Raw genomic sequence first — 56,217 nt, forward strand, 5'->3', positions numbered from 1 at the left:
TCAGTCGGCGATGAGCAGTTGGGCGCGCTTGCGTGCGCGCACGGCACGGAAGATCGGATAGGCCAGCATCAGCCCTACCAGCGCCCAGACTGCCAGGGTAATCGGGCTGCCCCAGAGGATGCCCAACTCGCCATTGGACAGCGACAGCGCCCGGCGCAGATTGTCTTCCATCACACCGCCGAGAATAAAGCCCAGCAGCACTGCAGACAGCGAGTAGTCCAGCTTGCGCAGGATGTAGCCGCAGACACCGATGCCGATCATCAGGAACAGATCGAAGGTGGTCGAATGCACCGCATACACGCCAATCGAGGTAATGATGGCAATCGCCGGCACCAGCGCCCAGGTCGGTACCGCGAGGATGCGGGTGAAGATGCGCACCATCGGCACGTTCATCACCAGCAGCATAACGTTGGCGACGAACAACGAGGCGATCAGGCCCCAGACCACTTCGGGCTGGTTCTGAAACAGCATCGGGCCGGGCGTGATGTTGTACAGCGTCAGCGCGCCGAGCATCACCGCAGTGGTGCCGGAACCGGGTACGCCGAGGGTCAGCATCGGCACCATGGAACCGCAGGCCGCGCCGCTGTTGGCGGTTTCCGGGGCGGCCAAGCCGCGCAGGTCACCCTTGCCGAACTGGTTGTCCTTGCTCGCCATGCGCTTCTCGGACATGTAGGCCACGGCGCTGGCTAGGGTCGCCCCGGCGCCAGGCAACACGCCCAGGACGAAACCGACCACACCACTGCGCAGGTTGGTAGCCAGTACGAAGGCACCTTCCTTGAGGTTGAACAGCATGCGCCCGGTGGTTTTAACCGCCTTGTGGCCATGGTGAGTTCTTTCCAGCAGCACCAGGATTTCGCTGATGCTGAAAAGGCCGAGCACCAGGACGATGAACTGAATGCCGTCGGCCAAACCCAGGCTGCCGAAGGTGAAGCGGTACACACCGCTGTTGGCGTCGATGCCGACACAGGACAAGGCCAGGCCGATGAATGCAGCAATGGCGGTTTTCAGCGGTTTATTGTCGGCCATGCCGGCCAGGCAGGTGATCGCGAACACCATCAATACGAAGTATTCCGCAGGTCCGAACGCCACGGCCCACCGGGCCAGCAGGGGGGCGAACAGCACCACGCCGATAGTCGCGATGGTGCCGCCGATAAACGAACTCCAGGCCGAAATCGACAGGGCGATGCCGGCCTTGCCCTGCTGGGCCAACGGGTAGCCATCGAGCGTGGTCATCACCGCCGAGGCTTCGCCAGGAATATTCAGCAGGATCGAGGAAATACGCCCGCCATATTCGCAGCCCAGGTAGACCGCCGCGAGCAGAATCAAGGCGGTTTCCGGCGGCAGGCCGAGAGCGTAGGCAATCGGGATCAGCAGGGCGACGCCGTTGACCGGACCCAGGCCAGGCAGCAGGCCGACGATGGTGCCAATCAGGGTGCCGCAAAAAGCCGTAATCAGGTTGTAGGGTGTCAGGGCCACGCCGAAGCCGAGGCCCAGATAATGAATAGTGTCCATAGATCAGCTCCCCAGTTTCGCGAGCATGCCGAGTGGCAGAGGCACATCGAGGCCATAGTCGAACAGCAGATAGAGCCCTACGGCGATTACTATGCCGCCGACAATGCTCTGCACGCGGGTTGCGTCATACAGATAAGCCATGGCGACCGCGAACAGCGCGCTGCTGAGGATGAAACCGAGCACATCGAACAAGGCCGCGTAGGTCACCATCGCAGCGATACAGAGCGCAATCTTGCGGATTACCTGGCGATTCAGCGGCGGCTCTTCCCTGGCCTCGGTTTGTTTGGCTGGCTTTAACACTTGGTAAAGCGCACCCAGTACAAGCAGTGATAACAACAGCAAGGGATAGGCACGCGGCCCCACGGGCTCGTAAGCGAAGGGGGCCTGATAGCCCCAGGCCAACGCCATCAAAGCCACACAGATCAGCAGGTTAACGCCTGCAAAAATACGATCGTGCATCATTCTGCTCCTGGCTGGACTGCCCCTAGGGGCAGTCCACACCGTCGATGGATTTACTCGGCGACCAGGCCAAACTCTTCACCCAGCTTGCGATAATCTTCAACCTGCTTCTTCACCAGGTCGTTCAGCGCCTGGCCAGTGACATTCAGCGGGAGCACATCGCGATCGTGCAGGTACTGCTGGAACTCCTCGGAGTTCTGCAGCTTGGCGAAGGCCGCTTTCCACCAGTCGAGGTCTTCCTGCTTCACGTCCGGGCCCATGTAATAGCCACGGATCAGCGGCCACTGAATGTCATAGCCTTGCTCCTTGGCGGTGGGGACGGATGCCAGGTCGCCCGGCAGACGCTCCTCGCTGTAGACCACCAGGGCGCGGATCTTGTTGCCGCGTTGCGCGCGGATTTCGCTGGCACTGCCGGTCACCAGGTCGACGTGTTTGCCCATCAACGCCATGTAGTGCTCGGCACCGCCTTCGAAGGCCGCATAGCGCAGCTCGCGGGGATCGACGCCAGCGGCCTTGGCCAGCAGGGCAATCTTCGCCCAGCCCTGGCCACCGATGCTGCCACCGCCACCGACGGTAATGCTCTTGGGGTCTTTCTTCAGCGCCTGGACCACATCGTCGAGGGTCTTGAACGGCGAATCCTCGCGCACGGCCAGGGTGCCGTAGTCGGTGCCGATGGTGGTCAACCACTGCACCGAATTTTCGTCGTAGCGACCGTACTTACCCAGGGCCAGGTTGAGCAACGAGGCGCCGGAGAAGGCGATCAGGGTGCCCGACTCGTCGCGGCGATTGGCCGCGATGGCGTTATAGGCCACCGCGCCGATGCCGCCGGGCATGTAGGTGACGCGCATCGGTGATTCCAGCAGGCCATGATCCTTGAGACCGGCCTGGGCCAGCTTGCAGGTCATGTCGAAACCACCGCCGGGCTTACTCGGGGCGATGCACTCGGGGCGCGACGGTTCGCCGGCCTGAGCGTTAAGGCTGCCGAGCATCAAGGCGCAGGCGAGGGGCAGGAGTTTGCTGAGGGTGATTGGTTGCATGGTTGCGTTCCTGTTTTTGGATTTGTTTGCAGGAGTTGGGCGCAGTGTTACCAGCACGCCACGATTGGGCTGGGAGTCAAGTGACGTTTGTCGGCTCCCAGCCAGGAGCCTGGTTTCAGGCAGTCTCGATCAGAAGAAGCGATAGGTGTAATCGACATAGAAACGGTGGTCGGTATCGTCTTCCTTCACGCCATCCAGACGGCCGGTTTTGTCCGAGTGGTAGTCGAGGTAGGTGTAACGAACCGCCAGGCCCTTGATGGCAGGAACCTGGTAGGTCAGGTCGAAGGCCAATTCGTTCTCGTCCGCTTCGCCGAGGGCCGCGTTGGCGCTGTTCTTGGCATCGCTACCGTCCTTGTAGCTGACCACGGTCTTCAGGCCAGAGACGTAGTCTTTCCAGTCGTAGCCCGCAGAGAGCATCCAGACCTGTTCGTTGTCGTTGCTGAAGTCTGCCAGCACCCCGCCGGTCGGGAATGGGTTGGTGCCATGGTCGCCGGCGAAATTGTCCTCGATCCAGGCGCCATCGAACTTCGCCACTGCGGCTCCGAGCTCCACGTTGTCCAGCTTCCAGTTGGCGGCGAGATAGATGCCCTGGCCGTCGTTGTCACTCTCGGTCACGCCATTGATGGCGCCCAGTACATCCTCGTCATCCAACTCGGCGCTTTCGGAGCCGGTGACGAAGAGCTTGCCGTCATCGCTGGAGGTGTGGATGCCGCCGGTCAGCTTGAGGCTGGACTGGTTGCCCAGGATAAAGTTGTAGGAGGCGACCAGACCGGTCTTCTTCAGGAAATCCTGCGCCCGCAGGTGCTCCAGGTTGAGGCTGAACGGGCCAGCCACATAGCTGGCGCCGAAGTTGTCGATGTAATCGATGGCGCCATCGGCAGAGTTGTCGGTCTTGAAATCCTCGAAGGAGCTATCCGAGCGCGACGACCATTGGTCATAGCGCGCCCCGTACAGGCTCAGACCCTTGAGCGGCATGACCTGGAAACTGCCGCCCGAGAAGGTGTTTGGCACGGCGCGGCTACCCGAGCTGGAAAGCAGCATGGTCTTGTGCAGCTGGCGGCCGAGCTTGGCGGTGGCCAGATCCTGATACTTGAACTTGACGAAGGCCTGTGCGACCTGACCGAAGGAGTCCTGGACCTCGCCGTTGTTGTCGACCGAGAGCACGTCGGCCTTGTTGCTGCCGCTGTTATCCAGTTTGTTGACGCTGTAGCCCGAGACGCCGACGCCGATCACATCGGCGAAATAGGGCGACTCGTAGTTGAGCTGCAAGCCCAACGCCGACTGCGTGCGATCGCTGCTGTCGGTTTCGAAGTCGCGATCGAAGTGAATGCCGCGCGCCTTCAGTTCCAGAGAGTGACCGCTGGTGTCCAGGGCCATGGCGCTGAGTGGGAAAATCAGGCTGGCGGTAAGCGCCGCGGTCTGCCCGAGGGTGATCTTATTCTTATTGGAACGCATCGATACTCTCCGTTGCGGATAATGACCCCGCCAAGGCCGGGTCGAGTCTGGGGTAGCCAGGTCAGGCGTCAGCCGCCTTTGAATGGCTCGCGTGTACCGGTGTTTACCGGCGTGTGCTGGGCACGTAGACATCTCCGGTGAACAGGCGGCGTGCGGTGCGGATCAGCGAAGCGCGCATGGCCTCGGGCGAGTCGCCTGCGGCCGGCTCCAGCGACACTTCTATCTGCCCGCCAGCGTGCTCGAGCCTGACCAGAGTGGCGCCGTTGACCGGTGCCAGGTCGTGGGCCACGCTGCCCGGCAGTGCGCAGGCACTGGCCAGGCCGATGGCGCCTGTGGCGGCCAGGGAACGGTGGCAGTTATGCGGCATGAAGTAGCGGGTGTTGAGCGCGCCGCCATTGCGCGCAGGAGACAGCAGCACCGGCTTGGGAATAACCATCTGCGACACGTCGCCCAGCCCCATGGCCCGCCCGGCCTGCAAACGAATGCTTTCCAGGCGCTTTAGCAGCTCGCTGTCGGCATCCAATTCGGCGGGGCTTTCGTAGCCGGTCTTGCCCATTGCCTCGGCATGCATCATCACCATCGGCATGGCCATGTCGATACAGGTCACCTCGACCCCGTCGAAGCAGTCGCGCACCTGCCCGGTAGGCAGCAGACGACCGGTCTTGGCCCCGGCGGCATCGAGAAAGGTCAGCTTGATCGGCGCCGCGCTGCCGGGCACGCCATCGATGCAGGTGTCGCCCTCATAGCGCACCCGGCCGTTGGGCGTCAGCACTTCCGAGTCGATCAGGGTATTGGTGTTGAGATTGCGGATGCGCACCCGGGTGACCGGCGCTGCGGCATTGACCAGGCCATGCTCAATGGCGAATGGACCGATGGCGCAGAGCATGTTGCCGCAGTTCGGCGCCGTATCCACACGACGCTGGGTCACCATTACCTGGACGAACAGGTAGTCGACATCCGCCTGCGGGTGACTGGAGGTACTGACAATCGCGACCTTGCTGGTCTGCGCGCTACCACCGCCGATGCCATCGATCTCCAACTCATGCCCCGAGCCCATGATTTTCAGCAGCAGCTCATCGCGCTGCGCGGTATCGCTTGGCAGGTGGTTGGCGAGGAACACGGGGCCTCTTGAGGTACCGCCGCGCATAAGAACGCAAGGAATGGCTTGCATGATGTCTCCGCTGCAATAAAGCTGTTATTTGTTGCGTGGGACAAATATTGAGCGGATAGCTTTGTTTTGTACATTGCATATATCGTTGCGTTTATTGCTGTAAACGCATTAATGTCCTCGCAGTACCTTGCGGATCGCTGAGATCCCAGCAATTTCAAGCCTCGACTCTCATAGGTCGATAATGCACAGGCAATAACTTCCGTAAATTAATAATGGTGACGCATGAATTACGAGCTCCAGGACCTGCGCGCTTTCGTGAAAATCGCCGAGTTGGGCAGTTTTCATGAAGCGGCCACTGCCATTCACCTGTCACAACCCGCGCTGACCAGGCGTATGCAGAAGCTGGAGGAGGGGCTGGGCACCCAGTTGCTCGATAGAACCACCCGCCGCGTCAGCCTGACTGCGGTAGGTCGCGACTTTCTGCCCAAGGCGCAACGCCTGCTGGATGATTTCGAGCGGTCGATCCTGGGCATTCAGGAGTTGGCCGAGCGACAGTCGGGTCAGGTGACGCTGGCCTGCATTCCCACCGCGGCCTTCTACTTCCTGCCGACGGTGATTCGCGAGTTCAACCGCCAGTACCCGAAGATCCGCATCCGCATTCTCGATTTGAGCGCCCACGAGGGGCTGGAAGCCGTGCTGCGCGGCGAAGCGGATTTCGGCATCAATATGCTCAGTGGTCAGAGCGCCGAGATCGACTTCACCCCACTGGTCAACGAGCCCTTCGTGCTGGCCTGCCGCCGCGACCATCCACTGGCCAACCAGCCGCAAGTGGCCTGGCGCGAACTCAGCGATTACCGCCTGATCGGTGTCGGACGCCTGAGCGGCAACCGGGTGCTGCTGGACCACGGCCTGGCCAATCTGGACTGGCGCCCCAGCTGGTTCTACGAGGTGCAGCACCTGTCGACTTCGCTGGGCATGGTCGAGGCCGGCCTCGGCGTCGCGGCGTTACCCAGCCTGGCCATGCCGGCGGAGGATCACCCGATCCTGGTTCAGCTGCCGCTGGTCGATCCGGTCATCAGCCGAACACTCGGCCTGGTGCGGCGCCACGGTTCGTCACTGTCACCTGCCGCGGAGAAATTCGTCGACACCCTGCTACGCCAGTGGCCCGGCTATACCTCTTTGGGGGATCGCCCAAAGTGAGTGATCTCGTCGAGTAAAGGGAATAGCCAGGGGATTCGTGGACGCTTTAAAGCGTCCGCCTTGGGCCCAGTCCGTGTAAAACGTTTTGAGCGCCGTGCACTGATCGGTTTTGGCGTTTCCTAACGAATTCTGAGCATCCTGCCCTGGCCAAATTCCAAAGGTTTCGCGTAGCAACGCCAACCGCGAATTTCAGCGAGGGTTTTTACACAGTCTGGGCCGGTTACAGTCCTTCGCAGATTCCCCACCACTCCCCAAACCTGCTCTCGCCCATCCAGGTGTCGAGTCGCATCGGTTTACTCGGGCATCGCCTGCCCCAGCTGCTCCTTGCAGTAATCCATGAACAGCTGCGCCGGTTTGGTCAGCTGGGCGCGCTTGAGCCAGGCGGCCACCAGGCCGGAGGTCGCCACCTGCTCGGCGATGTCCAGCGCCACCACCTTCTTGCCGTCGTAGGTGCATTCCGAATGTGGCCGGGTTACCAGCAGCGAGAAGCCGAAGCCCTGGCCGACCATGCCGCGCACCATCTCGATCGACGGTGAGCTGAAGACGATGTTCGGGGTCAGGCCCAGCTCGCTGAAGATACTCACGAAGTAGGTTCGGCTCGGCAGCACGTCGAGCAGGATCATCGGTTCCAGGCACAGGTCGCGCAGTGAAATCTGCGCCTGCTGGGTGAAGCGGTGACCCTCGGGCAGCAGCGCGTAGGGTTTCTGTGGCGGCATCAAGGGCTCGGTTTCGATGGTGTTGTCGAGGTCGTGTTCGTAGAGAAACGCCAGGTCGAAGGTGCCGGCGGTGAGGCCCTGGACCAGCTCCTGTTGCTCGCCGTCGCGCAGGCGGATTTCCACTCCAGGGTAGAGGGCGGTGAACCCAGCGATCAGGCGCGGCAGGTACAGCGGCGCCACCGTCTCGAAGCAGCCGATGTCGATCTGCCCGGCCACTATGTCGTTATCCGCCAGGGCGTTCTGCTCGAACTCGTGGGCCATGCGCAGCAGCTCCTGCGCCTTGCGATAGAAGCGCGCGCCGCTGGGGGTGAGCGACACGCCCTGGGCGTGATGACGAATGAGCAGCTGCACGCCGAAGTTATCCTCCAGACCCTTGACCGCGGTGGAGATCGACGGCTGGGCGATATACAGCTTGCGCGAGGCCTCGGCAACGCTGCCGGCCTCCACGGTGGTCACGAAATACTTGAGTTGGCGCAAGGTGTAGGTAGCCACGCAAACCTCTGTTGGGTTGTTGCTGCCCGGCTCTCGGGCAGTCTGTTGGGCCGGGTTACGGCAGGCTTGGCTGTCCGCCTGGTTTCGTTACGTCAGTTGTAGGCACTGCATGCGCGCTGGCGCAAGGGCGACAGGCTCCTAGGGTCACCCGTCGAGTCTGCACCATACCGCAGCTGCGCGGCTGGGGAGCGCTCGCGCTGCCGAGCTTTTTTATGGGTCCCGAGCATATTTTTACTAATTTTCCTCTGCCGAGCGATGTCGCAGTATCCCCCTCAACTGAACACAGAGATGACCGCCGAAGCGGTCGATGAGGGAGTGCAGCGTGGTAGATCTCAGCTATTGGCAACAGCGGGCGGCCCGCCAAGGGTTTATCGACAAGGCGCTGATCGGTGGCCGTCAGGTGGCTGCCGCCTCCGGTGTCACCTTCGACGCGATCAATCCGGCGACCAACCAGCTGCTGGCCAAGGTGAGCGCCTGCGGCGAGGTCGAGGTCGACCTGGCGGTACGCAGCGCCCGTCAGGCCTTCGAGCAGGGCCCCTGGGCGCGGATGGCGCCGGGCGAGCGCAAGAAAATTCTGCTGCGCCTGGCCGAGCTGATTCTGCAGCACCGCGAGGAACTGGCGCTGCTCGACTCGCTGAACATGGGCAAGCCGGTGATGGATGCCTTGAACATCGACGTGCCCGGCGCCGCCCATGTGTTCGCCTGGTATGGCGAAAGCCTGGACAAGCTCTACGACCAGGTCGCGCCCAGCGCGCAGAACGTGCTGGCGACCATCACCCGCGTGCCGCTCGGCGTGGTCGCCGCCGTGGTGCCGTGGAACTTCCCGCTGGACATGGCCGCCTGGAAGCTCGCGCCGGCGCTGGCGGCGGGCAACAGCGTGGTGCTCAAGCCGGCGGAGCAGTCACCGTTCTCCGCCCTGCGTCTGGGCGAGCTGGCGCTGGAGGCAGGCATACCGGAAGGCGTGCTGAACGTGTTACCGGGCCTCGGCGAGAGCGCCGGCAAGGCCCTGGGCCTGCACCCGGATGTCGATTGCCTGGTGTTCACCGGTTCGACCCAGGTGGGCAAGTACTTCATGCAGTACGCGGCGCAATCCAATCTCAAGCAGGTCTGGCTGGAGTGCGGCGGCAAGAGTCCGAGCCTGGTGTTCGACGATTGCCAGGACCTCGATCTAGCGGCGGAAAAAGCCGCCTTCGCGATCTTCTTCAATCAGGGCGAGGTCTGTTCGGCCAACTCGCGTCTGCTGGTGCAGCGCACGATCCACGACGAGTTCGTCGAACGCCTGATCGACAAGGCCCGTCAGTGGCAGCCGGGCGATCCGCTCGACCCCAGCAGCCGCGCCGGCGCCCTGGTCGATGCCGGCCAGACCGCCAGCGTCATGGGCTTTATCGAGGGCGCCCGTGCCGAGGGCGCGACGCTGGTGTGTGGTGGCGAGCGCCTGAGCATCAACGGCTCGAGCAACTTCGTGCAGCCCACGCTATTCACCGGGGTCGGCGCCGAGATGCGTCTGGCCCGCGAGGAAGTATTCGGCCCGGTACTGGCGATCAGCGCCTTCGACGACGAAGACCAGGCGGTGCGCCTGGCCAACGACAGCATCTACGGCCTGGCCGCCTCGCTGTGGAGCGACGACCTCAACCGCGCCCACCGCGTCGCCCGCCGGCTCAACGCCGGCACTGTGTCGGTCAACACGGTGGACGCCCTGGATGTGACGGTGCCGTTCGGCGGCGGCAAGCAGTCCGGTTTCGGTCGCGACCTGTCGCTGCATTCCTTCGACAAGTACACCCAGCTGAAGACCACCTGGTTTCAGTTGCGTTAATCAGTCGGTGCGTTCCTTACAACAACAATAGAGGGCAAGACAATGACGCAGGATATAAGTGTTCCGCTGCAAGGTGCGGCCGCCGCGCCGCGGCTAAAGGGCGCGCGCAAGGCGCTGGGCCTGGGTTCCCTGCTGGCCGTGGCCATCGGCCTGGTGGTGTCGCAAGGGGTCATGGTGATCATGCTGCAGGGCGCCGGGATTGCCGGGCTGGGCTTTATCGTGCCGCTGGGCCTGGCCTATCTGCTGGCCCTGAGCTATGCCTTCTCCTTTTCCGAACTGGCGCTGATGATTCCGCGGGCGGGCAGCCTGAGCAGTTATACCGAGGTCGCGATTGGCCAGTTCCCGGCCATTCTCGCCACCTTCTCCGGCTATATAGTGGTGGCCATGTTCGCCCTGTCGGCCGAACTGCTGCTGCTCGACCTGATCATCGAGAAGGTCTACCCCGGCGCCTTGCCGTCGATGACGGTGGCCTACGGCGTGTTGGGCCTGTTTACCGTGCTTAACCTGCTGAATATCGACATCTTCGCCCGCCTGCAGTCCGTACTGGCGCTGGTGATGGTGGTGGTGTTGCTGTTACTCGGCTTTAGCGCGGTCGCTCACGAGAACGCCGCCCCTATAGCCAGCCTTAGCCTGGAGGGCTGGAACCCCATGGGGCTGGGCGTTATGACGCTTACCGCACTGGCTATCTGGGGCTTCGTCGGCGCCGAATTCGTCTGCCCGCTGGTGGAAGAATCGCGCCGACCGGAGCGCAATATTCCGCGCTCGATGATCATCGGTTTGAGCGTTATTTTCGTCACCATCAGCCTCTACTGCCTGGGTGCGCTACTGATGGTGCCGCAGGCAGAACTGGCCAGTAACGGCCTGCCGCACTATCTGTTCGCCACCGCGGTATTCGGCGAGACCGGTCAGCTGTTGCTGGTGACCGCCGCCATCACCGCCACCTGCAGCACGCTCAACACCTCGTTGGCCGCTATCCCGCGGATGCTCAGCGGCATGGCGGAAAACGGTCAGGCCTTCCCCTGCTTCAAACGCCTTAGCGCACGTACCGGCGCGCCTTGGGTGGCTGTGCTGTTTGTCGCCGCCATCACCGGTCTGCCGATCCTGCTGATGGGCGTCGATTCGATCAATCTGTTGCTGATCGCCGCCGCGCTGGCCTGGCTGCTGGCCTACATCATCGTCCACGTCGATGTGATCGTCCTGCGCATGCGTTATCCGCAGCTGGCCCGGCCATTCCGCACGCCGTTCTATCCGCTGCCGCAAGTGTTCGGCATCGCCGGCATGCTCTATGCCTGCTGGTATGCCTCGCCCTCGCCGGAGTTGACCACGCAGATTTTCACCAGCGCTGGGGTGGTGCTGGGCATCGTCTCGCTGATCGCCGTGCTGTGGATCAAATGCGTGATGCGCAAACCCCTGTTCAGCCCGGAGCCGATCGACAAGGTGCTGAACCCGAACCAAGCCTGAAGGCCGCAGCGCGGTCCTAGCGTTAATGCCCCATAACGGGGAGGAGAGTTGTAATGAATGCGCAAATCCAACCAAACCGTGAAACCCGTGACTACCAGGCCCTGGACGCTGCCCACCACATCCATGGTTTCGTCGACCAGAAGGCGCTGAATGCCGAAGGTCCACGGGTGATGGTCAAAGGCGAGGGCTTGTACCTCTGGGATAACGACGGCAACCGCTACCTCGATGGTATGTCCGGCCTGTGGTGCACCAACCTCGGTTACGGTCGCAAGGACCTCACGGCCGCCGCGACTCGGCAGATGGAGCAACTGGCCTACTACAACATGTTCTTCCACACCACCCACCCGGCGGTGGTGGAACTGTCCGAGCTGCTGTTCAGCCTGCTGCCCGGCCACTACAGCCATGCCATCTATACCAACTCGGGCTCCGAGGCCAACGAGGTGCTGATCCGCACGGTACGGCGCTACTGGCAAATTCTCGGCAAGCCAGAGAAGAAGGTGATGATCGGGCGCTGGAACGGCTATCACGGCTCGACCCTGGCCAGTACCGCGCTGGGCGGCATGAAGTTCATGCACGAAATGGGCGGTATGCTGCCGGACATCGAGCATATCGACGAGCCTTACTGGTACGCCCAGGGCGGCGAGTTGACTCCGGCCGAGTTCGGTCGTCGCTGCGCCCTGCAACTGGAGGAGAAGATTCTCCAGTTGGGTGCCGACAAGGTGGCCGGCTTCATCGCCGAGCCGTTCCAGGGCGCCGGCGGCATGATCTTCCCGCCGCAAAGCTACTGGCCGGAGATCCAGCGTATTTGCCGCCAATACGACGTGCTGCTGTGCGCCGACGAGGTGATCGGCGGTTTCGGCCGCACCGGCGAGTGGTTCGCCCATGAGTACTTCGGCTTCGAACCGGACACCCTGTCGATCGCCAAGGGCCTGACCTCGGGTTACATCCCCATGGGCGGCCTGGTGTTGTCCAAGCGCATCGCCGAGACGTTGGTCGAGCAGGGCGGGGTGTTCGCCCACGGCCTGACCTACTCCGGTCATCCGGTCGCCGCCGCCGTGGCGTTGGCCAATATCAAGGCGCTGCGTGACGAAGGCGTGGTCAGCCAGGTCAAGAGCGACACCGGCCCCTACCTGCAGCAGTGTCTGCGCCAGGTGTTCGGCGACCATCCGCTGGTCGGCGAGATCCAGGGCACCGGCCTGGTCGCCGCGCTGCAGTTCACCGAAGACAAGGCGACCCGCAAGCGCTTCGCCAACGAGAACGACCTCGCCTGGCGCTGCCGCACCATCGGCTTCGAGGAAGGCCTGATCATCCGCTCCACCCTCGGCCGGATGATCATGGCGCCGGCCCTGGTGGCCACGCGCGGCGAGCTGGACGAACTGGTGGAGAAGACCAAGCGTGCGGTGGACCGCACAGCGCAGGAAATTGGCCTGCTCTGAGGTAGCTTGCAGCGAGAAAGCCCTGTGCCCCTCCTTGCCGAGGGGCACAGCGCTTTCCGCAAGGTGACTACTGCGACTATTGGGGCATCAATGCTCGCGCAAGGTATTTTCTAGCGTTTCATTTGGTTCAACGGCGTTATCGCTGAGCGGTTAAATCGTTGGCAATATGCCCGACTGTCGCAGTGGATGGGGCGTTGTTTGCTTCGAGTACAGGGTTCTGCATGTACCAGTGAGAGCGTTCCGGGATGTGCCTGACAACAGTTGGCCTACACACAGTAAATGGTCTGATTGCCTTATCTGTCGGCGCGCTTCAAGCTAGCCGATTGCTGCCGGGCAGCGCTGCGGATTTCAGGTGATAGAGCGATGACGTCGTTAGGACGAACTACGTTTTGGATCATGCTGGGCGGGTCGCTGATCCTCGCCCTGTCGCTGGGCATTCGGCATGGCTTCGGCCTGTTCCTGCCGCCGATGAGCGCCGAGTTCGGCTGGGGGCGCGAGGTGTTCGCCTTCTCCATTGCCCTGCAAAACCTGGTCTGGGGTCTAGCTCAGCCCTTTACCGGTGCGCTGGCCGACCGCCTGGGCGCCAAGCGCACGATCATCGTCGGCGGCGTGCTGTATGCCATTGGTCTGGCCTTGATGGGCCTGGCGGACTCGCCCTGGTCGCTGTCGCTGAGTGCCGGTCTGCTGATCGGCCTGGGCCTGTCCGGCACCTCCTTCTCGGTGATTCTCGGCGCAATCGGCCGTGCAGTGCCGATGGAGAAACGCAGCATGGCCATGGGCATCGCCAGTGCCGCCGGTTCGTTCGGTCAGTTCGCCATGTTGCCGGGCACCCTGGGCTTGATCGGTTGGCTCGGCTGGTCGACGGCGTTGTTGGTGCTGGGCCTGCTGGTGGCCCTGATCGTGCCGCTGGCGGGCATGATCAAGGATCACCCACTACCGGCGGTCGGCCATGAGCAGACCCTGCGTGAGGCGTTGCGCGAGGCCTGTGGTCATTCCGGCTTCTGGTTGCTGTCGCTGGGTTTTTTCGTCTGTGGTTTTCAGGTGGTGTTCATCGGCGTGCATTTGCCGGCTTATCTGGTCGACCAGCACCTGCCGGCGTTGGTCGGCACCACGGTGCTGGCGCTGGTCGGTTTGTTCAACGTGTTCGGTACCTACTTCGCCGGTTGGCTCGGCGGGCGCATGTCCAAGCCGCGCTTGCTCAGCGCCCTGTACCTGACGCGGGCAGTGGTGATCACGGCCTTCGTCATGGCCCCGCTGACGACCTGGAGCGCCTATGCCTTCGGTATCGCCATGGGCCTGCTGTGGCTGTCCACGGTGCCTTTGACCAACGGTACGGTGGCGACCCTGTTCGGCGTGCGCAACCTGTCGATGCTCGGTGGCATCGTCTTCCTGTTTCATCAGCTCGGCGCTTTTCTCGGTGGCTGGCTGGGCGGCTATATGTACGATCAAACCGGTAGCTACGAGCTGGTCTGGCAGATATCCATCCTCCTCAGTCTGCTGGCCGCCGCGCTGAACTGGCCGGTGCGCGAGCAGCCGGTGGCGCGTCTGCAAGGCGCTGGAGCCGAAGCATGAACACGCGATATTGGCTGGGCGGGGCTCTGGCCCTGGCCGCCGCCGCGCTGCTGGCGCTGATCTGGTGGGGCTGGCAGCAGGGCGGTCTGGCGTTTTTGCAGCTTGGGGTGGGCATTTGCTAAGCGCTGTGCCGGGGTAGCTGGATCTTCCCCAGTCGCTAGCTCGCCACACTCGCGCGGTGTTCACCCATCTGGGCGATGGGCCGCTAATTCTCACCTCCTTAGACTCTTGGCACGCCGGACGCAGTCTCCCGGCGTGCCCACAAGAAGAATAAAGGAGGCACCCATGCGTCGCGTATTCACTACAGCCCTGGCCGCACTGGCCCTGGCCGGAGCCGTCGAGGTCCAGGCCGGCTATACCCAGACCAAATACCCGATCGTGCTGGTGCACGGCATCACCGGTTTCGACACCATCGGTGGTTTGGTCAATTACTTCCACACCATTCCCTGGAACCTCGAACGCGACGGCGCCAAGGTGTATGTCGCCAGCGTCGCGGCATTCAACGACAGCGAACAGCGTGGTGCCGATCTGGCCCGGCAGATCGTGCCCTGGGCCGGCGCCAATGGTGGCAAGGTCAATCTGATCGGCCACAGCCAGGGTTCGCCGACTTCACGCGTGGCCGCGTCCTTGCGCCCCGATCTGGTGGCCTCGGTGACCTCGATCAATGGCGTCAACAAGGGCTCGAAAGTCGCCGATGTGGTCCGCGGGATCGTTCCGCCGGACAGTGCCATCGAAGGTGGTGCGAATGCCATTGCCGTCGCCCTGGGCGCGGTGATCAATCTGCTGTCCGGCAACAACAATCCGCAAGACGGCCTGGCCGCCCTGCAGACCCTGACCACACCCGGCACCGCCGCGCTGAACAGCCGCCACCCCTGGGGTGTGAACAACGCCAGCTACTGCGCCAAGTCGACTGAAATGCAGAACGTGCGGGGTTACAGCATCCGCTACTTCTCCTGGACCGGTAATGCCGCCTACACCAACATCTTCGATGCGGTCGATCCGTTCCTGGCCATCACCGGCCTGGCTTTTGGTAGCGAGAAAAACGATGGCCTGGTCGGTGTGTGTTCGACCTACCTGGGGCAAGTGCTCGGCGACAGCTACAACATGAACCACGTCGATGCGATCAACCACCTGTTCGGCATTCGTGGCTGGACCGAGCCGGTGTCGCTCTATCGTCAGCATGCCAACCGCTTGAAGAACAAGGGCGTCTGATTTTGCTGTGCTTGCGGGCTGCGCCGTGCGGCCCGCTATCGGGAGGTTCCATGCCTTTGCCCCTGCGTTACCTCGGCCTGGTGGTGGCGTTGGCCGCCAGCGTCGCGGCAGTGACCCTCTATTGGCAGTGGCCGACGGCCGTCGTGCCTGTGGCCAGTTCCGCCACGCTGGCCGTACCGGCCGCCGTAACCAGCGTGCCCAGCCCCATGCTCAGCCAGGCCGCACCTGCCTCGAAAACGCGCGCCATGCCAGCTCCGCTGGTGCCGAGCATGGCCGATACCGAGGTCGACGGCGAGCTGAAGACCGACAGCGCCGGCAACCTGCAACTCGACCTGGCCCTGCGTGATTACTTCGATTATTTCCTCAGCGCGGCCGATCAGGCCGGGCTGGAAGCCTCGGTCGAGGCCTTGCTGGCCGACGCCAACGCGCGCTTGCAGGAGCCCGCCCTGGGACAGCTGATAGGCCTGCTGGGCGATTACCTGGAGTACAAACGCGCCAGCCTGGCATTGCTGCGGCAACCGTTGAGTGTGCAACAGCAGGCTCAGCCGCAGGACCAGCTGGCCGTCCTGCAACAGGCGTTTGACAGCCTGGCCCAATTGCGTCGGGCCCACTTCTCGGCTGGCGCGGTGGAGGCCCTGTTTGGCGCCGAGGAAGCCTATGCGCGTTACACCCTAGACAGCCTGGCCGTACACAACCGCGATGATCTCAGCGCGCAGGGCAAGGTCGAGGCGCAGGAACGCTTGCGCGCGCAACTGCCTGACGCCATGCGCGCCAGCGAGGAGCGGCAGAGCCTGGCCCTGACGCAACAGGCGCAGAGCGAGCAGCTGTGGCGCGAAGGGGCGAGTGAGCAACAGGTGCGCCAGTTCCTCAGCCTGACTTATGATCCAGCGACGGTCGAGCGTCTGCTCGTCGAGCAACGCAACGAGCGAGCCTGGCAGCAACACTACGCGGCGTATCGGCAAGAACTGGCCAGCCTGCAAGGCAATGGCCTGAGCCCTACCGACCGGCAGCGCGAGCAGCAGCGCCTGCGTCAGCGTTTGTTCAGCGCCGAGGACCAGCACCGAGTGGACACCTATGACGCGATTGCCGCCAAGCAACAGGACACCGCCAACCCCGACCTCTGAGTCCGCCGTCAGCCCCATCAGCCTGTCGCCTGATGGGACGCGCCGGCCGGAGCCATTGTTAGCCACGACGTTTGCCGGCGGCAGCCGATGAATCTGGAGCAGGAGGAACGCCTGCTGCTCGCGCAGCAGCGTCGTGGCTATAACCGTCTGCAGTTCGCCGCAGTGCTGGAACAGGGCTTTGTCGAGCACCGCGTGCAGCGCATGCGTCGGCGGCTGCTGTTGATCGCCAGTACGGCGATAGTCTTTCAACTGATCTATACCGGCCTCGACCTGGCGCTGATGCCGCTGACGGTCAGCCTGTCGGTCATGCCGCTGCGCCTGCTGGGGATCCTCGTGGTCCTGCTGGCAATCGTCTATTGCCGGCGCCCACAGAGCCCGCCGCGTCGCGCGTTGCTCGCCTACACCGGCGCCTATGCGCTGAATGGCGCCTGCGTTGCGCTGATCATTCACCTGTGTTGGGCCCAGGGCGTGGCCATGCCCTATGACGGGCTGTTCCTGATAGTGCTATTCGGCTATGTGCTGCTCGGCGTGTCGTTTCGCGCCGTGAGCCTGGCCGCTTGGGGCTTCTGTGCGGTGTTTCTGCTGCTCGGTCTGCTGTTGACCGAAGCGGGTGCCGCGTTGGCTTACCAGGCCTTGTTTCTGCTCTGCGCCAACTTGATCGGCAGTGGCGGTGCCTATCTGCAAGAGCACGGTCAGCGCGGCGCCTGGCTCAATCTGCGTCTGCTCGACTTGGCCCGCCAGCGCGCCGAAACCGATGACGCGCGCAAGTTGCGCCTGCTGGCCGCCGCCAGCCACGACCTGCGCCAACCCCTGAATGCCATGGGGCTGTACGCCCAGCATCTGCTGGAACAGAGCCAGGAGCCGAGCCTGCATCGCGTCAGCGGCCAGTTGGCGACCTCGGTGGAGCAACTCAGCCGCTTGCTGCAATCGATGCTGGATTACACCCGCCTGACGCTGCCCGGTGGTGTGCAGGTGAATGCCGAGGCCTTTGCCCTGCGTCCGTTGCTCGAGCGCTTGAGCGGCGAGGCGCGCCATGAGGCGCGGGTACAGGGCATCGAACTGGAGCTGCACTGCACTGAGCTGTGGGTGCGCAGCGACCCGCTGTTGCTCGAGCGGATGCTGCGCAACCTGCTGAATAATGCCTTGCGCCATTCCCGGGCGGGACGGGTGTGGATCGGTGCTCGGGAAGATGGCGGCGTGGTGCTGCTGGAGGTGGGCGACGATGGCCGTGGTTTGGCGGCAGAGGAACAGACGCGGGTCTTCGAGGAATTCAGTCAGTTGGATAACCCGGGGCGCAATGCCGAGCGCGGCCTGGGTTTGGGCCTGGCCATCGTCCAGCAGCTGGCGACCTTGCTGGAGCATCCGCTGCAACTGCATTCCAGCCCGGGGCAGGGTGCGCGCTTTACGCTGCGTCTGCCGTTCGCAGCGGCGGGCGAACGGCAGCCCGTCGTGGCGGTTGGCGCTGCGCTGAACGGTCGGGTGTTGCTGCTGGAAGACGATGACGCCGGGCGCGAGGCGCTGTCCGGCTTATTGCGCCGTTGGGGTTGTCAGGTGTGGGCTTGCGCCGATCTGGATGAGGCCTTGCAGTGTCTGGCGCAGGCGGCGCCCCAGCTGCTGCTCAGCGATTACCGACTGGCGGCGCAGGAGGATGGCTTACGCGCTATCGAGCGTCTGCGCGAGGAGGCTGGGCGGATGTTGCCGGCGCTGCTGATCAGTGCCGACCTCACGCCCGAGTTGCAGGAACGTTGCATCCCCGCGCACGTCACCCTGCTCGGCAAACCGTTGCTGCCCGCGCGTTTGCGTCAGGCCCTGATGATATTGCTACCGGCTGTGCCTGCGGGCGGCGGGCCATTGCAAGAGCGGGCCAGCCAGTAGCCCGGATGAAATCCGGGGAAGTTTATCGCCGGCTAAACCGCTCCTGGATTGCGCCAGGGCTTATCCGTGCTACGAGAGCTGGGCAAGGTGGATGAGGCCTTTTTCATTCGTCATTTTTCATCCACCAATGGTCGTTCCCGCTCCGTTTAGGCATGCAGCACGGACGCTCTGCGGCCGGATGAGCGGTGGCCTTGGCGCCTACAGCCAGCCGCGTTGCCGCGCCGCATTCACGCAGGCGGTGCGGTTGTGCACGTCGAACTCCTGAAACAATGCCTTCAGGTGAGTCTTTACCGTGTCTTCCGAGACCCCCAGCCGACGGCAGATGGCCTTGTTCGGCAAACCGTCGGCCAGCAGCAGCAGGATTTCCTGTTGGCGTGGTGTCAGTGGCGGTTTGTCGCCGGTGGCCGGCGCCTGCAAGGTCTCGCCCAGCAGCACACGGGTGACGGCCTGGCGCAGATCGTCGCCATCGGCGCTTTTTGGAATAAAGCCCAAGGCGCCGGCCGCCAGTGCCGCCTGGGCGTCCAGGTTGGAGTCGCTGGCGCTGAGAATCGCCACCGGGGTCATGCGGCCTTGCCGTTGCCAGCGTTGCAGCAGCTCCAGGCCGGGCAGGTCCGGGAGGCGCAGGTCGAGCAGAATCAGATCGAAATCATGCTGGCGCAGGCAGGCTTCAGCCTCGTCGGCGTTTTGCGCAGTATGGATGTGCAGGTCAGGGCAGAGCGGGGCGAGGGCCAGGCTGAGGCCGTCGAGAAAGATCCGGTGGTCATCCACCAGCAACAGGCGCAGCTGTTCGGGTAAGGCAGTACAGAGTGTGGTCATGGCGGCGTGTTCTTGTGTTTATAGTCGCCGCGCGAGTTTAGCCTAAAGTGCTCGCTGAATTAGAAGCGGTAGGTCACTTGTGTACCCAAACCATGGGCGGTGTTCTTGTACGTGGAGCGGTAAGCCCCTTTGGTCGCGCTGACATGGTTGATTTCGGTGTCGTCTTCCATCAGGTAGGAGTAGGCGACATCGATGCTCATCTGGTCACTCGGGCTCCAGCCAGCGCCCAGGCTGAGGATGGTGCGATCGCCGGTGGGGATGCGCGGTGAACGGTCGGCATTGTTGGTCGGCGACTGGTCAACGGCCAGGCCGGCGCGCAGCGTCCAGTGCGGGTTCAGCTTATACGCCGCGCCCACGGCATGGGCCCAGGTGTCATGCCAGTTCTGCGCTTCGGTGATGGTGCTGAGATTACCGGCGAGCAAACCGCCGACGCCCTGGTTATCCACGCGAATCTCTTCCAGCCGGCTCCAGCGAGTCCAGGTGCTGCCGGCGTACAGCGTCCAGTCGGCGTTGAGCTCATGGGTGATGGAGAGGTCCACGGACTCGGGGGTGGTCAGCTCCAGCGAGGCGTCGTAGGTACCCGCCGATGAGCCGATCACAAAGCCGGGACCTGCCACTTCTGTCTCGCCCTTGAGGCGGTATTCGACCTTGGAGTGATAGGTCAGGCCGAAACGGGTCTGGGCGTTCAGCTCGAACAGCACGCCGGCGTTGTAACCCAGCGCCAGGTCGTCGCCCTTGATCTTCACTTCGCCGTCGCCGGCACCCGGTAGCGGGTTGCGCAGGGCCGAGGTGAGTTCGCCGTCGATGCGGTTGATGGTCGGGCCAAAGCCGAACGACAGCTGGTCGTTGAAGCGGTAGCTGAGGGTCGGTTGCAGGGTCACCACGCGCACTTCGCTGCGCTTGCCGTAATAACGGCCCTGGAAGTTGTCTTCGTAGTCGGTGATCAGGCCGAAGGGCACGTACAGGCCGAGGCCGAAGGTCCAGTTCTCGTCCAGCGGTTTGACGTAATAGCCCATGGGCGCGCCGACCAACGGCACCATGTCGCCGTCGTTGCTGCCGGAGAAACTGCCGCTGGCATCGTCGATATCGGTTCTGGCATAGATCAAGGCAACGCCGCCGCTGACTTGCTCGCGCTTCAGGCGCGACATGCCGGCCGGGTTGCCGAATACGGTAGTGGCATCCTCGGCGGACGACGAACGACCAGCAAAGGCGCTGCCCATGCTGCTGACGCTTTGTTCGTTGATGGCAAAGCCGCCGGCCAGGCTATGACTGGACACTGCAGCAATGGCCAGGGCCAGGCTGGTTTTGAGGGCGTTGTTTTTCACAGGAGACTCCATCCGGGGTAAAGCGGGGCGCAGAAACTAGCAGGCTTTGCAGTGTCCGCCAAGTAACTGAAGCCCCCGGAATAGAGCGGTTTTGTCCTACAATTTGCGGAAGTACGCGGGTATTTGCAGTAATCGTGTTAGTTCGGGGGCGGACTGGTTGGCCCAGTTCGCCAGCGTGCCGAGTGGACTCAGGCGACTCGGCTGAGGTTGCCGATGCAGCGTTGCCAGGCCTGGATGAAGTCGCGGGTGCGGCCGTTAGGGTGAAACACCAGGCGCCAGATCCGGGCCAAGCCCAGCAGATCATCGGCGGCGGGCAACTCGGTGTGCTCGGTCTCGATCAGCATCCAGGCGATTGCGGTGGCATAGCGCAGGTTGACGGTCAGCTCCAGGTGCGGGGCGGCGAGAAAGGCGTGTTGGCTAGCCAGGCCGCGCACCTGGCTGGCCAGTTCCGGGTCGAGGGCCAGGTGCTGGTCCCATAGTTGTTGATGACGCAGCTCGGCGATGCGATAGAGGCCATGCCCGCGGCGATCGTCGAGGGCCGAGCCCAGTGCCGACTGGCTGGCGGCCGCACCCAGCAATAAGGCCTCGGCGCTCGCTGAGTGACGCCCCAGATAAATCAGGGTGGGGCGGATCACATGCAGGCATAACTCGCTGGCGGCAATTCCCATAAAGCCCTCGAGAAAGGTGTCCGGCAGGGCCTGGGCGCGTGGCAGCTTCTGTTCATTCTAGAGCGGCCCTACCGGAAGCGGGGGTTAGCCGCTTATGTTGAAGTGTAGTGCGACCTTTGCGCTGTAAAGGACTGTTTTTAAATTGTTTTCAGCTCTTGATTATTGCCTATATATCGCTTGGTGCTTAGCAGTAGGCCGTTTGGTTAGTTACCCGCTGGTCCGAAGACGCGCATTGTGGCGCGGCGCTGGCCGGGTCAATCGCCTGTGGCGACAGGTCGGCTCGGGTCGGTAATCCACTCGCTCCAGGAGCCGGCGTAGAGCGGCGCCAACGGGTAACCGGCGAGGCACAGGGCGAACAGGTTGTGGCAGGCGGTGACGCCTGAACCGCAATAGGCGACCAGCTCATTGGCGGGGCGTTGCTTGAGCTGCGCGGCAAAGCGCTGGCGCAGTTGCTCGGCGGGTAGAAAACGGCCAGTGCTGTCCAGGTTGTCGGTGAACGCCGCACATTGAGCGCCGGGAATATGCCCGGCGACCGGATCGAGCGGTTCCACTTCACCGCGAAAGCGCGGCAAGGCACGGGCGTCGAGCAGGGTCAGGTCCGGGCTGTGCAGGCGTTGCTGCAGTTGCTTGGCGCTGACCAGCAGGCTGTCATCCACTTGGCCCTGAAAGTCGCCAGGAGTAGCACTGAGTTGTATTCGTGTCAGTTGCAGGCCGGCCTCGCGCCAGGCCTTCAAACCGCCGTCGAGCAGGGAAACCCCCTCACGTTTGCCCAACCAGGCCAGCAGCCACCAGGCGCGGGCGGCAAAAGCGCCGGGGCCGTCGTCGTACAGCACCACCTCGCTGGCATTGTTCAAACCCCACTGCCGCAAGCGTTCGAGCAGTGCGGCCGGTTGCGGCAACGGGTGGCGGCCGGTAACGCCCTTGCTGATCGGCCCAGACAGGTCGCGCTCGAGATCGGCGAACTGCGCTCCGGCGATGTGCCCTTCATCGTAGCTGCGCTGGCCATAGGTCGGATCATCGAGGGCGAAGCGACAATCGAGAATCATTAGGTCGGGTTGTTCCAGGCGGGCATGCAGTGTGCTGGGCGTGATCAGTTGAGCGATGGGCATGGCAGGCCTCCTCGAGGCAAGGGCAGATCGAAAGCATGATAAACCGCGCCAGCGCTTATGCGCGCTGCGGGTATTGACGCGATGAACTGAAACCCATGGCTCAACCCATCGCGCGATTCATCGCAGAAAAAACGGCTGAGATTGAGGCGCAGCCGTGGCATTGTTTTCGGGATGAGTGCATGGCGGCAGGCCATCTCGCCCACTTCGTTTAATGGACGGGTAAACGCTAGAGTTTCTGCCTGCCGATTAAGTTAAGTGCGAGTCCCACCCTAAGGATTTCCAACGATGATCGATCTCAGCGCCTTCCCCATCACCCGTAAGTGGCCCGCCCGCTATCCCGAGCGCTTGCAGCTGTATTCGCTGCCAACGCCCAACGGGGTAAAGGTTTCGATCATGCTGGAAGAGACGGGTTTGCCCTACGAGGCGCACCGAGTCAGGTTCGATAGCCATGATCAGCTGTCGTCCGAATTTCTTTCGTTAAATCCCAACAACAAGATTCCGGCCATCCTCGATCCCAACGGACCGGAGGGCAAGCCGCTGCCCTTGTTTGAGTCGGGCGCCATTCTGATTTACCTCGCCGACAAGAGCGGACAGCTGTTGCCCGGCGACCCCCACGCGCGTTACCAGGCGCTGCAGTGGCTGATGTGGCAAATGGGTGGGATCGGCCCGATGTTCGGGCAGGTCGGCTTCTTCAACAAGTTTGCCGGCAAGGAGTTCGCCGACAAACGTCCTCGGGATCGCTACGTCGCAGAGTCGCGGCGCCTGCTCGCGGTGCTCAATCAGCGCCTGACGGATCACCCGTGGTTGCTGGGTGATACCTACTCGATTGCGGACATTGCCACCTTCCCCTGGGTGCGCAATCTGATCGGCTTCTACGAGGCGGGTGATCTGGTGGGTATCAGCGACTTTCCCCATGTCACCCGAGCCTTGACTGCATTCTTGAAGCGGCCGGCTGTGCAGCGCGGTTTAACCATTCCTGAGTAGCCATGGAGTGGCATGTATTTTTCTTGGCTCACTAGAGATTGGATCAATAGCCAGGCTAAACACGCGTGCAATTGATCGGGGACGATAGTCGGCCTTGCTTAATCTGAACGCCCGGGACGTACGCATTAATAAATTGGACATAGGCCCATGGATGAGGTGTTGGTGCAGCAGTTGCTGATTGTCATGGTTTTTACCTTGGTAGCCGGCATGGCCATGCCGCTTGGTGCGGGGTTGGCCAGTGTCGAGCGAATTCGGCCGCGTTGGCTGGAGGATGAGTTTCGGCACAGCGTGATCGCCTTCGGCGGCGGTGCGCTACTCGCCGCGGTGGCGCTGGTGTTGGTGCCGGAGGCGATCGAGAGTCTTAGCCCTGGGGCTGCCGCGCTGTGGTTTTGTGCGGGCGGCGCGGCGTTTATGGGGCTGGATATTCTGCTGTACCGCATGCAGACCTCGGCCAGCCAGTTGGCGGCGATGTTGGCGGATTTTGTTCCAGAGTCTCTGGCGCTGGGCGCCGCCTTTGCCCTTGGCGGGGAAGGCGCGATGCTGCTGGCCGGACTGATGGCGCTGCAGAATTTGCCGGAAGGCTTCAATGCCTATCGCGAATTGAACAGTTCGACCGCCTACAGCCGCTCGAAGATTATCCTGATGTTCAGCGCTATGGCGCTGCTCGGCCCGGTCGCCGGTGTGTCGGGGTATCTGTGGCTGGCGGATTATCCCTCGTTGGTGGCGGCGGTCATGTTGTTTGCCGCCGGCGGCATTCTCTACTCGGTGTTTCAGGACATCGCCCCCCAGGCCAAGTTGGACAAGCATTGGGCGCCGTCCTTTGGCGCCTTGCTGGGCTTTGTGCTGGGGATTGTCGGGCATATGTTTACTGTGGCGTAAGGGGCTCTGCTGTATCGTGCGGGCCCTTCACACTCAATCAGCGAAGAGACCGCGATGAAGCGCTTTGTACTACTGGATACGGTTCAGATCCCCGAGGATCGTGGAGCACTTTGTCTGTTCGAGTACGGCGAGGACTTCGTGATCAAGATCGCGGGTGGCGACGGCGGTCAGTTGATGAATACGCGCATGCACGGCTCCGAAGATGCGCTGGCGGCGATTCCCTGCAAGAAGGTCGCGGGCCGGCCGGGTTCACGGGTGCTGATCGGTGGTCTGGGCATGGGCTTCACCCTGGCCTCGGCCCTGCAACATCTGGGCAAGGATGCCGAAGTGGTGGTGGCCGAACTGGTGCCGGGGGTGGTCGAGTGGAATCGTGGGCCGTTGGGCGCCAAGTCCGGCTATCCGCTGCTCGATCCGCGTACCCGGGTGCTGCAGGACGATGTGGCCAAGCTGCTCAAGGCCGAAACCAGTGCCTATGACGCGATCATGCTGGATGTCGACAACGGCCCCGAAGGCCTGACCCAAAAGGGCAACAGCTGGCTGTACTCCGCCGAGGGGCTGCGCCACTGCCACCAGGCGCTACGGCCCAAGGGCATGCTGGCGGTGTGGTCGGCCAGCGCCGACCGCAAATTCGCCGACAAGGTGGCCAGGGCCGGTTTCAAGGTGGAGGAGGTGCAGGTCTACGCTCACGGCAACCGGGGCACGCGTCACACCATCTGGATTGCCGAGAAGCTTAAGTAGCTCGGCGCAGGAACATAAAAGCCCGCTACCGGTGACCCGGTCGCGGGCTTTTTACTGTGCAGTGCCAGCTAGCGGATTCTCAACTTGCCGATGCGGTCGTTGTCCAGGCTGCCGAAGTACAGGGAGTCGCCGACCGGCTTGACCGAGGTGACCATGCGCAGGTGGCTGCCACTGGTGTCGTGCAGGCTGCGGATGATCTCACCCTGTTCATTGAGCGCGATGGCAAAACCGTAGGGCACGGCTTTGGGCCACAGCGCGCGCGGCAGTTTGGCCAGTTGCGCCTTCAGCCAGGGATGGCGATGAAGGAAGTCGGCGTCGGCCTTGCGCGGCGACGGCAGGGCCACCCAGAAGGTGCCTGCCCGGTCGCCTTGCAGGTTGTCGGGCAGGCCCGGCAGGTTGTCGATGAACACATCGTGGGTGCCGGCTTTAGCGCCTTTCAGCCTATAGCGGGTGATGCGGTAGCGGTAGGTTTCGTTGACCAGGACGAAGTCTTCGTTGGCCGACAGCGCCACGCCGTTGGCGAAGTACAGGTCCTGGAGCAGTACCTTGGTGACGCCGGTGGCGGGATCGTAGCTGAGTAGACGGCCCCAGGGGCGGGCCTCGAGCAGGTCGAGCAGGTAGTCCGGTTGTTCGAAACGCTGGCTGGCGTCGCTGAAGTAGATGGTGCCGTCGCTGGCGATATCCAGGTCATTGGTGAAGCGCAAGGGTACGCCCTCGGCCTCGGTGGTCAGCACCTTGATCTGCCCTTGCGGGGTTATCGACAGCAGGCCCTTGTAGGCGTCGGCGACAATCAGATTGCCGGCGGCATCGAAGTCCATGCCCAGAGGGCGGCCCTGGGTGTCGGCGAAGGGTTCGACGCTGTCATCGGCCTCGATGCGCACGATGGTGCCGTCGTGCAGGCCGCTGTAGACCCGGCCCTGAGCATCCACGGCCGTGTCTTCGGGGCCATGTATCTGGCCTTTGCCGAGCAGTTGGGCCTTCATCAGCGTGTCGTTGGGCTCCAGTACCCCGGTCATGGCGGGCGCTGTCGGTGCCTCCCAGGCGAGTGGCTCGATCGGACTGGGGGTTATCGCCAGGTAGATGGCCAGGGCGGCGATCATCAGGGCGAGCAGGCCAAGCAGTTTCTTCATCCTTGTTATTCCTTGTGCTGAAGCGGACCGATTGGCGTCAGGTTACACAGTTAGTCGGCGTCTGTGAGGGCCAGAGACAGTGGCCGTACTCGACTTATTCCAAAACGCTGGGCACCCGCGCCGGGTCGCCCAGGCATTCGGCCAGACGGTCGTACACCAGGCGAATGCGCGCGGGCACCGGGCCGCGTTGCGGCCGGTAGAGGAACAGCTCCCAGGGAGGCGGCCGCTGCTCGTCGAGTACGCTGCACAGTTGGCCGCTGCGAATCGCCGGCAACACCAGGTAGCTGGGCAGTTGACCGATGGCCAGCCCGGCCAGTACGGCGTCGAGTTCGGTCTCCTGATCGTCGGTGGTGAAACTGGGGTTAGCCGGTTGCAGGTGCCGGCCCTTGTCGAAGTACCAGGGCCAGGCACGGCCACTGCCACGGTCGACCAAGGCGCTGGTGGGCAAGTTGTGCAGGTCTTCGATGCTGGCGGGACTACCGGTTTTCGCCAGCAGTGCCGGGGTCGCCACCGTGAGCAGGGGAATTTTTGCGACCGCACGGGCGATGTAGCTGCGATCGCGGATAAAGCCGATGCGCACGCCCATGTCGATTTGCGCGTCCACCGCGTCGGTCATCAGGTCCGAGAGGCGCAGGTCGAATTCGATCTGCGGATAATTGGCGATCAACTCGCCGAGCAGCGGCAGGACGAAGCGCCTGCCGACCGCGTTGGGCGCGGTGATGCGTACGCGTCCGGCCAGCTCGGTGGCGGACGGTCGAGTATGGCGCTGGAACAATTGATCGAAGCTGCTCAGGGTTTGCCGCGCCTGGCTGGCCAGCTGTTCGCCGAACGCAGTGATCTGTACCTGACGGGTGCTGCGGTGAAACAGCAGCTCACCGAACAGGGCTTCCAGTTCCTTGATTGCCCGGGTCACGCTTTGTGGCGAGATTCCCAGGCGGCTGGCGGCCTCGCGAAAGTTGCCGGTTTCTGCAGCGACCGCGAAGATCCGCAGCATTTCCATCCGATTGAGCACGTTTTTGCTCCTGTGTGAGCGTGGATAATTCCATATTATGGAATTTCGAAATCCTATCTCTTCCATTCAGCGGATGAACAGCACTGCGCATACTGACTGTCATGCAGGAATCTTCCTGCGTCTTCCCGCTAGGTTGAGGAGAACAGCATGAGCAACAACATTTCCGGAAAAGTCGTGGTCATCACCGGTGCCAGCAGCGGTCTGGGCGAAATCACCGCGCGTCATCTGGCCGCGCTGGGTGCCTCGGTGGTGCTTGGCGCACGGCGCAAGGAAAATCTCGACAGCATCGTCAGTGAAATCACCGCCAAGGGCGGTAAAGCCGTGGCCTTCACCACCGACGTCAGCGTGCCGGCGCAAGTCAATGCGCTGATCCAGGGGGCATTGGACAGCTTTGGGCGCATCGATGTGCTGGTCAACAACGCCGGGTTCATGGCCATTGCGCCGATGGCGCAGGGGCGCACCGACGAATGGGAGCGGATGATCGACATCAACATCAAGGGCGTGCTCTATGGCATCGCCGCCGCGTTGCCGCACATGCAGAAGCAGAACAGTGGGCACATCATCAATATCGCCTCGGTAGCCGGGATCAAGGTCTTCGCCCCGGGCGGCACCGTGTACAGCGGCACCAAGTACGCGGTGCGCGCGATCACCGAAGGGCTGCGCATGGAAGTGGGCGGTAACATCCGCACCACCATCATCTCCCCCGGTGCGGTGGATTCCGAACTCAAGCACGGCAGCTCCGATGAGGCTTCGAGCAAGGCGGTCAAGGACTTCTACCAGCAGGCCATTCCATCCGACTCGGTCGCCCGCGCCATCGCCTATGCCATCGAACAGCCGGCCGAGGTGGAAATCAACGAAGTGGTGCTGCGCCCGACCATGCAGGATTTCTGATCGGGGACTCAATGCCCCGGTAACGGGCGAGGGCGATATATACTGCGCGGCATTCTAGATGGGAGCGCCGCGTGGCTATTGATATTCGTTGGATCCGTGACGACGCCAGCCTGGCGCAACACTGCGCCGACTGGCAGTGTCTGCCGTTCGTCGCCGTCGACACCGAGTTCATGCGGGTCGACACCTTTTATCCAATCGCCGGCCTGTTGCAGGTCAGCGAAGGCGAGCGGGCCTACCTGATCGACCCGCTGCTGATCGAAGACTGGGCGCCGTTCTCGGCACTACTGCATAACCCGGCGGTGGTCAAGGTGCTGCACGCCTGCAGCGAGGACCTGGAAGTCTTCCTGCGCCTGACCGATAGCCTGCCGGCCCCTCTGTTCGATACGCAACTGGCTGCCGCCTACCTCAATCTCGGTTTCTCCATGGGCTATTCGCGCCTGGTGCAGACCGTGCTGAACATCGAGCTGCCGAAGGGCGAGACCCGCTCCGACTGGCTGCAGCGCCCGCTGTCCGAGACGCAGATCAGCTACGCGGCCGAGGATGTGCTGCACCTGGCAGAGGTGTACGCGGCGCTGCAGGCGCAGCTGTCGCCGGAGAAGAACGCCTGGGTGCTGGAGGACGGCGCAGAACTGGTGCTCAACCTGCGCCGTGAAGTTGACCCCAACGAGGTGTACCGCGAGGCCAAGCTGGCCTGGAAACTGTCCCGTGCGCAACTGGCGGTGCTGCGCGAACTCTGCGCCTGGCGCGAACGCGAGGCGCGGGCGCGCAACCAGCCGCGCAACCGGGTGATCCGCGAACATTCGCTGTGGCCGATCGCGCGTAACCAGCCGGACAACCTGGTCGCGCTGGCGCGCATCGATGACATGCACCCGAAAACCATACGCCGCGACGGTGAAACCCTGCTCAAGTTGATCAAGGACGCCGCCGCCACGCCAGCGGCCGAATGGCCCGAGGCGTTGCCCGAGCCGCTACCGCTGGAAGCCTCGACGCTGCTGAAAAAACTGCGTGCGATCGGTCAGCGCGAAGGCGAGCGCTTGAACATTGCGCCGGAAATCATGCTGCGCAAGAAAACCCTCGAAGCTCTGCTGAAAAGCGGCTACCCCCATGGTCCCTACCAGCTGCCGGACTCTCTGCGCGGCTGGCGTCGTGAATTGATGGGCCAGGCGCTGCTCGATTGCCTGGCCAGTGAAGGAGAATCCGCGTGAAACGCATCTGTTCCATCTACAAGAGCCCACGCAAGAACGAGATGTACCTCTACGTGCTGAAAAGCGATGCGCTCAAGCGTGTGCCAGAAACCTTGCTGGCGGCGTTCGGCCAGCCGATCCATACCTTCGATATGGTGCTCAGCCCCGAGCGCAAGCTGGCGCGCGAGGATATTCAGCAGGTGCTGGAGAACCTAGACGGGCAGGGTTATCACCTGCAGATGCCGCCGCCGGAAGATGAATACATCGAGCATCTGCCGGACGAATTGCTGCGCCGCAACGATCCGGTCTGACCGCTCATCGTTCATGGGGGAGAGCCGCATGCGCCTGTTGATCGCCGAGACCGAGCATGCTCGCTACGCCGAGTTGCTGCGTCAGGCGGCGCCTGAGCTAGAGCTGTACGGCAGTGCCGATCCCGCCGAGCTGGCGCATTGGGCCGGTAGCTGTCCCGTGTGGCTGGGTGAGCCGGATCGACTCGCCGAGGTGCTGCGCCTGGGCCACAAGCCGCAGTGGCTGCAGTCGACCTGGGCCGGGATCACCCCCTTGTTGGCCGCGGACCTGCCGCAGGATTACCGGCTGACCCGCGCGGTGGGCATCTTCGGTCAGGTGATGGCCGAGTATGTACTGGCTCACCTGTTGGCCCATGAGCGTCAGCTGTTCGCTCGCGCCGCCGCGCAGGCCGAGCAGCGTTGGGACAACCGCCTGCCGCACAGCCTGGCCGGGCGCCGCGCGCTAATTGTCGGTGCAGGTGAGATCGGCCTGAGCGTGGCGCAGTTCCTCGCGCCGTTCGGACTGGAACTGACTGGCGTGGCCAGTCAGGCGCGGAGCCTGGCACCGTTCGCCGAGGTGGTCGGGTTGGCGGATTTGCCCCGCGTGGCCGCCGAGGCCGACTACCTGATCAACCTGCTGCCGGACACCCCGGCCACCTGGGGCATCTACGACGCGGCACTGTTCGCGCAACTCAAGCCCAGTGCACTGTTTATCAATGCCGGGCGTGGAGTGGCGGTGGTCGATGCCGCGCTGGTCAATGCGTTGGAGCTGGGCCAGTTGGCCGGCGCGGTGATCGACGTCTGTCGCCAGGAGCCGTTGCCGACAGGCCATCCGTTCTGGAGCGCGCCGCGCCTGCTGCTGACCGGGCACAGCTCCGCGCCAACCCAGCCGCGATTGATGGCACAGCTGTTTCTCGACAATCTGGCGCGTTATCGCAGTGGCACCGAGTTGCAGGGCTTGGTGAATTTCGCCCGCGGTTACTGAGCGGCAGATAAGTAGCCCGGATGAAATCCGGGAGGCGTCCCTCGCCCACCACTCACCGATTAACGGTTTCCCGGATTGCATCCGGGCTACGGGGCTTGGCAGCCTGTGGCGACAGGCGGTTTGACCCGCTTGCCGTTCGGCATTGCGGCCTTGGCCCGGGACAGGCGCCGCGCTAGACTGCCGGCCTTTTCGCCCGTCACTCGTACCCTTCGCCATGGCCGCCAAAGTCGAACCCTTCTGGAAACGCAAAACCCTCGAACAACTCGATCAGGACGAGTGGGAGTCGTTGTGCGATGGCTGCGGCCTGTGTTGCCTGCAAAAGCTCGAAGACGAGGACGACGGCAGCGTCTATTACACGCGCATCGCCTGCAAGTTGCTCGATCTGAACAGTTGTCGCTGCAGCGACTACGCCAACCGTAGCCAATTCGTTGCCGATTGCATCCAGCTCACGCCAGCCCAGGCCGACCAGTTCCAGTGGCTGCCGCCGACCTGCGGTTACCGCCTGGTCAGCGAAGGCAAGGACTTGCCGCTCTGGCACCACCTGGTGTGCGGTGACCCGGAGGCGGTGCACCTCGAGCGTATTTCCCAGTCCGGACGCATGCTCAGTGAGAACAGCGTGGCCGAGGATGACTGGGAGGATTACCTGATTTTCCGCTCCGGTTGACGACTGTTCCTGCGGGCATGGAATTGTCTGGCCTATGCTCGGTCTATGCCTGACCTAAACCGCTCCGCCAAGGAAGTGCCTGCCATGTCGATTCACCGCAGCTTGTTGTCAGTCGTGTTGTTGAGCCTGAGCGCGTCGTTGTGGGCAGCCACAAAAGTTGATCTGGATTATCGGGTGCGTTTCTTGCCAGAGAGCGACCAGGCCGAAGTCAGCCTGACGCTGGAGAGGGGCGAGCAGGTTGTTAGCCTGGATTTCGACCTGGGCGATAAGGGCTACTACAGCGACTTCAGTGGCGACGGTCAATGGACTCAGGACACTCCCGAACGAGGCCTGTGGCAGCCGGCGAAGGGCAAGGCGACGCTGACTTACCGGGTGCGTGTCAGCCATCCACGGGGCGATCAGCGTTTCGATGCGCGCATGACTGAGGATTGGGCCCTGATTCGCGGTGACGATCTGGTACCCAGCGCCAAGTTGCGCCAGCAAGAGAAGACCGAACTGGTCGCGCGCTTGCAGTTCGAACTGCCGAAAGGCTGGCGTGGCGTTGAAACCGGTTGGCCGCGGATCGGTACGAACAAGTTTCGTATCGACAATCCATTGCGTAAGTTCGACCGCCCAACCGGCTGGATAGTCGCCGGCAAGATTGGCACGCGCCGGGCCCGGCTCGGCGAGACCGACGTGACCATCGCCGCGCCAGTGGGTGAGGGCATGCGCCGCATGGACGTACTCACGCTGCTGACCTTCGTCTGGCCGGAAGCGCAGGCGGTGTTCCCGCGCGATCCAGACAAGCTGCTGATCGTCGGGGCTGGTGATCCGATGTGGCGCGGCGGCCTGTCGGCGCCCAATTCCTATTTCATGCACGCCGATCGTCCGCTGGTCAGCGAGAACGGTACCAGCTCCCTGGTGCATGAACTGGTCCACGTATTCAGTCACATTCAGGGCACCGACAAGAGCGACTGGATCAGCGAAGGGCTGGCCGAGTACTACGCCATCGAGCTGATGCGTCGCGCCGGTGGCATGAGCGAAGACCGCTACCAGAAGGTGCGCGAGCAGCTGATCAAGTGGAGCCGCCCGGTGAAATCCCTGCGTAGCGCGCACTCCAGCGGTCCGATCACCGCCCGTGCGGTGTTGCTGATGCAGGAGCTGGATCGTGAGATTCGTCAGGCGACCAAAGACAGCCAAGCTCGCTCGCTGGACGATGTAACCCGTGGTTTGATGCGCTTGGACAGGGTCAGCACCAAGGACTTCATTGAGATTACCGAGAACGTCATGGCGGGCCCTTCCAAGGTGCTGGATACGCGGCTGCTGCGTTAACCCGGCGCAGGTCTGGCCGCTATCGGCTGAAGCGTCAAGGCTGGGTCACGCCCCATCGGCCACTAGGCTCATGTGGGGTTGGCGCGCACTCCGCTATCCTATGAATAGCGCGTTCATCGACTGGGAGGCCGAGCCATGAGCCACAAACACCGGAGTCTCCTGTACTCGATTTTCCAGGATCCGCTGCACAGCAATATCCACTGGCGTGAGGTCGAGTCGCTGTTGCATCACCTCGGCGCCACGGTCGAGCCGATCCTGGGGGCTCGCTTTCGGGTGGTGTTGAATCAGTACGAGTTCTTTCTGCATCATCCGCACCACAGCAACGAGTGCAGCAAGCAGGAAATCAAACACCTGCGCGAATGCCTGGCCATCGCAGGAATGACGCCGTCGGGCTATGACGAGAAGTTTGGCTGAGCGAGACAACCCGCAGTCTGAACGCCACAGCATGCTTGGGCTGCATCGATGCGGAATGAACAAGGCGCATGGCACGTTGGTTGATGCTCACAGGCGCGGCGCTGTTGCTGCTGGGTCTAACGTTGCACTTTGCGCCCTGGCTGCTGCACTGGTTCGGCCGCTTACCCGGCGACCTCCGGATAGCGTCCGCGCGTGGCAAGGTATTCATTCCACTGACATCGATGCTGATTGTCAGCATTGTCGTCACGCTGCTGATCAACCTGCTCAGGCGTTGACCCGGAGCCGGCTGCACAACCTCGGCTTTCTGCCAACCTATTGCAATGTCACTAGTCGCAGCTGCAGCCGCAGTCTCAACCCGACAGGCTACTTGAACTTGGGTCCTGACTTGGTGTTGTTGCCCTTGGCCAGGCGGTCATAGAGCACCACGTTGACCGTGGCAGCGAGGTTCATGCTGCCCTGGGTCGGCACGTACACCACGTCTTCGCACCAGTCGCGGATGCTCTTGTCCAGGGAACCGTCTTCCGGGCCGAAGAAATAGATGGCCCGATCCGGGTGGGTGTATTCCGGCAGTGGCCGCGCGCCCTCGACCAGCTCTACCGCGACCGGGGTGCAACCCAGGGGAATGATGCTTTGCAGGTCGTCGATGGCGATCAGCGGAATATCCAGGTGGACCCTTTTAGTGTCGGTGACGAAGTCCTTGGCACGGGCATAGCGCGTACCGCTGTAGAACACCGAGTTGACGCCATAGCAGCCGGCGGCGCGCATCACCGAACCGACGTTTTCCGGTGACTTGGGGTTGGACAGGCCAATGCAGCAGTATCGTTTCTTCGCCACGGAATGGGCCCTTTATGCAAAGGGCGTAATTATACGGCGTGTGGCCGGCGGCGGCTTATTCTTTGCTTTTCAACAGTGCGGCAAGGTCGGCGAACGCCTTGTGGGTCGATTTAGGCCCTTGCTGACTGGCGGTCGAGCCTTCGCTGAAGTACTGCTGGTCGGTGTAGCGCGAATGTTCGTTGTCGTGACAGAACAGGCACAACAGCTCCCAATTGGAGCCATCTTGCGGGTTGTTGTCATGATTGTGGTCGCGGTGATGCACGGTCAGCTCGCTCAGGCGTTTGCCGGAAAACTCGCGGGCACAACGTCCGCAGACATGCGGGTACATCTTCAGCGCTTTGTCCCGGTAACCTTCTTCACGGCTGCGCTGAGCCTCGGCGAGGATGCGGTCGAGCTTGGCGGTGGGCGATGCTTTGTCTGAACTCATGAGGGTGTCCGTAGTTGGCTGCAGGTGCTTAGCAGGCCGTTGAAAAACTACTGCGCTCAGCTATGCAGCGGTGAAATCAGGCTCTAACTGCTTATTTACAGCTCGTAAACTCCACTTTTCGCCTGATTTCGCCTTGCCTAGCCGTCGCTCGCTGCATTTTTTAACGACCTGTTATGGTTAGTTTAGTCCTGCCGGCGGTCGGCGAGAACAGCTGGCGGGCACTTATCGCCTGGCGTGCGGCCCAATGCCAGAGAGTCTCGCTGATGGAGGTGGACGATGCGCTGGCCCAGAACAGGGCTACTGTGCCTGAGCATGGTGTGCAGCGCGGTGGTGCATGCGCAGAACGATCGACTGCCTACGCCCTATGATCGTCCGGCTGGCGCGCCCGGTACGGCGACGCCACAACCCTTCCAGGTGCCGCAGCCGCGTCATGTACCGAGCGTTGCACCGAACAATCCGCCGCTGCTCAACCGCGATGGTGATCGCAGCGGTCTCGCCCCCAGCCTGCCCAGCGGCACCCTGGCCCCGTCAGATAGCGAGCTGCCGCTGTTGCAGCAGCAATTGCGGCGTAATAGCCAGGGCAGGAAACCGCCGAGCAAGGGTGCCGACTGAGTGCCATTGCTCATGGGTTGCCAGCCGCAGTGACCGCTCCGCCTAGAGCTGCTGCTCGACCAGTTGGCCATCGACCATGCGCAGGCGTTTGGACATGGCCACGGCGATGGCGCGGATCAGCTTGGCGGCGGACTTCGGTGCCTCCTGCAGCATCTTGTCCAGCGAGTCCTTAGCCAGCACCAGCAAGGTGCAGTCGCTGACCGCAAGGCAGCTGGCCGAGCGTCTTTCGCCATCCAGTACCGCCATTTCACCGAAGGCGCGGCCCTTGTGCAGCTTGGCGAGTTCGACCTGTTCGCCACTGGAGTTGGTCTTGCGGACCGACACCGCGCCGAAATGAATAATGCACATGAAGCTGCCTGCATCACCTTCATTGCAGATGATTGCATCCGGCTTGAACTGGCTGATGTTGAAATAGCTCGCCACGCTCAGCACTTCGCTTGGCGAAAGGCTATTGAACAGGCCACAGTCCAGGAGCATGTCGCGGATTTCGTCGATCAAGTAAGAACTGTCTGGCATCGGTCTTCTGCTTGGCGGTTAGAGGTGAGCGGGTCCGAGTATGACCTGACTCAGTAGCTTCGGGCTTGCCGACGGTCACACATTAGCGGCTGTGAGCGTGCGCCGAATAAAGTCACCGTTAGTTTAGCCTGAGTACCTTGAGCAGAAAGGCGTATTCCAAGGCCACATCCTTCAACGCCTGGTAGCGCCCACTCATGCCGCCATGGCCGGCGCCAAGGTCGGTTTTCAGTAGCAGCAGGTTGTCGTCGGTCTTGTTGGCGCGCAGTTTGGCCACCCATTTGGCCGCCTCCCAGTACTGCACACGACTGTCGTTGTAGCCAGCGACAGCGAGCAGTGCCGGATACGCCTGAGCCCTGACGTTCTCGTAGGGGGCGTAGCCTTTGATTCGCTGGTACACCTCAGGCTCATGCGGGTCGCCCCATTCGTCGTACTCGGTCACGGTCAGGGGCAACTCGGGGTTCTGCATGGTGTTAAGCACGTCGACGAACGGCACTTCGGCCACGGCCGCGGCGAACAGCTCCGGGCGCAGATTGAGCACCGCGCCGATCAGCAGGCCGCCGGCGCTACCGCCGCTGATCGCCAGTTGGTTTGGCGTGGTGTAACCACCAGCGATCAGGTGTTCGGCGCAGGCGATAAAGTCGTTGAAGCTGTTGGCCTTGTGCTGCAGTTTGCCGGCACGGTACCAGGCTTCACCCAGTTCGCCACCGCCGCGGACATGGGCGATGGCGAAGACGAAGCCGCGATCGAGCAGGCTCAGACGCGCGTGGGAAAACCAGGGGTCCAGGCTTTCGCCGTAGGCACCATAGCCATAGAGATAAAGTGGTGCCGGCTGACCGAGTACGTCACGCTTGGCCACCAGGCTGATGGGCACCTGGGTGCCGTCCGCTGCAATCGCCCATAGACGTTGGCTGACATAGGCATCGGCGTCGAATGCACCCTCCACAGGCGTTTCCTTGAGCACTCGTTGTGCGCCGTCAGCCAGGGTCAGTTGGCGGATCTGGGTCGGGCGGTTGAGCGCCTCGTAGCGCAGGCGAATTTCCTTGCTGTCGAACTCCAGGCTGTCTTGCACGTACAGGCTGTAGGCGGCATCCGGAAGCTGCACCCGGTAGTTTGCTTGCCCCTGGGCGCGCACCTCGATGATCGGCAGGCCACCTTCGCGCAGGCTGAGGGTCAGCGCGCTGTCATTCAGGCTGACGCCTTCGAGCATGACTCGATCGTTATGCGCCAGCAGTTCGCACCAGTGTTCGCGAGTCGGTGTCTGTTGGCTGTCGCTGCTCTCATTGACAAAGAACAGGGCGAAGTTGATCCCGCTTTGATTGCTGCGAATCAACCAGGCCCAGTCACCGTCGAGTTTGCCGTGATCGACATAGTATTCGTGACCTTCTTCACGCGGCGCCAGACAGCGGAAGGCGCCATTCGGCGTGTCGGCATCGAGCACCCAGACCTCGCTGGTGGTTTTGCTGCTCAGCAGAAGGACCAGCTGGCGCTCGGAACTGGCGCGATAGCAGTTGAGGAAGAAGCGGCCGTCGGCTTCATGGAACACCTGCTCGGCGGAGTCAGTGCCGAGGCGGTGGCGATGCAGCATGTGTGGGCGGTGGGTATCGTCCAGCTCGCCGAAGAACAGCGTCTGACTGTCGTTGGCCCAGGTCATGCTGCCGTCACAGTCGCTGAAGGGCAGCTGAGTGACGCTGTCGCTGGCCAGTTCTTTGACGAACAGCTGGTAGGTCTCGTCGCCACTGGTGTCCAGGCTATAGGCCAGGCGCTGATGGTCCGGACTGATGCTGAAGGTTCCGAGCGAGAGAAAGCCTTCGCCGGCCAGGAGGTTCGGGTCGAGGAGCAACTGTTCGGCGTCTTCATCGACGCAGAGCGAGCCATCGAGCGGGCGTGGGCAACGGTAGTGCCGCGGGTATTCGTCGCCGGCGGTGGTGCGTTGGTAATACAGGTAGGGTCCCCACGGCGAGGGCAACGATAGATCGGTCTCGCGGATGCGGCCCTTGATTTCCTGGAACAGCGTTTCACGCAGCTCGCGCTGATCGGCCAGCTGCGCGTCGAGATAGGCGTTTTCTGCCTGGAGATGCTCGAGTACCTCCTGGCTATCGCGATTTTCCAGCCAGCGATAAGGGTCGCTGCCGTTCTCGGTGCGGGCGGTGGGGGCGTGCGGCATGCGACAACTCCAGTGCGGGGCGGACGACAGCGGGGGAGCCGGGTCGGCGAAAAACCGCTATCATAAGCCCCACTTCGTAAGCCCCGCCATGCCAGGAATTCATCAGCTTTATGATCGAGAGCGACTATCTACTCGCCTGGGCCGCCTATGCCGTTGCGGCCTTGGGTTGCCTGTTAGTTTGGTTGCGCTTGACCAGCTGGATGTGGCGTTACCTGCGCGAGCCCTTGCGTGTGCTGGTGGCGGTGCTGTTGTTCACTCCGACCATTGTCGATCCGGCCAAGGAACTGTTCGCTCCGGCGATTGCCATTACCGCCCTGGATCTATTGTTCAAGGTGGGCAATAACGCCTGGCGTGCCGTGGCCGACCTGGCCATGTACGGCATGATCGCCTTCGCCCTGTACCTGCTGTTCGTGGCCATCCGCTGGCCAGTGGAGCGCTGGTGGAAGAGCCGGCAAGGTGAGGCGCCTGAAGCGGATGATGACGCACCGACCCTGCGCGAGATGATGCAGCGCGACACGGGTGATTTCGCCGAGGCAGGTTACCAGTCACGTGGCGAGCGCCGTTTGCGCGTCGAACCGCGACTCTAAACAAGGCGCAGGACGTGGCCGGGCAATCACCCGGGTCGGCGCAGCCGCTACTTGCGCCCAATCGTATAGGCGTTCAGCATGAGCTTTTCCGCGCCAGGAGGGCTTATGGACTGTGTGTTTTGTGCGATTAGCGCCGGTCGCTTACCGGCGCACCGTGTCTACGAAGATGAGCACTTCATCGTTCTGCTGGATATCTTCCCCATGCGCCCGGCCCATGTACTGATCGTCAGTCGTGAACATGCCCCCTTGCTCAACAACTTATCCAGCAACGCCCGTGATTGTCTGCTGATGCTCAGTCAGCGAGTGAGTGCGGCGTTGCGTGCCTCGGGGTATGGTCGCGAAGGGATCAATCTGTTGATCAATGACGGCCCGGCCGCTAATCAACATGTGCCGCACCTGCATCTGCACCTTATTCCACGGTACTCGGGTGACCTACCCCAGTTGATCTGGCGCCTGCTCTCGCGGTTTTTACCTCTGGGCCGTAAACGCCTTGAGGCGCGCTTGCAGTTGCAAGCCGAACAGTTACGTAGCGTCCTAGCCGGAGTGATGTAGACATGTGCGAATTACTTGGCATGAGTGCCAATGTACCCACCGATATTGTCTTCAGCTTTACCGGACTGGTGCAGCGCGGCGGCCTGACTGGCCCGCATCGCGATGGTTGGGGGATTGGCTTCTATGAAGGCCGTGGTCTGCGCGTGTTCCAGGACCCGCGAGCGAGCAGCGAGTCGGAAGTGGCGCAGTTGGTACGGCGTTACCCGATCAAGAGCGAAGTAGTGATCGGTCATATTCGTCAGGCTAATGTCGGCCGCGTGTGCTTGGCCAACACTCACCCGTTCGTGCGGGAAATGTGGGGGCGTAATTGGTGTTTTGCGCACAACGGTCAGTTGGCTGATTTTCGCCCGGCGCTTGGTTTCTACCGGCCGATAGGCGATACCGACAGCGAAGCGGCTTTCTGTGATCTGCTCAATCGCCTGCGCACGGCGTTTCCCGAGCCCGTGCCGATTGAGATGATGTTACCGAGCTTGATCAATAGCTGTGCGGAGTACCGCAAGCAGGGCGTGTTCAACTGTCTGCTCAGTGATGGCGACTGGCTATTTAGCTTCTGTTCAACCAAGCTGGCGCACATCACGCGGCGCGCACCATTTGGTCCGGCACAGTTGAAAGACGCCGATATGCGGGTGGATTTCCAGGCCGAGACCACGCCCAATGACGTAGTGACGGTACTGGTGACTGAGCCGTTGACTGACAATGAACACTGGAATCTGTATCAGCCAGGCGAATGGCGCCTGTGGCGCAGTGGCGAGTGCGTGGTGCATGGTCAGGTCTAGCAGGCCGTTGAAAAATGTAGCGAGCGCATGTCTCGGCGTCGCGCTCATCCCACTAGCCGAATAGGTCACTCGAGCGCTGGAGATTAAATCGGCCAAGGAAAAATCAGGCATCCCGGCTGCTCCGGGTCTTGGGGGGGAAATGTTTAGAAGCTATCTACGTCTTGGACTGTTTGCCCTGGGTTTGTTAGTCGGGGTGCAGGTTCCAGGCTTTATCGACGACTATGCCAAGCGCGTCGAAGCGCACCAGTTGGAGTCCGAACGAGCGCTGACGGGGTTTCGTCAAACCGCCAAGCGCTTTTTCAAGGGTGATCTGGATGCACTGGTGGCGCATTACCGGGTCAGTGACGACTCGGTAATGCGCAGCGATGCGCAGAGCGTTGGCCTATTGGTCGAGCGCGGTCACTTCCTCGACGGTGAATTGCAGGCCATGCAAGGCCCTTGGTATGCCCAGGTCTGGCACCTGGCAACGGCGGCCGATTCCGAACTGCTGGAGGAGACTTACGTTGCCTACCGCTATCAAGTGCTGCTGGTGCCTGAAGCGATCGCCTGGGGGATTGCCTGCGCCTTGCTGCTGGCCTGGTTGATCGAGTTGCTGCTGTTGGCGGTCGCTTGGGTTTTCGGCGCCGGGCAGGACACCCGGACACAGGCGCGGCATTGGCGCTGATGGCTTCAAGTGTTCGAGGTCGAGGCCCCGTTATGGCGCTGCCGCTCCTCGCCATAGCCAACTATGACTCGTTGCTGTGTCTTGTCGCGGAACCTCAATAATCATCTGATCTTGAATTAACAGTTAACCAACTAACCGTATAGGCCACTAGTAGGTCTACTGGTGTGCCCGCGCTGGCCGCGTGGGGTAGCGTCAATAGGTTAAGACCAGTTCAGGGCCCAGATAGGCGTTGGCTTGGCTGATGTCATCGTCGCCAAGCAGACCCACGGCGGCCGACAGCTGCAAGCGTGCTAGTAAATAGCGCAGCTTGGCTTCCAGCAGGTCGCGGCGGGCGATAAACACCTGTTCCTCGGCATTGAGGATATCGACGTTGGTGCTGGAGCCCGCGAGGAAGCCTTTCTTCGCCGAGTCCTGAGCCCGCTCACTCGACATCACGGCATTTTCCAGGGCCTTGATGCGTGCCTCGCCGCTTTGCACACCACGAAACTGGCGGGCGGTAGACGAGAACACCTCCTCACGCGTGGCATTCAAGTCTTCGCTGGATTGATCGCGACTGGCCACCGCCTGGCGCACTCTGGCGCTGGTCGCACCGCCGGCGAACAGCGGCATATTGAACTCCAGGCCAATCGAGGAATAGTGGTTCTGCTGGTTGATGGTCGAGATCGAATCACTCTGACTGTCGGTGTAACCCAGCACCAGGTCGAGGGTCGGCCAATGCCCGCCTTTGGCCCGGTTGACTTCTTCTTCGGCCACTCTTTGGCTGTAGTCTCGCGCCCGCAGTGCGGGATTATTTGCCTGGGCCTTGTTCATCCATGTTTGCAAGTCGTTGGGATGCAGGGGCGGGGTGGGGAAGTCGCGGCGCAAGGTGGCGACATGTTGCGGCGTCTCTCCGAGCATTTCCTCCAGCAGGCGTAGCGCGATCAGCAGGTTGTCTTGCGCTTCGATCAGTTCGGCCTGGGCCAGGTCACGCCGCGCGACCGACTGATAGACGTCGGTGATGGTGCCATCGCCGAGTTTGAAGCGGCGATCCGAAGCCGCTACTTGCTGCTCGAAGGCCTTCAGCTTGGCATTCGCCAAGTCGATGGTTTCACGCGTCAGCAGTACATCGAAATAACGGTTGGCCAAGCGTACGGCGACGTTCTGCGTCTTGGCATCGAAGACGGCTTCGCTGTAATCGGCGCGCTGTTTACCCTGACGATACTCGGCGAGCTTCTGTCGATTGAACAGCGGTTGACGCAGCTGCACCGCGAGGTTTTCCGAGTCGTAATCCAGGTCGCGCTCGACCGAGCCGCCGGGTAACCCAGTTTGCTCCTGGGTGCCGCTGACCTTGTTTTTACTGGCGCTGGCGTTGATCTGTGGCAGTAAGCCTGCCCGTCCCAGGGCGCGGTTTTCCAGGCCGGCATCGCGTTCGTGGACCGCAGAACGGTAGGTCGGCCCTTGCAGTTGCAGGGTTTCCCAGGCCTGCTGCAGGTCCAGAGCCGCTACCGGCAGACTGGCCAGGCCAGCCAGACACACGAGAACTAAACGGACCGGGATGCCATGACTTCTTGAGGTCACTGTTTATTGCTCCTTGAAGGCGTTGTCGACTCGGTCGAGCATCGGCTTCATCAGATAGCTCATCAGGTTGCGCTCACCGGTAATGATCGTCACCGTGGCCGGCATGCCGGCGCGAATGCGGTTGCTGCCGAGCTTGTCCATGCCTTCTGGCGTCACCTCGATCTGCGCGAGGTAGTAGGGCTGTTTGTTGCTCTCGTCGACCAGCCGGTCGGCCGAGATGGTCAACACTCGACCGGGAATGCTCGGCGTTTGGGCATGGTTGAAGGCGGGGAAGGTGATGTTTACGGGCAGGCCCGGGGTCATCTTGTCGATGGCCTGTACCGGGATCTGGGCGTCTACCTGCAACGGTTCGTTGGCCGGCACCACATTCATGATCACCGAGCCGGCCTGGATTACGCCGCCGATGGTCGAGGCATTGAGGCCCAGTACGATGCCGTCGATGGGCGAGCGGATCACCGTATGGGTGACCTCGTAGTCAAGCGAGCGCAAACGGTCGGTGAGGGCAGAGGCTTCCTTCTGCGCATCGGTCAGTTGCGATTGCACCTCCTTCTGGAAGTTCTGTTCGAGCTGCAGGGTGCGCAGTTTCAACTCGGCAATCTGGTTACGCGCCCGCCCGATGTCGGCAATGTTCTGGGCCAAAGCAGCGTTAAGGTCGGCTGCGCTGCGCTCCAGTTCGAGCATGCGGTTGCGGGTCACATAGCCTTCAGCGGCGAGACTGCGCACGCCTTCGAGTTCCTCATTGAGAAACTTGATTTGCGCGCGTCGCGAGCCTTGCACTTGGCGAAGCCCTCTAATCTGCTCCTCGGCGCCGTGGATGTTTTCCTGCAGGATGCCGGCTTCGCCGATCAAGGCGTTACGCCGGGTGGTAAAGAGCCGTTGTTGCAGGGCAATCGCGGCTTGCAGGCGCGGGTCGTCGGCGAAACGGGCCAGCAGGTCGGGGTCGAAACTCACCTCGGTTAACCCGTCGCGCTCGGCCTGCAGGCGATTTTGTACGGTCCTCACCACGATGTACTGGGCGCTGACTACGCCTCGCTCGGCGATGGCTTGGGTCGGGTCCAGTTCGATCAGTGCCTGATTACGTTTAACCAGGTCGCCTTCGCGGACCAGGATGGACTCTACCGAGCCGCCCGTCAGATGCTGAATGATTTTGCGATTGTCGGTCACATTGACCGTGGCGTTGGCGACTATCCCAGCATCGAGGGGTGCGATAACAGCCCACAGGATGAACCCGCCAAAGCCCGCCAACACCAGCCACATGCCCCAGCGGCCAGGACGGCGGTCATCGACGTCTACTTCTTGCGCCGGGTTGGCCAGTTTTAAACTTTTGCTTTCGAACTGAAGATCCGACATGGCTCTACTCCTTCGCCTTGACCGATGCCAGGCTCGGTGAACCCGCCGCAGCGGGTATCACGCCAGCCTGGCGGAGTGCGTTGAAGACCTCGTCGCGGGTGCCGAAAGTATGAACGGTGCCCTCGCGGAGCATCAGCACCTTGTCGACCATGTTCAGTATGGTGGGGCGGTGAGAGATCAGGACCAGGGTCTTTTGCCGCCGTTTGAGCTCGGCGATGGCTTGCACCAAGGCGGCTTCGCCAACGTCGTCGAGGCTGGCATTCGGCTCGTCGAGGACAATCAATGACGGGTCGCCGTAGAGGGCGCGGGCCAACCCGATGCGTTGCTTCTGCCCACCGGACAGCGAGCCGCCGTCAGTACTCAGCACCGTGTCATAGCCCTGCGGTAAGCGCAGGATCATCTCGTGCACACCCGCCTGCTTGGCCGCGAGGATGACCGCTTCGCTGTCTATCTCACCAAAGCGGGCGATGTTCTCGGCAACGCTGCCTTCGAACAGTTCGACATCTTGTGGCAGGTAGCCGAGCCAGGGTCCCAGCTCCTCCTTGTTCCACTGAAATACATCGGCACCGTCCAGGCGCACCTTGCCGGCATGTGCTGGCCATACACCGACCAGCAGGCGGGCCAGGGTCGACTTGCCCGAGGCGGACGGGCCAATCACGCCGAGTGCTTCGCCCGGGGTGAGGTTGAAGGAGATGTTACGCAGGATCGGCAGGCCCGATCCGGGGGCGTTGGCGAAGGCGCCTTCCATGACGACTATGCCCACGGGTTTGGGCAGTGGCATGGAAGGTTTGGTTGCCGGGAAGTCGTTCAGCAGGGCTGCCAGTCGTCCCCAGGAGCCACGGCTGGAGAGCAACTGTTTCCACGCCGCGATAACCTGCTCGACCGGGGCCAGAGCACGTCCAGACAGAATTGAACCGGCGATCATCATCCCTGGGGTGATCTCGCCTTTGATTGCCAGCAGTGCGCCGGCGCCGAGCATCAAGGACTGCAGGGTAATGCGCACAAAGCGCGTGGTGCCGTTGATATAGGCGGCGCGATCCGAGGCCAGCGTCTGCTTTTCAAGAATGCGCAGGTGGTTGCCGAACCAGCGCTGACGGATGGCCGGGAGCATACCCATGGCTTCGATGACTTCGGCGTTGCGCAGGTTGTTGTTGGCGAAACTGCCGGATACCACGGACGCCTGGTTGGCTTCGGCCAGCGGCTTACGGGTGCTGATCTCGGTCAGGTAAGCCAGGGCGACCAGTAACAGCGAGCCGATCAGGGCGATGAGACCGAGTATCGGGTGGATCAAATAGATCACCAGCAGATAGATCGGGGTCCAGGGGGCATCGAAGAACGCGAACAGGCCATTGCCAGTGAGAAACTGGCGTACCTGGGCCAGATCCTGCAACGCCTGCGCCGGGTTGCCGCCGGCTCGGCGCAGGTTGCGTTCGAATGCGGCGCCGAAGATGCGGGTGCTGAGCATCATGTCGAGTCGGTTGCCGACGCGGATCAATACAGTGGAGCGCACCACCTCCAACATGGCCATCAGCACATACAGTCCGATTATCAACAGGGTCAGCATCAGCAGGGTGGTGACGTTGCTGCTGACCAGTGCCCGGTCATACACCTGCAACATGTAAACCGCAGGGGTCAACATCAGTATGTTGATCACCCCGCTAAAAGCGGCCAAGGCGTAAAAAGTTCGGCGTAAGCGGAATAGCACCTCAGCCAGTTCGGTGCGTGGTGATAGCAACATGCCCATATGACCTCCCCCAGTACTGCAGCTTGCGAAATCCCGAGTCGCAGCCAACGGCTGCATGGCTCAAGGATGAATGCAAAGGGATGCCCTTCTTAGGTGCAGCAAAGGAGGGCTTGTTGCTTAGGTATAGTTGGGGTTTTCGGCTTCTGGCAAGGTGGAGTTGATACTGAGTGGGGCTGAGTTAGGCCATGTCATTTCTCCAATTGGAGCAATAACTTATGGTTTGCCAGCGGTTTTTCCACAAGGTCGCTGGTGTTTTGGCGCTGTGCAAGCTCGAGCCCTGAGGCGCCGCATCTACGGCGCTCAATGGCCCCAGAGATGCGCACGAACGTTGTCTAGGCGATGACTGAATTCTGCGGGCAGGACGCTACCGTCGGGTGTTTGAGCATCGATGCCGCGCTTGGCGCATCGACCAGCGGCGAGCTGGGGCGCCAATGAGTAGCGGGGGATGCGGCGAGGGATCAGCCCAAGCGGTTGCCTGGGTCTGCCTTTGATCTTCGGCTTTGCGCCTGAAGGCTACTCCGATGGGCCCCGAGCGGAGTTATCGAAGTGCTGCGCGGGCGTCAATTTCGCATATTCGTTTCGGCCTGGTGCTCGCAGGTCACTTTGTCCGGCGCTCATAGCAACCCGGGAGTGCCAATCTATTGCGTTGGCCTCCCTGTCCCAATTGCATGGCGCTTATTTGGACAGGAACCGCATGCCATCCTCCAGGCCCTGCAGGGTCAGCGGATACATCTGATCCTCCAGCAACTCGCGCATGATGTTGGTCGAGGCGGTGTAGTTCCAGGTGTCCTTGGGGTAGGGGTTGATCCAGATGAGCTTCTTGTATTTCTCCATGAAGCGCTTAATCCAGACGTAGCCCGGTTCCTCGTTCCAGTGTTCGACACTGCCGCCGGCCTGGGTGATCTCGTAAGGCGCCATGGCCGCGTCGCCGACGAACACCACTTTATAGTCGGCGCCGTACTTGTTCATCAGGTCCTGGGTGGAGAAGCGTTCCGAGGTGCGGCGCAGGTTGTTCTTCCACACCGACTCGTACACGCAGTTGTGGAAGTAGAAATACTCCAGGTGCTTGAACTCGGTCTTGCAGGCCGAGAACAGCTCCTCGCAGACCTTCACATGGGCGTCCATCGAGCCACCGATATCGAACAACAGCAGCAGCTTGACCGTGTTGCGCCGCTCCGGTCGCATCTGAATGTTCAGCAGGCCGCCGTCTTTCGCGGTGTGGTCGATGGTGCCGTCCAGGTCCAGTTCGTCCTGGGCACCCTGACGGGCGAATTTGCGCAGGCGGCGCAGGGCGATCTTGATGTTGCGGGTGCCCAGTTCGACCTGGTCGTCGAGGTTCTTGTACTCGCGCTGCTCCCACACCTTGACCGCCTTGCCCTGGCGCTGGCCGGCGTCGCCGACGCGGATTCCTTCCGGGTTGAAACCGCCGGAGCCAAACGGACTGGTGCCGCCGGTGCCGATCCACTTGTTGCCGCCTGCGTGGCGTTCCTTCTGTTCTTCCAGGCGCTTCTTGAATTCCTCGATCAGCTTGTCGAGGCCGCCAAGCGACTCGATCTTGGCGCGCTCCTCGTCGCTCAGCGAGCGCTCGAATTCCTTGCGCAGCCACTCGTCGGGGATCAGCGCCTCGATGTGTTGATTGAGATTTTCCAAGCCCTTGAAGTAGGCGCCAAAAGCGCGGTCGAACTTGTCGAAATGCCGCTCGTCCTTGACCAGGATGGCGCGGGCGAGAAAGTAGAACTCGTCCATGTCGGCGAACACCACGTTGTGTTTCAACGCGTTGATCAGGTCGAGCAACTCGCGCACCGAGACCGGTACTTTGGCGGCGCGCATTTCATTGAACAGGTTGAGCAGCATGGCTGCGTCCTCGTGTATTCAGCGGGCTGACTCAGCCGTTTTCCTGGGGCAGGCCATCACGGATGGCATACCAGTCGGCCTTCGAGTCGGCATAGATGTGCTTCTGAGCAATTTCGCCCAGTGCGGTGTCCAGGGTGCCCAGCGCGACGCCGGTGAACTCGCTGTCGAGCTCCATCCATTGCAGGGTCGCACCGCAGGTCTGGCAGAAGGTGCGGGCGACACCTGGCGAGGAGTAGAACGTACGCACCTGCTCGGCGCCCTGGGTGAAGCGAAAGTCCGCCTTGTGCACCGTGGCATAGGTGCCGAAGGCCGCACCATGGGCCTTGCGGCACTGGCTGCAATGGCAGTGGGTGGCCGCGCTAATGGGCGCGTCGATCTGGTATTTCACCGCACCACAGAGACAGCTACCGTTATGCATGACTCACCTCCTGGCCGTTCGAACCCCGGCATTAACGGCTGGCGCGACGACTCATGAAGGCCAGGCGTTCGAGCAACTGCACGTCTTGCTCGTTCTTCACCAGGGCGCCGGCCAACGGTGGGATGGCCTTGGTCGGGTCACGCTCGCGCAATACCGCTTCGCCGATGTTGTCGGCCATCAGCAGCTTCAGCCAGTCGACCAGTTCGCTGGTCGAGGGCTTCTTCTTCAGGCCCGGCACCTTGCGCACGTCGAAGAACACGTCCAGCGCCTCGGCGACCAGATCCTTCTTGATGTTCGGGTAGTGCACGTCGACGATCTTCTGCAGCGTGACTCGATCCGGGAAGGCGATGTAGTGGAAGAAGCAGCGGCGCAGGAAGGCGTCCGGCAGTTCTTTCTCGTTGTTCGAGGTGATGATGATGATCGGGCGTTTCTTGGCCTTGATCGTCTCGTTGGTCTCGTAAACGTAGAACTCCATCTTGTCGAGTTCTTGCAGCAGATCGTTGGGGAACTCGATATCGGCCTTGTCGATCTCGTCGATCAGCAGGATTACCCGCTCATCGGCTTCGAAAGCCTCCCACAGCTTGCCCTTCTTGATGTAGTTGCGAACGTCGTGGACCTTGTCGGAATCCAGCTGCGAATCGCGCAGGCGGCTGACTGCATCATATTCGTACAAGCCTTGATGGGCCTTGGTGGTGGATTTGATGTGCCAGGTGATCAGCTTGGCACCGAAGGACTCGGCCAACTGTTCGGCGAGCATGGTCTTACCGGTGCCCGGCTCGCCCTTGACCAGCAACGGACGCTCCAGGGTGATAGCTGCGTTGACCGCGAGCTTGAGGTCGTCGGTGGCGACGTAGGACTGGGTGCCTTCGAACTTCATCAGTAAATCCTCGAACGGTAACGGCGGGATATAAACCCGCTAGTTCAGTATTTAGAAAAAACTGACTATAACTCGGAGGTGGCGCCACTGTGAACGCAGACGGCTCATTCAGTCACTGAATGGGCCGTCACTTAGTGACGGGTCCGGCCATCGGGGTTCTTTCCAAGCGTGCATTGACGGTTTCGACAAAGGCATTGCGCAGAATCGCGAGTAAGACCTGCACGCAACGGGCTTTCTGTTGATGGACGTTGCCACTGAGGGCCGTGCGCCAGACTGGACTGCTGGGCGTGCTCATCATAGTCTCTGAGGCTTTCCGCCCAAACGCGCATAAAGGACACCGCCATGAGCCGCATCTTCGCCGACAACGCACAAGCCATAGGCAATACCCCGCTGGTCAGAATCAACCGTCTCGGGCCCGCCGGCGTGACCATTCTGGGCAAGATCGAGGGGCGTAATCCGGCCTATTCGGTGAAGTGCAGGATCGGCGCCAGCATGATCTGGGATGCCGAAGAGCGTGGCGTGCTCAAGCCCGGCATGACCATCGTCGAACCGACCTCAGGCAATACCGGCATCGGCCTGGCCTTCGTCGCGGCGGCGCGGGGTTACAAGCTGCTGTTGACCATGCCGGCTTCGATGAGCCTGGAACGACGCAAGGTGTTGAAGGCGCTGGGCGCCGAGTTGGTGTTGACCGAGCCGGCCAAGGGCATGAAGGGCGCGATCGACAAGGCCGCGGAAATCGCCGCCTCTGCCCCGGCCACCTACTTCATGCCGCAGCAGTTCGAAAACCCGGCTAACCCGGCGATCCATGAAACAACCACTGGCCCGGAAATCTGGAACGACACCAACGGCGCAGTGGATGTGCTGGTGTCGGGTGTCGGCACCGGCGGCACCATTACCGGGGTGTCGCGCTATATCAAGCAGACTCAGGGCAAGCCGATCCTGTCTGTGGCAGTCGAGCCGGTGTCTTCGCCGGTAATTAGCCAGACCATCGCCGGCGCAGAGGTCAAGCCGAGCCCGCACAAGATTCAGGGGATTGGCGCCGGCTTCGTGCCGAAGAATCTCGACCTGGCCATGGTCGATAGTGTCGAACTGGTCGAGGATGAAGACGCCAAGGCCATGGCCCGGCGGCTGATGCGCGAGGAAGGCATTCTCTGTGGTATCTCCTGTGGCGCGGCGATGGCTGTGGCGGTGCGTCTGGCCGAGAAGCCGGAGATGCAGGGCAAGACCATCGTGGTAATTCTGCCAGACTCCGGTGAACGTTACTTGTCGAGCATGCTCTTCAGCGATCTGTTCAGCGAGCAGGAAACGCTGCAGTAAGCGTTTAGCCGACGATGGAAAGCCGCTCGAGAGCGGCTTTTTTGCTAGTTGAGTGCTGAACGAGATGTTTCCTGACGCTGGCGTACAGCAACAGCCTGTGCGAGCCGTTATTGGAGCAGGCTGTCGCAGGAGTGGCCGTTCTTCTCCAGTATCGTACGCAGGCGTTTGAGCGCTTCGGCCTGGATCTGCCGTACCCTCTCGCGGGTCAGGCCGACTCTCTGGCCCATTTCCTCCAGGGTGCAGCCTTCATCGCCGCGTAAGCCGAAGCGGCGTATCAGCACCTCGCGCTGTTTATCAGTGAGTTCAGCCAGCCAGCTTTTGACGTTCTGCGACAACTCGTTGCCCTGCAGCAAACTGCAGGGGTCGTTCGACGGGTCGTCGGCAAGTGTCTCCAGCAGCGAGCGGGTAGAATCCGGAGCGAGGGCCGAATCCACGGATGACACGCGTACATCCAGATCGCGTATGTGCTCGACCTCGCTCACGGTTTTTTCCAATAGTTTGGCGATCTCATCCGATGAGGGGTCATGATCGAGCTTGCGTGTCAGTTCGCGAGCGGCGCCCAGATAAGCATTGAGCTTCTTGGCCACATAGATGGGCAGGCGGATGGTACGCGTCTGATTCATGATGGCCCGCTCAATGGCTTCGCGAATCCACCAGGTGCCATAGGTTGAGAAGCGGTAGCCCAGTTCGGGGTCAAACTTGTCCACTGCGCGGATCAAACCAATGTTGCCTTCTTCAATCAAGTCCAGCAGCGCCAGGCCGCGGTTGAGGTAGCCGCGGGCAATTTTAACGACCAGGCGCAGGTTGCTCTCAATCATGCATTTGCGTCCGTGCGCATCGCCCTGCCGCGCCAGGCGGGCAAAGTGCAGTTCTTTCTCATGCGAGAGCAGGGGCGAGAAGCCGATTTCGTTCAGATACAGACGAGTAGCATCGAGCGCCTGCGCGTAATCGGTGGATCTGTGCGGTTTCACTGCGCTGGCCGGCTTAGGGGCGGGCTTGACGGGGTCGGCTTGCGCGGTCGAGCGCGTCAGCGGCGCGACGGGCTCGACCAGTATTACCGTCTGTCGGTTGTTGAGCGTGACCGGGGTGCCAAACGTTTGGCGTTGATCTGGGTCAAGGTCATATCTGAATACGTAAGTCATAGTCACTGCTCAGAAATTCCTAGAGGCCTACAGCATGCGAGTGTTCCCGTCATAGCCAAAGATGCGGAGGTCGAATCAAATTTCGCGACTTTGGTCTGAAAATCGACCGGGCCCTTGGTCTGAAAGAAACTGGGCGTTTTGGCCAGTAATTGCCTACATTGCATGCAGGCAAGTTGAACGATCATGCGCTGGCTTTACTACACTCAGAAGGGCCTGGGTGTTTTGGCGGAACTGTTCGGGCGAAATGATCGGAGCGCAGTAGGGAAGGGACCGTGTATGAGCTGCAAAATCAGGATTGGCATCGTCGATGATCACCCACTGTTGAGGCAGGGGGTTGCCGCGACGCTCAAGAGAATCGTCGATTTCGAGGTGGTGGAGCAGGGCGGTTCAGCCGATGAGGCCAAGACCATCGCCGCGAAATTCGAACCCCATGTGATGCTGATGGATGTGCATATGCCCGGTGATAGCTTTGCCGCGGTCCGCGCCATTACATCAGCCTCAGCGTCGATCAAGGTTTTGATGTTGACTGTTTCCGAGTCCGAAGAGGATGCCTATGCAGCCTTGGAGGCGGGCGCCAAAGGCTATGTGTTGAAAGGCGTAAGCGGACCGGAGCTGGTGCAGGCGATTCGCAACGTGGCCAAGGGTGAAACCTTCATCACGCCCGGCTTCGCGAGCCGGCTGATCAACAATCTGAAGAAACATAACGAGGGTGAGAAGAGCATCGCCGACCTCACCCACCGCGAGGAGCAAATTATTCGCGAGGTTGCCAATGGGCTGACCAACCGCGAGATTGCCCTCAAACTCTCGTTGAGCGAGAAAACCGTCAAGCATTACATGACCAGCGTCATGCAGAAGCTCCACGTCCGCAACCGGGTGGAAGCGGTTACGGCCGTCAGGCAGCACTGGGATAATACGCAGGTTTCGAACATCAAGCGTCGCTTGGCTGGATCGCAGTGGGTGGCCTGCCAACCGTACGGTGATCTGGACTAATCGCCGAGCCCGGCGGTGGTCGAGCGGCCGGTGGTGGTCACAGCGTGAATCGCGCGCTCGCCTGGGTGCCGACGCCGGCTGTTGATTCGATGGCGAAAATGCCGGCGAGCGCTTCGACCCTATAGCGCATACCCGCCAGACCCAGGCAAGTTCGGCTTGGGTTTACCTCAGTCGCAGGCGCACTCCCGCTCGCGATACCCGGGCCGGCGTCGCAGACTCGTATTTCGAGCCAGGTTCCATCATAGCTGGCGTGGACCTCCTGACCCGCTCCGCCAGCATGGCGGTATGCATTGTTCAGCGCCTCCTGAACAAAGCGGTAGATACATATCTTATGGGTGAGCGGTAGGTCTTCTGGCAGAGAGCCGCAGCTCAGCTTGACCTGGGTTTTGCTGCGCTGTTCATGCCGCAGTACAACCAGCTCCAATTCCTGGCGTAAGGTAATACCGTTGATTTCCGGAAGCGCCAGGCCGCGAGAAATATTACGGATCTCCTGAAGTGCATCCTGCGCAGCATTCCTCATTGTTTCCAGGACATCCCCCTCTAGCGGATGACCATTTCTCTGGTAGCGCTCTTGCAGCGCGGCGAGCTCATCCAGTCGAACCAGAATCAGGGTCAGCAGTTGGGCGGGGCCGTCATGCAGGTCCGCGCCGATACGGCGCAGAGTGAGTTCGTTGATTTGCGAAAACTCCTGGTGGGCAGTGGCAATCTTGCGTTGCAGGTCGCCATTCTGCGAGAGCAGTTGCGCCTGTTCGTGCATTTGCCTGCGGAGCGTCTGTTGATGCCGCTCAATGATCCGGTCGCCACCTTGTACGATACAAAACAACAGCAGCAACATGGTCAGGGTAGCCGTGCCGACGATGATCCAGACTTCCCGGCGGGTGCGATCGACTTCGTGCTGCAGCGTCTTTGCGCTTTCATAAAACTCGCCAACGGCCACAATCCGCCCCGAGCCGAATTCCCGCAGCGGGGCATAGATTTCATACAAGGGAATGCCCAGGCTGCGTTCATAGATATTCTCGTCATCGTGCAGCTCACCCCATTCGGTGACGGTATGGCCCGCCAAGGCCTGGCTGATTTCGTAGGAAGTCGGGAATGCCTTGTTCAGCACGTCCTTGTTCGTGCTGTAAATCACCGTGCCGTCTGGGCTCCAGATCTTCACGGATTTGATGTGGGTGTTCAGCGTGGGGCTCGACATCAGGCGGTCGATAGACTGGGACGTCTTGGCGGACAAGCGCTTGTCCGTGGACAGCTCCTGCACGTAGGGTTCGAGAAATGTCGCCATGTACAGGGCGCCGGCCTCGGCGGCGGCCTGTACCGCTGAGCGCTCGATGGTTTTGCTGACGAGATTGCCGACGAAGGCCATCGTCAGGCCGAGAATCAGCACTGCGGCAATGACGAACTGAGTCGAGCGGCTCAAGTGGCGCAACGCTACGAATGGTTTCTGCCACCAGCGTGGGGGCGAGCTCGAACTGGAACCTGGAGTCGAACCCGGCAAGACCGGGTTCGGTTCTTGCGGTAAGGGCACGCTCTGAGAGGCGACCTTCGCTCCTGTAGACATCCGCGTTACTCCTTGGGATAGACCCTGCGTGACAGGCGTTCGGCCCTGCAATGACCGCCGGGCTTCTGCTGCCGGCTGTGAGATTCCTGGGGAGGCATCCACAATGGCCACGCAGCAAAAGCTGACATAAGGGCGTCGAGGGCCGGGTAGCTGGAGTGAGGATGCCCGCTCACTGCATGAGTCTAGTTCAGCTGACGATGCTGGGGCCGGTCGGGATGCTTACGTCCTGTCGTCGGCAGCGGAACAGTGGCCGGGAAAGGCGTGTGGGGCACACGGCGGCGAGGGTCGGTAGTGCGCCCCGGCAGATATGGGGCACGGCTGGTTATCGGGGCGATATCCGGGTCGAGCGAATGCAACTGCTCTACCCACGCTCAGAGAATCGCGGTTCGCCATGGAAACTAAGTAGCGGCTTGTGGCGCTATTGCCGGTGCCGTTGGCCTGACCACCAGCCATAGCGCCACGGCAATCAACACGCCGCCATACAGATAAGCCCAAGATAACGGTTCATCCAGCAGCAATGCACCCCACAACACACCGAATGGTGGGATCAGGAAGGTGGTAGTCGAGGCTTTGATCGGGCCGATATCGGTCAGTAAACGAAAGTACAGGACATAGGCAAAGGCCGTGCACATCAGCCCGAGTCCGGCGAGGGACAGCCAGACTTCCAGACCGCCCCAACTGACCGGCGGCTGCACCACCAGTGCGCCGGCAAACAACGGCAACAGGAACAGGCTGGCGCCGCACAGGCTGCTGAACGCGGTCAGGCGGTTATCCAGGCCGCCCTGTTGGCCGATCCAGCGTCGGGTGAGGAAGCCGGCAAAGCCGTAGCACGTCGTGGCGAGCAGGCAGGCGGCTGCGCCGAGCAGCAGCTCCAGGTCGACACTGACCGGCCCGGTGCGGGTCAGTACGGCGACGCCGAACAGACCGAGCGCTACGCCTGCGGCTTTGCTGGTGGTCAGCGCCTCACTGAAAAACAACATGCCGATCAGCACGCCCATCATCGGCGTGGTGGCGTTGAAGATCGCCGAGTAGCCGGCCGGGAGCACCAGCGCCGCCAGGCAGTACATGGCCGAGGGCAGCCCGGCGTTGATCACCCCGAGGATCAGGCACTGCTTGAGCTTGCCGCGAAAATCCCAGCGTACCCGCATGATCAGCAGGATCGCCAGCAGGCCAAGGGCCCCCAGGCTGGCGCGGAAGAAGGCGGTGGGCATGCTGCCGAGCACCGGTGCGATGATCCGCATGAATAGAAAGCTGGCGCCCCAGATAGCAGCGAGCAGTAACAGACGTAGCAGATCAGCGAGGCGCATGACGCACTCCACACAGCGGCGGGACGCGAAGTGTTGCTGGGCGGGCTCGCCAAGGCAATCCGAAAGTCGCTTTTAAATCAATGCAGCGGCTATTTTTCACGGCGATAAGCGCTTTTACCCCAGTGCTTGGCTTTCCCAGGCGCCGGTCACTGGCTAAGCTCGCCACTCAATACCCTGTCTTCCACTAGAGGTTTGCCCATGGCGCAGCAATGGCCGGCCGCCGATATCGCCCGTCAGATTCTCGATGGCTTCGACGATTATCGTGAGCATTTCCGCCAGATCACCGAGGGCGCCCGCGCCCGCTTCGAGCAGGCGCTCTGGCAGGAGGCGCAGAGCGCCTCGGCGGCGCGGATCAACCTGTATGAGGAAAAGGTCGAGGAGGTAGGGCAGCGCCTGCGGCGCGGCTTCAACCAGGAATTGTTCGAGGTGCACCAATGGCCGCTGGTGAAGAGCGCCTATATCGCGCTGATCGATCTGCGCGACGACGATGAGCTGGCCGAGACCTGGTACAACTCGATTTTCTGCGGTCTGTTCAGCCATGACCAGATCAGTGATGGCTGCATGTTCATCCACACCACCCGACCCTCGTTGCGACCTCGCACGCGTATCGTGCAAACCCGCAGCTATCGGCCGTGCGGCGATCTGCCGGGGCTGCTCAAGCAGGTCTTCGACGACTACCGTTTCGACGCGCCCTATGAAGACCTGCCACGCGACCTCGAGCGGCTCGAAGGGCAACTGCGCGAAAGCCTGCCGGACTGGGTGTGCAAGGACCCGGAGTTGAGTGTCGAGCTGTTTTCCTCGGTGCTCTACCGCAACAAGGGGGCCTACCTGGTCGGCCGTCTGTTCACCCGGGATGAACAGTGGCCGCTGGTGATTCCGTTGTTGCACCGCGAAGGGCGGGGCGTGCAGATCGATGCATTGATCACCGATGAAGCCGAGGTGTCGATCATCTTCTCCTTCACCCGCTCGTATTTCATGGTCGAGGTGGCGATTCCGGCGGAGTTCGTCGGTTTCCTCAAGCGCATACTGCCGGGCAAGCACATCGCCGAACTCTACACCTCGATCGGTTTCTACAAGCACGGCAAGTCGGAGTTCTACCGCGCACTGATCAATCATCTGGCCAATACCGATGACAAGTTCATCATGGCCCCCGGCGTGCGCGGCATGGTCATGAGCGTGTTCACCCTGCCGGGTTTCAATACCGTGTTCAAAATCATCAAGGATCGCTTCGCTCCGTCGAAAACCGTCGACCGCGCCACGGTGATCCAGAAGTATCGCCTGGTACGCAGTGTCGACCGGGTGGGGCGTATGGCCGATACCCAGGAGTTCGCCGACTTTCGCTTCCCCAAGGCCAAGTTCGAGGCGGATTGCCTGGCCGAACTACTGGAAGTGGCGCCGTCCACCGTGGTCCTGGAAGGTGACACCGTGCTGGTGCGCCATTGCTGGACCGAACGGCGCATGACCCCGCTGAATATGTATGTGGACAGCGCGACCGAGGGGCAGGTGCGTGCAGCGCTGGACGACTATGGCCTGGCGATCAAACAGTTGGCGGCGGCGAATATTTTTCCCGGTGACATGCTGTTGAAGAACTTCGGCGTGACCCGCCACGGCCGTGTGGTGTTCTACGACTACGATGAAATCTGCTACCTCACCGAGATGAACTTCCGGCGCATTCCCGAACCCCGTTATCCGGAGGACGAAATGGCCTCGGAGCCCTGGTATTCGGTGGCGCCGTTGGATGTGTTTCCGGAAGAGTTCCCGCCGTTCCTGTTCGCCGACATCCAGCAGCGGCGCTTATTTAGCCAACTGCACGGCGAACTGTATGACGCCGACTACTGGAAGAGCCTGCAAGCGGCGATTCGCGAGGGCAAGGTGATCGATGTGTTCCCTTACCGGCGTAAAGTCGGGCGTGTCGATAACCTGGATTGAGCACAAGGTACCCGGCGCGATACCTGGGCAGGGGGCACGACTGTTTCTGCGCCGCGCATCAGCGGCAGAAACCGCAAAAGCTGGGCTAGGGGTTGGCTGGGCGGTGCTCGGGTTGCAGCTATACCCCCTGCAGTTTTGCGCAGATTGATCTACGCTCAAGCAAGGTGCCC

General features: G+C 61.8%; 53 protein-coding genes. 28 read left to right on the top strand and 25 right to left on the bottom strand.

Annotated elements, in window-relative coordinates:
- From FBY03_RS13365 to FBY03_RS13385, 5 genes are all read right to left on the bottom strand, one after another.
- Complete coding sequence (locus FBY03_RS13365) at positions 1-1,512, bottom strand: tripartite tricarboxylate transporter permease (protein ID WP_147172867.1); 1,512 nt, start codon at positions 1,510-1,512, stop codon at positions 1-3.
- Between the two features lie 3 nt (positions 1,513-1,515).
- Complete coding sequence (locus FBY03_RS13370; protein ID WP_371920775.1) at positions 1,516-1,974, bottom strand: tripartite tricarboxylate transporter TctB family protein; 459 nt, start codon at positions 1,972-1,974, stop codon at positions 1,516-1,518.
- Between the two features lie 50 nt (positions 1,975-2,024).
- Positions 2,025-3,008 carry a tripartite tricarboxylate transporter substrate binding protein gene (locus tag FBY03_RS13375; protein ID WP_147172869.1) on the bottom strand — a complete coding sequence of 328 codons (984 nt, stop codon included), beginning with the start codon at positions 3,006-3,008 and terminating at the stop codon, positions 2,025-2,027.
- Positions 3,009-3,137: 129 nt separating this feature from the next.
- Positions 3,138-4,463 (bottom strand): OprD family outer membrane porin, encoded by a 1,326-nt coding sequence (locus tag FBY03_RS13380; RefSeq protein WP_178090658.1) that lies wholly within the window; start codon positions 4,461-4,463, stop codon positions 3,138-3,140.
- Between the two features lie 103 nt (positions 4,464-4,566).
- Complete coding sequence (locus tag FBY03_RS13385; RefSeq protein ID WP_147172871.1) at positions 4,567-5,634, bottom strand: 4-oxalomesaconate tautomerase; 1,068 nt, start codon at positions 5,632-5,634, stop codon at positions 4,567-4,569.
- Between the two features lie 222 nt (positions 5,635-5,856).
- Here FBY03_RS13385 and FBY03_RS13390 point away from each other — a divergent pair, with 222 nt between their 5' ends.
- Positions 5,857-6,774, top strand: a complete 918-nt coding sequence (locus FBY03_RS13390; protein ID WP_147172872.1) for a LysR family transcriptional regulator — start codon at positions 5,857-5,859, stop codon at positions 6,772-6,774.
- A gap of 293 nt (positions 6,775-7,067) precedes the next feature.
- Here FBY03_RS13390 and FBY03_RS13395 read toward each other — a convergent pair whose 3' ends face one another.
- Positions 7,068-7,982 (bottom strand): LysR substrate-binding domain-containing protein, encoded by a 915-nt coding sequence (locus FBY03_RS13395; RefSeq protein ID WP_147172873.1) that lies wholly within the window; start codon positions 7,980-7,982, stop codon positions 7,068-7,070.
- A gap of 322 nt (positions 7,983-8,304) precedes the next feature.
- On the opposite strand from FBY03_RS13395, the gene FBY03_RS13400 reads away from it, so the two are divergent.
- The 8 genes from FBY03_RS13400 (at position 8,305) to FBY03_RS13430 (ending at position 18,475) form a co-directional block, all read left to right on the top strand.
- Positions 8,305-9,795, top strand: a complete 1,491-nt coding sequence (locus tag FBY03_RS13400) for an aldehyde dehydrogenase (RefSeq protein WP_147172874.1) — start codon at positions 8,305-8,307, stop codon at positions 9,793-9,795.
- Between the two features lie 42 nt (positions 9,796-9,837).
- On the top strand, positions 9,838-11,256 hold the full coding sequence (locus FBY03_RS13405; RefSeq protein WP_147172875.1) for an APC family permease: 1,419 nt from the start codon (positions 9,838-9,840) through the stop codon (positions 11,254-11,256).
- Positions 11,257-11,309: 53 nt separating this feature from the next.
- On the top strand, positions 11,310-12,692 hold the full coding sequence (locus FBY03_RS13410) for an aspartate aminotransferase family protein (protein ID WP_147172876.1): 1,383 nt from the start codon (positions 11,310-11,312) through the stop codon (positions 12,690-12,692).
- A 363-nt stretch (positions 12,693-13,055) separates the two neighbouring features.
- Positions 13,056-14,264 (top strand): MFS transporter, encoded by a 1,209-nt coding sequence (locus FBY03_RS13415; RefSeq protein WP_147172877.1) that lies wholly within the window; start codon positions 13,056-13,058, stop codon positions 14,262-14,264.
- Positions 14,261-14,386 (top strand): hypothetical protein, encoded by a 126-nt coding sequence (locus tag FBY03_RS23285; RefSeq protein ID WP_256677928.1) that lies wholly within the window; start codon positions 14,261-14,263, stop codon positions 14,384-14,386. The genes FBY03_RS13415 and FBY03_RS23285 overlap by 4 nt, the downstream gene beginning before the upstream one ends.
- A gap of 163 nt (positions 14,387-14,549) precedes the next feature.
- A complete protein-coding gene (locus FBY03_RS13420) occupies positions 14,550-15,476 on the top strand; it encodes a triacylglycerol lipase (RefSeq protein ID WP_147172878.1) in 927 nt (308 codons plus the stop codon).
- Between the two features lie 50 nt (positions 15,477-15,526).
- Positions 15,527-16,600 carry a lipase secretion chaperone gene (locus FBY03_RS13425; RefSeq protein WP_147172879.1) on the top strand — a complete coding sequence of 358 codons (1,074 nt, stop codon included), beginning with the start codon at positions 15,527-15,529 and terminating at the stop codon, positions 16,598-16,600.
- Between the two features lie 87 nt (positions 16,601-16,687).
- Complete coding sequence (locus FBY03_RS13430; RefSeq protein ID WP_147172880.1) at positions 16,688-18,475, top strand: hybrid sensor histidine kinase/response regulator; 1,788 nt, start codon at positions 16,688-16,690, stop codon at positions 18,473-18,475.
- A gap of 198 nt (positions 18,476-18,673) precedes the next feature.
- Here FBY03_RS13430 and FBY03_RS13435 read toward each other — a convergent pair whose 3' ends face one another.
- The 4 genes from FBY03_RS13435 to FBY03_RS13450 form a co-directional block, all read right to left on the bottom strand.
- Entirely contained in the window at positions 18,674-19,291 is a 618-nt protein-coding gene (locus FBY03_RS13435) for a response regulator transcription factor (RefSeq protein WP_147172881.1), read from the bottom strand.
- 59 nt (positions 19,292-19,350) lie between these two features.
- Positions 19,351-20,616 (bottom strand): OmpP1/FadL family transporter, encoded by a 1,266-nt coding sequence (locus tag FBY03_RS13440; protein ID WP_256677929.1) that lies wholly within the window; start codon positions 20,614-20,616, stop codon positions 19,351-19,353.
- A gap of 188 nt (positions 20,617-20,804) precedes the next feature.
- Entirely contained in the window at positions 20,805-21,284 is a 480-nt protein-coding gene (locus tag FBY03_RS13445; protein ID WP_147172883.1) for a hypothetical protein, read from the bottom strand.
- Positions 21,285-21,538: 254 nt separating this feature from the next.
- The gene (locus FBY03_RS13450; RefSeq protein ID WP_147172884.1) at positions 21,539-22,393 is read right to left on the bottom strand and encodes a sulfurtransferase; all 855 of its coding nucleotides are present in this window, start codon (positions 22,391-22,393) and stop codon (positions 21,539-21,541) included.
- A gap of 285 nt (positions 22,394-22,678) precedes the next feature.
- On the opposite strand from FBY03_RS13450, the gene FBY03_RS13455 reads away from it, so the two are divergent.
- The 3 genes from FBY03_RS13455 to FBY03_RS13465 all read left to right on the top strand — a co-directional run bounded on the left by FBY03_RS13455 (position 22,679) and on the right by FBY03_RS13465 (position 24,994).
- Positions 22,679-23,377 (top strand): glutathione S-transferase C-terminal domain-containing protein, encoded by a 699-nt coding sequence (locus tag FBY03_RS13455; protein ID WP_147172885.1) that lies wholly within the window; start codon positions 22,679-22,681, stop codon positions 23,375-23,377.
- 147 nt (positions 23,378-23,524) lie between these two features.
- Complete coding sequence (locus FBY03_RS13460; RefSeq protein WP_218570781.1) at positions 23,525-24,256, top strand: ZIP family metal transporter; 732 nt, start codon at positions 23,525-23,527, stop codon at positions 24,254-24,256.
- Positions 24,257-24,310: 54 nt separating this feature from the next.
- Positions 24,311-24,994: a spermidine synthase gene (locus tag FBY03_RS13465; RefSeq protein ID WP_147172886.1), complete on the top strand. Its 684-nt coding sequence runs from the start codon at positions 24,311-24,313 to the stop codon at positions 24,992-24,994.
- 68 nt (positions 24,995-25,062) lie between these two features.
- On the opposite strand, the gene FBY03_RS13470 is transcribed toward FBY03_RS13465, so the two are convergent.
- Together FBY03_RS13470 and FBY03_RS13475 are read right to left on the bottom strand one after the other, a co-directional pair.
- On the bottom strand, positions 25,063-26,124 hold the full coding sequence (locus FBY03_RS13470; protein WP_147172887.1) for an SMP-30/gluconolactonase/LRE family protein: 1,062 nt from the start codon (positions 26,122-26,124) through the stop codon (positions 25,063-25,065).
- Positions 26,125-26,218: 94 nt separating this feature from the next.
- On the bottom strand, positions 26,219-27,136 hold the full coding sequence (locus FBY03_RS13475) for a LysR family transcriptional regulator (RefSeq protein ID WP_147172888.1): 918 nt from the start codon (positions 27,134-27,136) through the stop codon (positions 26,219-26,221).
- Positions 27,137-27,283: 147 nt separating this feature from the next.
- Between FBY03_RS13475 and FBY03_RS13480 the strand changes: the two genes are divergently transcribed.
- The 8 genes from FBY03_RS13480 (at position 27,284) to FBY03_RS13515 (ending at position 33,147) form a co-directional block, all read left to right on the top strand.
- Complete coding sequence (locus tag FBY03_RS13480; protein ID WP_147172889.1) at positions 27,284-28,027, top strand: SDR family oxidoreductase; 744 nt, start codon at positions 27,284-27,286, stop codon at positions 28,025-28,027.
- A gap of 71 nt (positions 28,028-28,098) precedes the next feature.
- Entirely contained in the window at positions 28,099-29,232 is a 1,134-nt protein-coding gene (rnd, locus tag FBY03_RS13485) for a ribonuclease D (RefSeq protein ID WP_147172890.1), read from the top strand.
- On the top strand, positions 29,229-29,522 hold the full coding sequence (locus FBY03_RS13490) for a YcgL domain-containing protein (RefSeq protein WP_147172891.1): 294 nt from the start codon (positions 29,229-29,231) through the stop codon (positions 29,520-29,522). Before rnd ends, FBY03_RS13490 begins: the two co-directional genes overlap by 4 nt.
- Before the next feature lie 28 nt (positions 29,523-29,550).
- The gene (locus tag FBY03_RS13495; RefSeq protein ID WP_147172892.1) at positions 29,551-30,483 is read left to right on the top strand and encodes a D-2-hydroxyacid dehydrogenase; all 933 of its coding nucleotides are present in this window, start codon (positions 29,551-29,553) and stop codon (positions 30,481-30,483) included.
- Between the two features lie 214 nt (positions 30,484-30,697).
- A complete protein-coding gene (locus FBY03_RS13500) occupies positions 30,698-31,147 on the top strand; it encodes a YcgN family cysteine cluster protein (protein ID WP_147172893.1) in 450 nt (149 codons plus the stop codon).
- Between the two features lie 84 nt (positions 31,148-31,231).
- On the top strand, positions 31,232-32,458 hold the full coding sequence (locus tag FBY03_RS13505) for a hypothetical protein (protein WP_147172894.1): 1,227 nt from the start codon (positions 31,232-31,234) through the stop codon (positions 32,456-32,458).
- Positions 32,459-32,593: 135 nt separating this feature from the next.
- Positions 32,594-32,872 (top strand): type II toxin-antitoxin system HicA family toxin, encoded by a 279-nt coding sequence (locus FBY03_RS13510; protein ID WP_147172895.1) that lies wholly within the window; start codon positions 32,594-32,596, stop codon positions 32,870-32,872.
- Positions 32,873-32,940: 68 nt separating this feature from the next.
- Positions 32,941-33,147, top strand: a complete 207-nt coding sequence (locus tag FBY03_RS13515; RefSeq protein WP_147172896.1) for a DUF2905 domain-containing protein — start codon at positions 32,941-32,943, stop codon at positions 33,145-33,147.
- A gap of 88 nt (positions 33,148-33,235) precedes the next feature.
- Here FBY03_RS13515 and FBY03_RS13520 read toward each other — a convergent pair whose 3' ends face one another.
- Positions 33,236-33,706 carry an RNA methyltransferase gene (locus tag FBY03_RS13520; RefSeq protein WP_147172897.1) on the bottom strand — a complete coding sequence of 157 codons (471 nt, stop codon included), beginning with the start codon at positions 33,704-33,706 and terminating at the stop codon, positions 33,236-33,238.
- 55 nt (positions 33,707-33,761) lie between these two features.
- Positions 33,762-34,133, bottom strand: a complete 372-nt coding sequence (locus FBY03_RS13525; protein ID WP_025167255.1) for a YajD family HNH nuclease — start codon at positions 34,131-34,133, stop codon at positions 33,762-33,764.
- A 276-nt stretch (positions 34,134-34,409) separates the two neighbouring features.
- Between FBY03_RS13525 and FBY03_RS13530 the strand changes: the two genes are divergently transcribed.
- Complete coding sequence (locus tag FBY03_RS13530) at positions 34,410-34,745, top strand: hypothetical protein (protein WP_147172898.1); 336 nt, start codon at positions 34,410-34,412, stop codon at positions 34,743-34,745.
- A 42-nt stretch (positions 34,746-34,787) separates the two neighbouring features.
- Here FBY03_RS13530 and FBY03_RS13535 read toward each other — a convergent pair whose 3' ends face one another.
- Together FBY03_RS13535 and FBY03_RS13540 are read right to left on the bottom strand one after the other, a co-directional pair.
- A complete protein-coding gene (locus FBY03_RS13535; RefSeq protein ID WP_147172899.1) occupies positions 34,788-35,261 on the bottom strand; it encodes a Crp/Fnr family transcriptional regulator in 474 nt (157 codons plus the stop codon).
- Positions 35,262-35,379: 118 nt separating this feature from the next.
- Complete coding sequence (locus tag FBY03_RS13540; protein WP_147172900.1) at positions 35,380-37,425, bottom strand: S9 family peptidase; 2,046 nt, start codon at positions 37,423-37,425, stop codon at positions 35,380-35,382.
- A gap of 110 nt (positions 37,426-37,535) precedes the next feature.
- On the opposite strand from FBY03_RS13540, the gene FBY03_RS13545 reads away from it, so the two are divergent.
- The 4 genes from FBY03_RS13545 to FBY03_RS13560 all read left to right on the top strand — a co-directional run bounded on the left by FBY03_RS13545 (position 37,536) and on the right by FBY03_RS13560 (position 40,004).
- A complete protein-coding gene (locus FBY03_RS13545; protein ID WP_147172901.1) occupies positions 37,536-38,012 on the top strand; it encodes an MFS transporter in 477 nt (158 codons plus the stop codon).
- A 105-nt stretch (positions 38,013-38,117) separates the two neighbouring features.
- Complete coding sequence (locus tag FBY03_RS13550) at positions 38,118-38,564, top strand: HIT family protein (RefSeq protein ID WP_147172902.1); 447 nt, start codon at positions 38,118-38,120, stop codon at positions 38,562-38,564.
- Between the two features lie 2 nt (positions 38,565-38,566).
- Positions 38,567-39,340: a class II glutamine amidotransferase gene (locus FBY03_RS13555; RefSeq protein ID WP_147172903.1), complete on the top strand. Its 774-nt coding sequence runs from the start codon at positions 38,567-38,569 to the stop codon at positions 39,338-39,340.
- A gap of 139 nt (positions 39,341-39,479) precedes the next feature.
- Positions 39,480-40,004, top strand: coding sequence for a DUF2937 family protein (locus tag FBY03_RS13560; protein WP_147172904.1), 525 nt, complete (start codon positions 39,480-39,482; stop codon positions 40,002-40,004).
- Between the two features lie 192 nt (positions 40,005-40,196).
- Here FBY03_RS13560 and FBY03_RS13565 read toward each other — a convergent pair whose 3' ends face one another.
- The 6 genes from FBY03_RS13565 to FBY03_RS13590 form a co-directional block, all read right to left on the bottom strand.
- Positions 40,197-41,561 (bottom strand): TolC family outer membrane protein, encoded by a 1,365-nt coding sequence (locus tag FBY03_RS13565; RefSeq protein WP_371920776.1) that lies wholly within the window; start codon positions 41,559-41,561, stop codon positions 40,197-40,199.
- Between the two features lie 3 nt (positions 41,562-41,564).
- Complete coding sequence (locus tag FBY03_RS13570) at positions 41,565-42,911, bottom strand: HlyD family type I secretion periplasmic adaptor subunit (protein WP_147172905.1); 1,347 nt, start codon at positions 42,909-42,911, stop codon at positions 41,565-41,567.
- 4 nt (positions 42,912-42,915) lie between these two features.
- A complete protein-coding gene (locus FBY03_RS13575; RefSeq protein WP_147172906.1) occupies positions 42,916-44,655 on the bottom strand; it encodes a type I secretion system permease/ATPase in 1,740 nt (579 codons plus the stop codon).
- A 675-nt stretch (positions 44,656-45,330) separates the two neighbouring features.
- On the bottom strand, positions 45,331-46,509 hold the full coding sequence (locus FBY03_RS13580) for a VWA domain-containing protein (RefSeq protein WP_025167265.1): 1,179 nt from the start codon (positions 46,507-46,509) through the stop codon (positions 45,331-45,333).
- Between the two features lie 31 nt (positions 46,510-46,540).
- Positions 46,541-46,927 (bottom strand): GFA family protein, encoded by a 387-nt coding sequence (locus FBY03_RS13585; protein WP_147172907.1) that lies wholly within the window; start codon positions 46,925-46,927, stop codon positions 46,541-46,543.
- A 31-nt stretch (positions 46,928-46,958) separates the two neighbouring features.
- Positions 46,959-47,804 carry a MoxR family ATPase gene (locus FBY03_RS13590; RefSeq protein WP_025167267.1) on the bottom strand — a complete coding sequence of 282 codons (846 nt, stop codon included), beginning with the start codon at positions 47,802-47,804 and terminating at the stop codon, positions 46,959-46,961.
- 342 nt (positions 47,805-48,146) lie between these two features.
- On the opposite strand from FBY03_RS13590, the gene cysK reads away from it, so the two are divergent.
- A complete protein-coding gene (gene cysK / locus FBY03_RS13595) occupies positions 48,147-49,121 on the top strand; it encodes a cysteine synthase A (RefSeq protein ID WP_147172908.1) in 975 nt (324 codons plus the stop codon).
- A gap of 107 nt (positions 49,122-49,228) precedes the next feature.
- Here cysK and rpoS read toward each other — a convergent pair whose 3' ends face one another.
- Positions 49,229-50,263, bottom strand: a complete 1,035-nt coding sequence (rpoS, locus tag FBY03_RS13600) for an RNA polymerase sigma factor RpoS (protein ID WP_147172909.1) — start codon at positions 50,261-50,263, stop codon at positions 49,229-49,231.
- A 276-nt stretch (positions 50,264-50,539) separates the two neighbouring features.
- On the opposite strand from rpoS, the gene FBY03_RS13605 reads away from it, so the two are divergent.
- Positions 50,540-51,253 carry a response regulator transcription factor gene (locus FBY03_RS13605; protein ID WP_147172910.1) on the top strand — a complete coding sequence of 238 codons (714 nt, stop codon included), beginning with the start codon at positions 50,540-50,542 and terminating at the stop codon, positions 51,251-51,253.
- Between the two features lie 37 nt (positions 51,254-51,290).
- On the opposite strand, the gene FBY03_RS13610 is transcribed toward FBY03_RS13605, so the two are convergent.
- Positions 51,291-52,670: a sensor histidine kinase gene (locus FBY03_RS13610; protein ID WP_306102480.1), complete on the bottom strand. Its 1,380-nt coding sequence runs from the start codon at positions 52,668-52,670 to the stop codon at positions 51,291-51,293.
- A 539-nt stretch (positions 52,671-53,209) separates the two neighbouring features.
- Positions 53,210-54,118: a DMT family transporter gene (locus FBY03_RS13615; protein ID WP_147172912.1), complete on the bottom strand. Its 909-nt coding sequence runs from the start codon at positions 54,116-54,118 to the stop codon at positions 53,210-53,212.
- Between the two features lie 198 nt (positions 54,119-54,316).
- On the opposite strand from FBY03_RS13615, the gene aceK reads away from it, so the two are divergent.
- The gene (gene aceK / locus FBY03_RS13620) at positions 54,317-56,047 is read left to right on the top strand and encodes a bifunctional isocitrate dehydrogenase kinase/phosphatase (protein ID WP_147172913.1); all 1,731 of its coding nucleotides are present in this window, start codon (positions 54,317-54,319) and stop codon (positions 56,045-56,047) included.
- Positions 56,048-56,217 lie beyond the last annotated feature (170 nt).

Origin of the sequence: Pseudomonas sp. SJZ079 (genome assembly GCF_007993865.1) — a bacterium.
GTDB lineage: Bacteria > Pseudomonadota > Gammaproteobacteria > Pseudomonadales > Pseudomonadaceae > Aquipseudomonas.

Excerpts from the sequence above, each read along its gene's own strand:
- FBY03_RS13455 (WP_147172885.1), top strand. The coding sequence starts at position 22,679 with ATGATCGATCTCAGCGCCTTCCCCATCACCCGTAAGTGGCCCGCCCGC.
- FBY03_RS13390 (WP_147172872.1), top strand. The coding sequence starts at position 5,857 with ATGAATTACGAGCTCCAGGACCTGCGCGCTTTCGTGAAAATCGCCGAG.
- FBY03_RS13410 (WP_147172876.1), top strand. The coding sequence starts at position 11,310 with ATGAATGCGCAAATCCAACCAAACCGTGAAACCCGTGACTACCAGGCC.
- FBY03_RS13425 (WP_147172879.1), top strand. The coding sequence starts at position 15,527 with ATGCCTTTGCCCCTGCGTTACCTCGGCCTGGTGGTGGCGTTGGCCGCC.
- FBY03_RS13470 (WP_147172887.1), bottom strand. The coding sequence starts at position 26,124 with ATGAAGAAACTGCTTGGCCTGCTCGCCCTGATGATCGCCGCCCTGGCC.
- FBY03_RS13525 (WP_025167255.1), bottom strand. The coding sequence starts at position 34,133 with ATGAGTTCAGACAAAGCATCGCCCACCGCCAAGCTCGACCGCATCCTC.
- FBY03_RS13585 (WP_147172907.1), bottom strand. The coding sequence starts at position 46,927 with ATGCATAACGGTAGCTGTCTCTGTGGTGCGGTGAAATACCAGATCGAC.
- FBY03_RS13420 (WP_147172878.1), top strand. The coding sequence starts at position 14,550 with ATGCGTCGCGTATTCACTACAGCCCTGGCCGCACTGGCCCTGGCCGGA.
- rpoS (WP_147172909.1), bottom strand. The coding sequence starts at position 50,263 with ATGACTTACGTATTCAGATATGACCTTGACCCAGATCAACGCCAAACG.
- FBY03_RS13385 (WP_147172871.1), bottom strand. The coding sequence starts at position 5,634 with ATGCAAGCCATTCCTTGCGTTCTTATGCGCGGCGGTACCTCAAGAGGC.
- FBY03_RS13460 (WP_218570781.1), top strand. The coding sequence starts at position 23,525 with ATGGATGAGGTGTTGGTGCAGCAGTTGCTGATTGTCATGGTTTTTACC.
- FBY03_RS13575 (WP_147172906.1), bottom strand. The coding sequence starts at position 44,655 with ATGGGCATGTTGCTATCACCACGCACCGAACTGGCTGAGGTGCTATTC.
- FBY03_RS13450 (WP_147172884.1), bottom strand. The coding sequence starts at position 22,393 with ATGCCCATCGCTCAACTGATCACGCCCAGCACACTGCATGCCCGCCTG.
- FBY03_RS13510 (WP_147172895.1), top strand. The coding sequence starts at position 32,594 with ATGAGCCACAAACACCGGAGTCTCCTGTACTCGATTTTCCAGGATCCG.
- FBY03_RS13445 (WP_147172883.1), bottom strand. The coding sequence starts at position 21,284 with ATGGGAATTGCCGCCAGCGAGTTATGCCTGCATGTGATCCGCCCCACC.
- FBY03_RS13570 (WP_147172905.1), bottom strand. The coding sequence starts at position 42,911 with ATGTCGGATCTTCAGTTCGAAAGCAAAAGTTTAAAACTGGCCAACCCG.
- FBY03_RS13480 (WP_147172889.1), top strand. The coding sequence starts at position 27,284 with ATGAGCAACAACATTTCCGGAAAAGTCGTGGTCATCACCGGTGCCAGC.
- FBY03_RS23285 (WP_256677928.1), top strand. The coding sequence starts at position 14,261 with ATGAACACGCGATATTGGCTGGGCGGGGCTCTGGCCCTGGCCGCCGCC.
- FBY03_RS13430 (WP_147172880.1), top strand. The coding sequence starts at position 16,688 with ATGAATCTGGAGCAGGAGGAACGCCTGCTGCTCGCGCAGCAGCGTCGT.
- FBY03_RS13375 (WP_147172869.1), bottom strand. The coding sequence starts at position 3,008 with ATGCAACCAATCACCCTCAGCAAACTCCTGCCCCTCGCCTGCGCCTTG.
- FBY03_RS13560 (WP_147172904.1), top strand. The coding sequence starts at position 39,480 with ATGTTTAGAAGCTATCTACGTCTTGGACTGTTTGCCCTGGGTTTGTTA.
- FBY03_RS13405 (WP_147172875.1), top strand. The coding sequence starts at position 9,838 with ATGACGCAGGATATAAGTGTTCCGCTGCAAGGTGCGGCCGCCGCGCCG.
- FBY03_RS13545 (WP_147172901.1), top strand. The coding sequence starts at position 37,536 with ATGATCGAGAGCGACTATCTACTCGCCTGGGCCGCCTATGCCGTTGCG.
- FBY03_RS13515 (WP_147172896.1), top strand. The coding sequence starts at position 32,941 with ATGGCACGTTGGTTGATGCTCACAGGCGCGGCGCTGTTGCTGCTGGGT.
- FBY03_RS13435 (WP_147172881.1), bottom strand. The coding sequence starts at position 19,291 with ATGACCACACTCTGTACTGCCTTACCCGAACAGCTGCGCCTGTTGCTG.
- FBY03_RS13500 (WP_147172893.1), top strand. The coding sequence starts at position 30,698 with ATGGCCGCCAAAGTCGAACCCTTCTGGAAACGCAAAACCCTCGAACAA.
- FBY03_RS13540 (WP_147172900.1), bottom strand. The coding sequence starts at position 37,425 with ATGCCGCACGCCCCCACCGCCCGCACCGAGAACGGCAGCGACCCTTAT.
- FBY03_RS13415 (WP_147172877.1), top strand. The coding sequence starts at position 13,056 with ATGACGTCGTTAGGACGAACTACGTTTTGGATCATGCTGGGCGGGTCG.
- FBY03_RS13365 (WP_147172867.1), bottom strand. The coding sequence starts at position 1,512 with ATGGACACTATTCATTATCTGGGCCTCGGCTTCGGCGTGGCCCTGACA.
- FBY03_RS13580 (WP_025167265.1), bottom strand. The coding sequence starts at position 46,509 with ATGCTGCTCAACCTGTTCAATGAAATGCGCGCCGCCAAAGTACCGGTC.
- FBY03_RS13465 (WP_147172886.1), top strand. The coding sequence starts at position 24,311 with ATGAAGCGCTTTGTACTACTGGATACGGTTCAGATCCCCGAGGATCGT.
- FBY03_RS13550 (WP_147172902.1), top strand. The coding sequence starts at position 38,118 with ATGGACTGTGTGTTTTGTGCGATTAGCGCCGGTCGCTTACCGGCGCAC.
- FBY03_RS13555 (WP_147172903.1), top strand. The coding sequence starts at position 38,567 with ATGTGCGAATTACTTGGCATGAGTGCCAATGTACCCACCGATATTGTC.
- FBY03_RS13370 (WP_371920775.1), bottom strand. The coding sequence starts at position 1,974 with ATGATGCACGATCGTATTTTTGCAGGCGTTAACCTGCTGATCTGTGTG.
- FBY03_RS13615 (WP_147172912.1), bottom strand. The coding sequence starts at position 54,118 with ATGCGCCTCGCTGATCTGCTACGTCTGTTACTGCTCGCTGCTATCTGG.
- FBY03_RS13605 (WP_147172910.1), top strand. The coding sequence starts at position 50,540 with ATGAGCTGCAAAATCAGGATTGGCATCGTCGATGATCACCCACTGTTG.
- FBY03_RS13530 (WP_147172898.1), top strand. The coding sequence starts at position 34,410 with ATGCGCTGGCCCAGAACAGGGCTACTGTGCCTGAGCATGGTGTGCAGC.
- cysK (WP_147172908.1), top strand. The coding sequence starts at position 48,147 with ATGAGCCGCATCTTCGCCGACAACGCACAAGCCATAGGCAATACCCCG.
- FBY03_RS13505 (WP_147172894.1), top strand. The coding sequence starts at position 31,232 with ATGTCGATTCACCGCAGCTTGTTGTCAGTCGTGTTGTTGAGCCTGAGC.
- FBY03_RS13535 (WP_147172899.1), bottom strand. The coding sequence starts at position 35,261 with ATGCCAGACAGTTCTTACTTGATCGACGAAATCCGCGACATGCTCCTG.
- FBY03_RS13590 (WP_025167267.1), bottom strand. The coding sequence starts at position 47,804 with ATGAAGTTCGAAGGCACCCAGTCCTACGTCGCCACCGACGACCTCAAG.
- aceK (WP_147172913.1), top strand. The coding sequence starts at position 54,317 with ATGGCGCAGCAATGGCCGGCCGCCGATATCGCCCGTCAGATTCTCGAT.
- FBY03_RS13495 (WP_147172892.1), top strand. The coding sequence starts at position 29,551 with ATGCGCCTGTTGATCGCCGAGACCGAGCATGCTCGCTACGCCGAGTTG.
- FBY03_RS13380 (WP_178090658.1), bottom strand. The coding sequence starts at position 4,463 with ATGCGTTCCAATAAGAATAAGATCACCCTCGGGCAGACCGCGGCGCTT.